This is a genomic window from Paraburkholderia sp. BR14320 (assembly GCF_040948665.1).
In the GTDB taxonomy this organism is placed as follows: Bacteria; Pseudomonadota; Gammaproteobacteria; order Burkholderiales; family Burkholderiaceae; genus Paraburkholderia; species Paraburkholderia youngii.
Genome location: NZ_JBFPKG010000041.1, coordinates 1 through 56,209 on the forward strand (window position 1 = coordinate 1; position 56,209 = coordinate 56,209).

Below are 56,209 nucleotides of genomic sequence, written 5' to 3' on the forward strand. Positions count from 1 at the left end.
GCGACCGCCGCGGGCGCGTGCTGCGCGAGCAGCGTGGCCTGCGCGATCAGCACGATCTGCTGCGCGATACGTCGTGCCGATGCCTCGCGCTGTTCGGCTGGCCCGTTCAGCGTCGCGGCGAGCCGCGCGAGCGCCGCGCCCAATGCTGGATGCGCGCGCGCGACGTCCTGCCAGGCGGCGAACAGCGCTTGCGCGGCTTGCGGCTCGCGTTCCATCGCGCGCAGCACGTCGAGGCACATCACGTTGCCCGAGCCTTCCCAGATCGAGTTGACCGGCGCCTCGCGATAGAAGCGCGCCATCGGCCCGGTTTCGACGTAGCCGTTGCCGCCCCACACTTCCATCGCCTCGCCGGTGAATTCGAGCGCGCGCTTGCAGACCCAGTACTTCGCGGCCGGCGTAACGATGCGCCGCCATGCGCGTTCGGCCAATGAAGCCGACGACGCGTCGGCGGATTGCTCGAACGCGCGCGCGAGACGCATGAACAGCACCGTCGCCGCTTCCGATTCGAGCGCGAGATCGGCGAGCACGTTGCGCATCAGCGGCTGCTCGGCGAGGTGCCGGCCGAACGCGCTGCGATGCCGCGCATGATGGATCGCCTGCACGAGCGCGGCGCGCATCAGCGCGGCGCTGCCGATCACGCAGTCGAGCCGCGTGTAGTTCGCCATTTCGATGATGGTCGGCACGCCGCGTCCTTCGTCGCCGATCATCACGCCGTACGCGTCGAGAAATTCGACTTCGCTGCTTGCGTTGGAGCGGTTGCCGAGCTTGTCCTTCAGACGCTGGATCTGCACCGCGTTCTTGCTGCCGTCCGGCGCGAAGCGCGGCACGAAAAAGCACGACAGTCCCTCGTGCGTGTCGGTGCGCGCGAGCACCAGATGCGCGTCGCATTGCGGCGCCGAGAAAAACCACTTATGACCGATGAGCCCGTAGGCGCCGCCGCGCCCGCCGGCACCGTCGAGCGCATGCGCTCGCGTCTGGTTGCTGCGCACGTCGGAGCCGCCCTGTTTCTCGGTCATGCCCATGCCGATCATCATCGAGCGCTTCTGCGTGAGCGGCACGTCGCGCGGATCGTGCTCGCGCGTGTACAACTGCTCGCGCAGTGTCTTGAACAGAGCGGGCTCGCGCTGCAACACCGGAATGCTCGCGAAGGTCATCGTTAGTGGACACAGCGAGCCGGATTCGATCTGCGCATGCATGAAGTAGCCAGCGCAGCGCGCGGCCATCGCGCCACTTCGCGGATCGGAAAACGGCAGCGCGTGCAGTCCTTCGCGACGCAGCAGCGCGAGCAGTTCGTGCCATGCGGGATGAAACTCGAGCGCGTCGATGCGCTCGCCGCGCGGACTATGCGTGACCAGCTCCGGCGTATGGCGGTTGGCGAGCTCGGCGAGCGCGAGCGTCTCGGGCGTCGTCAGCGCCGCGCCGTGTCGCAGCAGCGCCTCGCGATGCCAGCTCGCGCCGTCGCGATCGACGGCCGCGCTTAAGGCGGCGTCACTCCCGAACAGGTTGTAGTCCGCGAGCGCAGGCGCCTGATTCGTCACCTCGTGAGTCTGTCCGAAGCCGTGCCGTTCCATCTGCTGTCTCCGCGTTTTCGCTATTGTGCGCCGCTTTGCCGACGGCATCCGCGATGCGTCTCGACGCATCTGTTCGAGCGCGGCGCGTGATGTTGCATGCGGGGAGAAGGCGCGCGTCGCGCCATGTTTGAAAGCCGCGCACGGCCCACAGACGGCGGCGTGCGCGACTTGCATCATAGGGGCGCGATGCCGCCGGCGTTTAGAGGAATCGTTCTGTCAGTAAGCCGCCGCGGCCCCAAAACGCTCCCTACAATGCGCAGAAAACACACGTAGACAAGTGTGCACGGGACAGGGTCCGCGAGCAACGCGGCCCATCAGGAGGAGCGCATGCAATACGACTACATCATCGTCGGTGCGGGCTCGGGTGGCTGCACGCTCGCAAGCCGTCTCGCGGATAGCTGTCCCGACGCGACCATCGCGCTGGTCGAAGCCGGTCCGCATACCGGGCGCAATCTGCTGGTGAACATGCCGGTCGGCGTCGCGGCCGTGGTGCCGAACCGGCTGAAGACCAACTACGGCTACCTGAGCACGCCGCAGCCGGGGCTCGCCGGTCGCCAGGGCTATCAGCCGCGCGGACGCGGTTTCGGCGGATCGAGCGCGATCAACGCGATGATCTACACGCGCGGCCATCCGCTCGATTACGACGAGTGGGCGCGGCTCGGTTGCGACGGCTGGTCGTGGGCCGAGGTGCTGCCGTATTTCCGCCGCGCCGAAGACAACCAGCGCGGCGCCGATGCATGGCATGGCGAGGCCGGTCCGCTGACGGTGTCGGATCTGCGCTTCAAGAATCCGTTTTCAAAGCGCTTCGTGCAGGCCGCGCTCGAAGCGGGCTACAAGGCGAACGACGATTTCAACGGCGCGGACCAGGAAGGCATCGGCTTCTATCAGGTCACGCAACGCGACGGGCGACGCTGCAGCGTCGCGCGCGCGTATATCTACGACCGGCCGCGCGCGAACCTGCACACGATCGCCGATGCGACCGTGCTGCGCGTCGTGTTCGACGGCAAGCGCGCGAGCGGCGTCGAGATCGCGCGCGCCGGCCGGATCGAAACGCTCGGCGCGCGCGCCGAGGTCGTGCTCGCCGCGGGCGCGTTCAACTCGCCGCAACTACTGATGTGCTCGGGCATCGGGCCGGCCGCGCAGTTGCGCTCGCTCGGCATCGACGTGCTGCACGACGCACCCGAAGTCGGCCAGAACCTGACCGATCACATCGATTTCACGATCAACAAGCGGGTGAGGTCGATCGAGCCGGTCGGTTTCTCGGTGCGCGGCATCGCGCGGATGCTGCCGCAATTCGTCACGTTCATGCGGCACGGGCGCGGCATGCTGTCGAGCAACGTCGCCGAGGCGGGCGGGTTTCTGAAGACCCGGCCGACACTCGAGCGGCCCGATCTGCAATTGCATTTCTGCGCGGCGATCGTCGACGATCACAACCGCCATATGCACTGGGGCCACGGTTATTCGCTGCACGTGTGTGTGCTGCGTCCGCATAGCCGCGGCACCGTGACGCTCGCGAGCGCCGATGCGCGTGTCGCGCCGCTGATCGATCCGCGCTTTCTGAGCGATGCGCGCGATCTCGATCTGCTCGTCGAGGGCGCGAAGATCGCGCGGCGCATTCTCGACGCGCCGTCGCTCGCGCTGCACGGCGGCAAGGAGTTGTACACGCGGCCGGGGCAATCGGACGCTGAACTGCGCCAGACGATCGCCGAGCGTGCGGACACGATCTATCACCCGGTCGCCACCTGCCGGATGGGCGGCGACGCGCGCTCGGTCGTCGATCCGCAATTGCGCGTGCGCGGCGTGACGGGGGTGAGGATCGTCGATGCGTCGGTGATGCCGACCCTCATCGGCGGCAACACCAACTCGCCGACGGTCATGATCGGCGAACGGGCGGCGGAGTTGATCGCGGCAAGCCGGCGACAAGGAGCTGGGCTGTCGGCGCACGTGGCTTGATCGCCGCTGACGACGAGTTCGAGAAACGCGGCGGCGCAGTGCAACCGCCCGCCGCGCTTCATTCATGCGCGGGTAGCTAAGCTTCGTCCGGCGCCGCGATTCCGTTGAAGCCGATTCCCGGTCCGAGCATGAAATCGTCGCTGACGTGCGTCGGCAGTGTTTCGCGCGCGACGTCGAGCCCTGCGCGCGCCGCGTGCGACAGATAGCCGTTGCGGCGCCAGCCGATTGCCATTTCCCACGGTATCTCCGGTTCGACGACCGGGCGGCAGGTGAACTGCGCGGGATCGAGCCGCCGGCACTAGGGCGCGGGCAGCAGCGCGATGCCGACGCCGGCCAGCACCAGTGCCGCCATGAAGTCCCAATGCCCGCTGCGCCCGACGATCGCCGGCGCAAATCCCGCCGCGCGGCACGCGTTCAGCACGACGTCGTTCAACGCGAGGCTCTCGCCGTAAAACACGAACGGCTCGGTGGCGAGCTGCGCGAGCGGCACCTCGTTCAACGCGTCCCAACGCGAGCCGCTGCGCGCGACGAGCCACAGCAACTGGCGCGACATCGGCAGCACGTCGATGTTGTCGGGATCGACCGGCTGCAGCACCCCGCCGAGTTCCAGCTCGCCGTTGATCAGCGCGGCTTCGATCGCGCGCGAGCCCTGCTCGAACAGCTTCAGTTCGATCTTCGGATAGCGCTGGCGGAATGCGGCGATTGCGGGCGTGAAGAGCTCACCGCCCATCGGCGGGATGCCGATGGCGAGTTCGCCGCGCCCGAGCGTGTCGAGATCGTTCAGCTCGGCCTGCAGTTGCGCGTGCGCGGCGAGCACGTCCTGGCCGCGCTGATAGACGATCCGGCCGACGTCGGTCAGCACCATCTGACGGCCGTCGCGCAGCAGCAGCGGCGAGCCGATTTCATCTTCCAGCGACTTGACCATCTTGCTGATGGTCGGCTGCGTGACGAACATCTGCTCGGCGGCGACCGTGAAGCTCTGCTGACGGACCACTTCGACGAAATAGCGCAGCGCGCGGAGTTCCATGATCGTGGCCTCCAGAATTCCAGTTTGGAATGGTCTCGATGATTGTAAGTCATTTTGTTTATGGCGCGGCGCGCTGCATACTGAGTGCCTTCCGAGTCAGCCAGGGAATGCCATGTCCACGCCAGTTTTCGTCCGTTCCGCCCCTCCCGCCGATGGCGGCTCGAGCGGCCGCGCGGATGGCATCGGCCGGGTCGCACGCATCGCCGTGCAAAGCGCCGCGATCGCCGCGCTGTGGATCGGCGCCGATTTCATCGTGCGACGGCTTCATCTGCCGGTGCCGGGCGGCGTGCTCGGCCTCGTCGTGCTGCTCGCGCTGCTGTTTTGCGGCGGCGTCGCGCCGCGCTGGGTCAAGGCCGGCGCGGACTGGCTGCTGTCCGACATGCTGCTGTTCTTTATACCGGCCGCGGTCGCCGCCGTGCAATACGGCGGCCTGTTCCGCGCGGACGGCTGGCGTCTTGCGCTGGTCGTGATCGCCGGCACGCTGATGGTGATGGTCGCGGTGGCGTTCGCCGTCGATCAGGCCGCGCGCGTCGAACGGCGTTTCGCGCTGCGCCGCGTGCGGGTTGCGCGCGAGGCAGGCAGTCTGTCGCGCGAGCGCCGATGAGCCCGCACATTCTCGCTTCGCTGCTGGCCGACGATGCCTCGCGCCTGATCGCGGCAGGCTGCCTCGCGCTGACGATCGCGCTGTATTTCGCGTCGAAGGCGTTGTATGCGCGCGTGCGCTCGCCATGGCTCACGCCGATGCTGACCGTGCCGGCCGCGCTCGTCGCGATCGTCGCGCTCGCGCACATTCCGTATTCGCTGTACTTCGAGGACACGCGCTGGCTGATGTGGCTGCTCGGCCCCGCGACGGTCGCGTTCGCCGTGCCGATCTACGAGTACCGCGCATTGCTGAAGCGTCACTGGATCTCGCTGTCCGTCGGCGTGACGGTGGGCATTCTGGTCGGCGTCGGCGGCTCGCTGGTGCTCGCGAAGCTGCTGCATCTGTCGCCGGAATTGCAGCGCAGCCTGATGACGCGCTCGGTGTCGACGCCGTTCGCGCTCGCCGTATCAGACAGGATTCACGCGCCGAAGGATCTGAGCGCGCTGTTCGTGATCGCGACGGGCGTCTGCGGCATGCTGTTCGGCGAACTCGTGCTCGCGTTCATGCCGCTGCGCACGCGGCTCGCGCGCGGCGCGCTGTTCGGCGCGGCCGCGCATGGCGTCGGTACCGCGAAGGCACGCGAGATCGGCAGCGAGGAGGGCGTCGTGTCCAGCCTGACGATGATGATCGCCGGCGTCGCGATGGTGCTGCTCGCGCCGATGCTGGGCCTGCTGCCGATCTGAAGCGGCGCGCCCACCATCCCGCGCGCGCCGAAGTCATCTCGATTTGCTACAATCGCCGTTCGTCTTCGAGGAGCGTTGCGACGGGTACCGCGAATCCACATTCGCCGGCCGCCCGCCAGGCTCGAAGGCTTCAATCGGCAGCATGGAATGCGCATCACGCGAATCCGTGCGTTGCCTCAAACCGCGCTCACGTCACATTTCTAGTCAATTTCTTAGAAAGGAGGGCGTGATGAACGCCGCAGTCATCGATTCCCAAAAGCAGGATTACGTCGTTGCAGACATGTCGCTCGCCGCGTGGGGCCGCAAGGAACTCACGATCGCCGAGACCGAAATGCCGGGCCTCATGCAGACGCGTGAAGAGTACAAGGCGCAGCAGCCGCTGAAGGGCGCGCGCGTCGCCGGCTCGCTGCACATGACGATCCAGACCGGCGTGCTGATCGAGACGCTGACCGCGCTCGGCGCGGACGTGCGCTGGGCCTCGTGCAACATCTTCTCGACCCAGGACCATGCCGCCGCCGCGATCGCGCAGGCCGGCACGCCGGTGTTCGCGTTCAAGGGCGAGTCGCTCGACGAATACTGGGAGTTCTCGCACCGCATCTTCGAATGGCCGAACGGCGAGTTCGCCAACATGATCCTCGACGACGGCGGCGACGCAACGCTGCTGCTGATCCTCGGCTCGAAGGCCGAGAAGGACCGCTCGGTGATCGCCAAGCCGACCAACGAGGAAGAAGTCGCGCTGTACAAGTCGATCGCCGCGCACCTCGAGGTCGACCCGACGTGGTACTCGAAGCGCCTCGCGGCAATCAAGGGCGTCACCGAAGAAACCACCACCGGCGTGCATCGTCTGTACCAGATGGAAAAGGAAGGCCGTCTGCCGTTCCCGGCCATCAACGTCAACGACTCGGTCACGAAGTCGAAGTTCGACAACCTGTACGGCTGCCGCGAGTCGCTGGTCGACGGCATCAAGCGCGCGACCGACGTGATGATCGCCGGCAAGATCGCGGTCGTGGCCGGTTACGGCGACGTGGGCAAGGGCTGCGCGCAATCGCTGCGCGGTCTGGGCGCGACCGTGTGGGTCACCGAAATCGATCCGATCTGCGCACTGCAAGCGGCGATGGAAGGCTACCGCGTCGTGACGATGGAATACGCGGCGGATAAAGCCGACATCTTCGTGACCGCAACCGGCAACTATCACGTGATCAACCACGATCACATGAAGGCGATGCGTCATAACGCGATCGTCTGCAACATCGGCCACTTCGACTCGGAAATCGACGTCGCGTCGACCCGTCAGTACCAGTGGGAAAACATCAAGCCGCAAGTCGACCACATCATTTTCCCGGACGGCAAGCGCGTGATCCTGCTGGCCGAAGGCCGTCTCGTGAACCTCGGCTGCGCGACGGGCCACCCGTCGTTCGTGATGTCGAACTCGTTCACGAACCAGACGCTCGCGCAGATCGAACTGTTCACGCAGGGCGCGAAGTACGAGAACAAGGTGTACGTGCTGCCGAAGCACCTGGACGAGAAGGTCGCGCGTCTGCATCTGGCGCGCATCGGCGCGAACCTGACCGTGCTGTCCGACGCGCAGGCCGGCTACATCGGCGTCGACAAGAACGGTCCGTTCAAGCCGAACCACTATCGCTACTAAGTAGGCGGCCGCCCGCGGGTTCGAGGCGCGCTTCGCGCGCCGGGCCAAGCGGACGGCGGTGAAAAGTTTGACGGTCTGATCTCGGGGCGGCGCGCAATGCGCCGCTTTGTTCGACAGCGCCGCTTTTCATTTGCTGGACATCTTCCCCGCACAGGTGCTTACAAGGAGTTCTAACATGACCGTGCTGCTGACCTGGCTCATCAACGCGCTCGCGCTGCTGATCATCACCTACATCGTTCCGTCGATCCACATCCGTAGCTTCGGCACCGCGCTGATCGTCGCTATCGTGCTCGGTCTCATCAATGCGGTGATTCGGCCGGTACTGATCCTGCTGACGCTGCCCGTCACGATCCTCACGCTCGGACTCTTCATTCTGGTCGTCAATGCGCTGTGCTTCTGGCTGGCCTCGTCGCTGTTGAAGGGCTTCGAGGTGTCGGGCTTCTGGTCGGCGTTCTTCGGCTCGATCCTGTACAGCATCGTGTCGTGGCTGCTGTCCGCGCTCATTTTCGGCAACCGCAGTCTCGGTTGACCTCATTGACTATGAAACCGATCGAACTCTCATTCGAATTCTTCCCGCCGAAGACGCAGGAAGGCATCGACAAACTGCGCGCGACCCGCGCGCAACTCGTGTCGCTCAAGCCGAAGTTCGTGTCCGTCACGTTCGGCGCCGGCGGCTCGACCCAGCAAGGCACGCTCGATACCGTCATCGACATGGCGAAGGAAGGGCTCGAGGCGGCGCCGCACCTGTCGTGCATCGGCTCGTCGAAGGAAAGCCTGCGCGCGATTCTTAACGAGTACCGCGCGCACGGCATCCGCCATATCGTCGCGCTGCGCGGCGACCTGCCCTCGGGCATGGGCGCGGTCGGCGAGCTGCGCTATGCGTCGGAGCTCGTCAGTTTCATCCGCGCCGAGTTCGGCGACTGGTTCTGGATCGAGGTGGCGGGCTACCCGGAATACCATCCGCAGTCGCGCTCGCCGCGTCACGATCTGGAGAATTTCGCGCGCAAGGTGAAGGCTGGCGCGAACTCGGCGATCACGCAGTACTTCTTCAACGCGGACGCATACTTCCGTTTCGTCGACGATGCGCGCCAGCTCGGCGTCGACGTGCCGATCGTGCCCGGCATCATGCCGATCACGAACTTCTCGCAGCTGATGCGCTTCTCCGAAATGTGCGGCGCCGAAGTGCCGCGCTGGATCGCGCGCCGGCTCGAGAGCTTCGGCGACGACCGCGAGTCGATCCGCGCGTTCGGGCTCGACGTGGTGACGGATCTGTGTCAACGGCTCGTCGACGCGAACGTGCCCGGCCTGCACTTCTATACGCTGAACGCGGCCACGTCGACCAAGGCGATCTGCGAACGGCTCGCCGTGTAACGGCCATGCCCGCGCGGCTGCAACGGCCGCGCGGTCCCCGTCAGGCTGGCGTGGGTCTCGAATTTGTCCCAAATAGCGTGGTAAGTCCCTGTTGAAGCTCATTTTTGGGCTGTCTATCATCGAAAAGCAGCTACCCCGGCTGCTGTGCGGAGGACGATATGACAGTGACAAGAATGACTGCGGCACACCGACTGTTTGCGCTTCACCAGTTCTGCCTGCCGGCTCTCGCCGCGCTCGCGGTCGCCACGAGCGGCCTCGCGCCCGCCGCGTCGCAGGCGGCCACGCTGCCCGACAAGACGCTGATTTTCTGCTCCGAAGGCAGCCCGGCGGGCTTCGATACCGCGCAATACACGACCAGTGTCGAGTTCAGCGCCGGCTCGTACACGGTCTACAACCGGCTCGTCGAGTTTGCGCATGGCAGCACGGACATCGAGCCGGGACTCGCCGAAAAGTGGGACGTGTCGGCCGACGGCCTCACCTATACGTTCCATCTGCGCCGCGGCGTCAAATTCCAGACCACGTCGTATTTCAAGCCGACCCGCGAATTCAACGCGGACGACGTCGTGTTCACCTACGAGCGCATGCTCGATCCCGAGAATCCGTTCCGCAAGGCGTATCCGGTCAATTTCCCGTACTTCAACGATCTCGGTCTCGCGAAGAACATCGCCAAGATCGAGAAGGTCGATCCGTACACGGTGCGCTTCACGTTGAAGGAAGTCGACGCGCCGTTCCTGCAGCAGATCGCGATGCCGTTCGCCTCGATCCTGTCGGCTGAATACACGGATCAGCTGCTGAAGGCGGGCAAGGCGTCGGATATCAACCAGTACCCGGTCGGCACCGGTCCGTTCATCTTCCGCAGTTATACGAAGGATGACACGATCCGCTTCGACGGCAATCCCGACTACTGGAAGCCGGGCGTCGCGAAGGTCGGCAAGCTGATCTTCGCGATCACCGTCGATCCGGCCGTGCGCCTGCAAAAGCTGAAGCGGGGCGAATGCCAGGTGATGTCGTATCCGCGGCCGGCCGACATCGCGACCGTGAAGGCCGATGGGTCGCTCGCGATGCCGAGCGAAGTGGGCTTCAACCTCGGCTATATCGCATACAACACCACCAAAAAGCCGCTCGACAACGTGCTCGTGCGCCGCGCGCTCGACATGTCGGTCAACAAGAAGGCGATCATCGAAGCGGTCTACCAGGGGGCGGGCCAGCTCGCGACCAACCCGATGCCGCCGACGCAATGGGGCTACGACAAAAGCCTGAAGGACGCGCCGTACGACGTCGACAAGGCGAAAGCGCTGCTGAAGGAGGCGGGCTTCCCCGACGGCTTCGAGCTGACGCTGTGGGCGATGCCGGTGCAGCGCCCGTATAACCCGAACGCGCGCCTGATGGCCGAAATGCTGCAGTCGGACTGGGCGAAGATCGGCGTCAAGGTGAATATCGCCACGTACGAGTGGGGCGAGTACATCCGCCGCGCGCACGCTGGCGAGCATCAGGCGATGCTGATCGGCTGGACCGGTGACTATGGCGACCCCGACAACTGGCTCGGCGTGTTGCTCGGCTGCGACGCGGTCAACGGCAGCAACTTCTCGAAGTGGTGCTACAAACCTTACGACGATCTGATCAAGCAGGGCCGCAGCACCACCAAGATGCCCGATCGGCTGAAGGCCTACACCCAGGCTCAGGAAATCTTCAAGGACCAGGTGCCGTTCACGCCGATCGCGCATTCGACCGTGTATCAGCCGATCAGCAAGAACGTGACGGGCTTCAAGATCGATCCGTTCGGACCGACGCAATTCCTGGAGGTCGGGGTGAAGTAAGCGGACGCGGCGCGCTTTTTGCGCCGCTTTCGTCGCCGGGCGGCTCGAACGGGCCGTCCGGCCCGCGACAGTACCGCGGCAAAACGTTTGCATGAAGTGTTTCCTATCGTCAACAGAGGGATTTTGCTCCGCTTGGTGGCCGGCCCAAGCTCAAGTAATATCCCGCTACGCCGGCGCAAGCCGGCCCTGAACCTGGAGGAAACATGAAGCAAAACAATCTGTTGCGCGTCGCGCGTGTGTCTACGCTCGTCGCAGCCGCAGCGGCATCCCTGCTTGGCGTCACGAGCGCGCAGGCCGCTGGGATTCCGAACAAAACCCTCGTCTACTGCTCGGAAGGCAGTCCCGCGGGTTTCGATCCGGCCCAATACACGACGGGCGTCGACTTCACGGCCAACACGTTCACCGTCTATAACCGCCTCGTTGAATTCGAGCGCGGCGGCACCAAGGTCGAACCCGGCCTCGCCGAGAAGTGGGACGTGTCGCCCGATGGCAAGACCTACACGTTCCATCTGCGTCATGGCGTGAAGTTCCAGACCACCTCGTTCTTCAAGCCGACGCGCGAATTCAACGCGGACGACGTGGTGTTCTCGTTCCAGCGCATGCTCGACCCGAACCAGCCGTTCCGCAAGGCGTATCCGGTGCAGTTCCCGTACTTCACCGACATGGGCCTCGACAAGCTGATCACGAGCGTCGAGAAAGTCGACCCGTACACGGTCAAGTTCACGCTGAAGGAAGTCAACGCGCCGTTCATCCAGAATCTGGCGATGGAATACGCGTCGATCCTGTCGGCCGAATATGCGGATCAGCTGCTCAAGGCAGGCAAGGCCGCCGATATCAATCAGTTCCCGGTCGGCACCGGTCCGTTCATCTTCCGCAGCTACACGAAGGACGCGACGATCCGCTTCGACGGCAATCCCGAATACTGGAAGCCGAACGCGGTGAAGATCTCGAAGCTGATCTTCTCGATCACGCCGGACGCCGGCGTGCGCGTGCAGAAGATCAAGCGCGACGAATGCCAGGTGATGAGCTATCCGCGTCCGGCCGACATCGCGCCGCTGAAAGCCGAGCCGAACATCGACATGCCGTCGCAGCCCGGCTTCAACCTCGGCTACCTCGCGTACAACGTGACGCACAAGCCGGTCGACAAGCTCGAAGTGCGTCAGGCGCTCGACATGGCGATCAACAAGAAGGCGATCATCGACTCGGTCTACCAGGGCGCGGGCCAGCTCGCGACGAACCCGATGCCGCCGACCCAATGGTCGTTCGTCAAGAATCTGCCGGCAGCATCGTACGATTCGGCCAAGGCGAAGGATCTGCTGGCGAAGGCCGGCTACCCGAACGGCTTCGACATCACGCTGTGGGCGATGCCGGTGCAGCGCGCGTACAACCCGAACGCTCGTCTGATGGCGGAAATGATCCAGGCGGACTGGGCGAAGATCGGCGTGAAGGCGAAGATCGTCACGTACGAATGGGGTGAGTACATCAAGCGCGCGCACGCGGGCGAACACGACTCGATGCTGATCGGCTGGACCGGCGACAACGGTGATCCGGACAACTGGCTCGGCACGCTGCTCGGCTGCGAGGCGATCAACGGCAACAACTTCTCGAAGTGGTGCTACAAGCCGTTCGACGATCTGATCCAGAAGGGCCGCACGACTGCGGACGTGGCAACGCGCACGAAGATCTACGGCGACGCTCAGCACATCTTCGCGCAGCAACTGCCGTTCTCGCCGATCGCGCACTCGACCGTCTATCAGCCGGTCAGCAAGAAGGTGATCGACATGCGCATCGAACCGCTCGGCTATGCGCGCTTCGACGGCGTCAGCATCAAGTAATTCGTAAAGTTCGCACAGTACGCCGCAGTAGAGTACGCTTTCGCACGGTTAGAAAACTGGTCGAAATGGTCCGGCGACCGGGGTCACGAGCCCTCGTCGCCGGTTGCGTTTTTTCATCACCAGTACCATAGGAGCGAACCATGTTCCGCTTCGTTTTGCGCCGCATCGGCATGGTGATACCGACGTTCATCGGCATCACGATCCTTGCGTTCGCGCTGATTCACCTGATCCCGGGCGACCCCATCGAAGTGATGATGGGCGAGCGCGGCGTCGATCCGGCCATGCATGCGGCCGCGATGCACCGCCTCGGGCTCGACGAGCCCTTGCCGATCCAGTACTTCCACTACATCGTCCGTGCGTTGCACGGCAACCTCGGCACTTCGATCATCACCAACACCAGCGTGATGGGCGAATTCCTCGCACGCTTTCCCGCCACCGTCGAACTGTCGATCTGCGCAATGCTGTTCGCGCTGATCGTCGGCCTGCCGGCGGGCGTGTTCGCGGCACTGAGGCGCGGCACGGTGGTCGATCACGGCGTGATGGGCACCGCGCTGACCGGCTACTCGATGCCGATCTTCTGGTGGGGCTTGATCCTCATCATGGTGTTCTCGGTCAAGCTCGGCTTGACGCCAGTGTCGGGCCGCATCGCAGTCGAATACGACATTCCGCACGTGACCGGCTTCATGCTGATCGACTCGCTGATGTCCACCGACGAAGGCGCGTTCAAGTCCGCGTTGAGCCATCTGATCCTGCCCGCGATCGTGCTCGGCACGATTCCGCTCGCGGTGGTCGCGCGCATGACGCGCTCGTCGATGCTCGAAGTGCTGCGCGAGGACTACATCCGCACCGCGCGCGCGAAGGGGCTGTCGCCGGGACGCGTGATCGTCGTGCATGCGCTGCGCAATGCGCTGATTCCGGTCGTTACGGTGATCGGTTTGCAGGTCGGCACACTGCTTGCCGGCGCGGTGCTGACCGAAACGCTGTTTTCATGGCCGGGCATCGGCAAGTGGCTGATCGATGCGATCGGCCGGCGCGATTATCCGGTCGTGCAGGGCGGTATCCTGCTGATCGCGACGCTGGTGATCGTCGTGAACCTCGTCGTCGATCTGTTGTACGGCGTGCTCAACCCGCGCATTCGCCATACGAGGTAATCACGACCATGGCTGACATTCAAAACACCGTCCCCCAAGCGGTCACCCCACCGAGCGGCCGCGCCATCGCGGCGCGCGAATTCTGGGCGAACTTCTCGCGCAACCGCGGCGCGGTCGGCGCGGGCATCATCGTGCTGGTGCTGATCTTCATCGCGATCTTCGCGCCGCTGATCGCGCCGCACAGCCCGATCGAGCAGTATCGCGACTCCGTGAAGATTCCACCCGCGTGGCTCGACGGCGGCAACTGGAAGTTCATTCTCGGCACCGACGAAGCGGGCCGCGACATCCTCTCGCGTCTGATGTACGGCGCGCGGCTGTCGTTCTGGATCGGCTTCGTGTCGGTCGTGCTCGCGCTGATTCCGGGCATCGTGCTCGGCCTCATCGCCGCGTTCTTCGAGAAATGGGCCGACACGCCGATCATGCGCATCATGGACGTCCTGCTCGCGCTGCCGTCGCTGCTGCTCGCGGTCGCGGTGGTCGCGATCATCGGTCCGGGTCTCGTCAACACGATGCTCGCGATCGCGATCGTCGCGCTGCCGGGCTATGTGCGTCTGACGCGCGCGTCCGCGCAAGGCGAATTGCAGAAGGAGTATGTGACCGCTTCGCGGGTCGCGGGTGCGAGCACGTTGCGGCTGATGTTCTCGCAGGTGCTGCCGAACTGCACCGCGCCGCTGATCGTGCAGGCCACTCTCGGCTTTTCGTCGGCGATTCTCGATGCCGCCGCGCTCGGCTTTCTCGGCCTCGGCGTGCAGCCGCCGTCGGCGGAGTGGGGCGCGATGCTTGCGTCGGCGCGCGATTACATCGACAGTGCATGGTGGATCGTCACGATGCCTGGCCTGTCCATCCTGATCTCGGTGCTTGCGATCAACCTGCTCGGCGACGGGCTGCGTGACGCGCTCGACCCCAAACTGAAACGGATGGCCTGAACATGAGTAATCTACTGACCATCCGCAATCTCGCGGTCAACTTCGGCGGCTTGCCCGCGGTCGACCGCATCAATCTTGACGTCGCGCCGGGCGAAGTGCTCGGCGTGGTCGGCGAATCGGGCTCGGGCAAGAGCGTGACGATGATGGCGCTGATGGGCCTGATCGACGCGCCCGGCAAGGTCACGGCCGACGAAATCACGTTCGACGGCAAGAATCTGCTGAACGCCTCCGCGAAGGAACGCCGCAAGATCATCGGCAAGGACATCGCGATGGTGTTCCAGGACGCGCTGACGAGCCTGAATCCGAGCTACACGGTCGGCTATCAGATCAAGGAAGTGCTGAAGCTGCACGAAGGCTTGCGCGGCAGCGCGCTCGACAAGCGCGCGCTCGAACTGCTCGACCAGGTCGGCATTCCCGATGCGAAGAACCGCATCGGCGCGTTTCCGCATCAGATGTCGGGCGGCATGAACCAGCGCGTGATGATCGCGATGGCGATCGCCTGCAACCCGAAGCTGCTGATCGCCGACGAGCCGACCACCGCGCTCGACGTGACGATCCAGGCGCAGATCATGGAACTGCTGATGCGCCTGCAGAAGGAACGCGGCATGGCGCTCGTGCTGATTTCGCACGATCTGGCCGTGGTGTCCGAGGTCGCGCAGCGCGTCGCCGTGATGTATGCGGGCGAGGTGATCGAGACGAACAAGGTGCCCGACATCTTCGCCGCGCCTCATCATCCGTACACGGAAGCGCTGCTGGCCGCGATTCCCGAGCACAACGTGGGCGCGGTGCGGCTCGCGGCGCTGCCGGGCATGGTGCCGGGCCGCGACGACCGGCCCAAGGGCTGCCTGTTCGCGCCGCGCTGCAAATACGTGGTCGACGACTGCATGAAGGCGCGGCCCGCGCTCGCTGCGCTGCCCGCTCACGCCGATTTCACGCGCGTGCGCTGCATCAAGCCGCTGAACCTCGAGAAGGACGCCAACGTTCACACGCAAGGAGGCGCCCGATGAGCGCAGCACCCGAAATCCGTCGTCAGCCGGATCGTCCTGGCGATCACGTGCTCGTCGCCGACCAGCTCGCGCGCTACTACACAGTCAAACGCGGCATGTTCGCGCACGGCACGGTGAAGGCGCTGAACGGCGTGTCGTTCGCGCTCGAACGCGGCAAGACGCTGGCGGTAGTCGGCGAGTCCGGCTGCGGCAAGTCGACGCTCGCGCGTCAGCTGACGATGATCGAAACGCCGAGCGCGGGCCGCCTGCTGATCGATGGCGAAGACGTGGCCGGGGCGAATCACGAGAAGATTGCGGCGCTCAGGCGGCGCGTGCAGATGGTGTTCCAGAACCCGTTTGCGTCGCTCAATCCGCGCAAGACCGTCGAGCAGACGCTCGGCGAGCCGCTCGCGATCAACACGCAGATGAGCGCGACCGAGCGCGCCGAGCGCATCGCGCAGATGATGCGCACGGTCGGCTTGCGGCCCGAGCACGCGAAGCGCTATCCGCACATGTTCTCCGGCGGCCAGCGTCAGCGGGTCGCGATCGCGCGCGCGATGATCCTCGATCCGCAGATCGTTGTGGCCGACGAACCGGTGTCCGCGCTCGACGTGTCGATCCAGGCACAGATCCTGAACCTGTTCATGGACCTGCAGGATGAGTTCAAAACGAGCTACGTGTTCATCTCGCACAACCTGTCGGTGGTGGAGCATATCGCCGATGACGTGATGGTCATGTACTTCGGCGGCGTCGCCGAGCTCGGCGACAAGAAGCGCATCTTCTCGAAGCCGCGCCATCCGTACACGCGCGCGCTGATGTCGGCGACCCCGTCGATCTTCGAGGCGGACCGCACGATCAAGATCAAGCTGCAAGGCGAAATGCCGTCGCCGCTGAATCCGCCGTCGGGCTGCACGTTCCATCAGCGCTGTCCGTACGTGATCGACCGCTGCCGCAGCGAGGTGCCGAAGCTGCGTGAAGTGGATGGGCGCCTCGTCTCGTGTCACCGCGCCGAAGAGGTGGGGGACGTGGATGCCTGATGGGGTGGCGGCGCGTCGTCTTGCGCGCCGCTTGTGTGAGGGCGGCGGGATAGCCGCCTTCGCGCGGCGCCGCGGGGCGCGTGCGCCGGGAGGCGCCGCGCCCTGCGGCGCATTTGCTGGAAGCTTCGTCAGCGAGTTTTTTCGCACGTTTTTCTGCGCGTTTGTCGATGCGCTCGCGCGCGCATTGTTCTCCATATTTCTTCCCGCGTCGCTGTCCGCTTTTTTGCGCGTAGGCTGCGCGCTGTCGGTCGGCGCGGCCGTGCCCGGCATCGCTGACGCGGCCGGCGCAGCGGCCAATACGCCAGCCCCCGCGGCCCAGGCGGCCCGGCCGGCGGTCACGGTGCCAGCCACGCCACCGCCGTCGATTGCGCCGCCCCCGGTACCTGGCACCACCGCGAGCGGACCGGTGCGTCAGCAACCGGCGCGAATGCCGTTCTATGTCGCGACGCGCGGCAATATCACCATTTATGTGCTCGGCACGCTGCACGTCGGCGATCCGGCCGATTATCCGGCGGCGCAGCCGTTCCGCGCGCCGATCCTCGCGGCGCTCGCCGCGTCGCCGACACTCGCGCTCGAACTGTCGCCCGACGAACTGCTGGTGTCGCAGGACGACGTCTCCAGGTACGGCGTGTGCAGGCACGACTGCCTGCCGGGCCTGCTGCCCGAGCCGTTGTGGCACAAGCTCGCGCTGCGGCTGCGCGGCAACCCGGCCGCGCTCGATGCGATCAAGAAGATGCGGCCATGGCTTGCGTCGCTGGTGGTCGAGACCTACGACTCGCTGTCAGCGGGTCTGCAAACTGAGTACGGTACCGAAGCGCAATTGCAGAACGTGTATCTGAAGACGCGCGGCAAGATCGTCGGACTCGAAACGCTCGCACAGCAGATGCGTTCGTTCACCGGACTGTCGGCCGCGCAGCAGCGTGAGATGCTCGCACAGGACCTGGTGCAGACGCCGGCGCAGAACGTCCAGGACGTGCGCACGCTGCATCGGCTATGGCAGGTCGGCGATGCCGACGCGATCGCCGCGTGGCAGGCCGCCAAATCTGAGAAGCTCGCGCGCGATCCCCGCATCTCCGATTCGATCGACAACCGGATCGTCGACGAGCGCAATCGCCGCTTCGTCGCGAAGATGCTGCAGCTCGCCGCACCGAACAAGCCGCTGTTCGTCGCGATCGGCGCGCTCCATCTGGGTGGACCGAAGGGCGTGCTGCAGCTGTTGCGGCAGCACGGCTTCGTGGTGGAGGCGGGGTGAGCGGCGCAAGACCGCTCGCGTCTTTTCACGCGCCGCTTGTCTGAGCGACGCGCTTGTCAGCAGCGCTACAGAAACATCAAAAAGTTCAACAGAAAAATATTGATCACCAGCAGCGTCAACGCGGTCGGAATCTGCGCCTTGATCACCGCATTCTTGTCGGGTAATTCGAGCAGCGCGACCGGCACCATGTTGAAGTTTGCGGCCATCGGCGTCATCAGCGTGCCGCAGTAGCCGGAGAACATGCCGATCGCGGCCATCACGGCCGGGTTGCCGTGGAACACGCCGACGAGGATCGGCACGCCGACGCCGCCCGTCATCACCGGAAACGCGGCGAAGCCGTTGCCCATCACCATCGTGAACAGCGCCATGCCGATGCAGTACACGGCCACCGCGACGAAGCGGTAGTCGAGGCTGATATACGACGTCGTCACGTGCGCGACCGCCTTGCCGACGCCCGCGTCCGAGAACACGAGGCCGAGCATGCCGAGCATCTGCGGCAGCACCGCCGCCCACGACAGCGCATCGACGAGGCGGCGCGCTTCCTTCATCGACTGACCGACCGTGTCGCGTGTAATCACACAGGCGATCGCGAGCGCGATCACGCAGCCGAGACCGAAGCCGATCAGCGTGACGTTGGCCTTCTCGATCAACGGCACACCGCCGAACACAAGATGACTTGCCGCCAACGTGATGATCACGGTGACGATCGGAATCGTCAGCGCGGGCACGAACAGCCTGTTGCGCAGACGCGCGGCGCTCGCTTGACGCGCTTCGAGCGACAGCGTCTTCGGCTTGCCCGCGGTGACGCCGCCGAAGCCCGCGATCAGCGCCATCGCGATCACCGCGACGCCGACCACGGCCGGCGGCAGGCGGTCGCCGATCAGGAAGATCAGCGCGTAAAGAATCCAGAAGCCGCCCGCGGTGAAGCGGCGCGGATGCTGGCGGTCCATAACGATCATGCCGCCGACGATCAGCAGCACGATGCCGAGCAACCAGAACAGATAGGTGATCGTGAAGGTCATGCTTCGTCTCCGGTAGCACGCGTGCCCGACGACGGCGTCGATGTGGCAGTCGCTTTCGCGCTCGAGGTACCGTCCGGCACCTTGCCGCGCAATTCACGCTCGAGCCGCCGGTCGAGCAGCCAGAGCCGGAAGCCATGCACGATGAACGCGCTGATCGCGGTCGGAATGCCCCACACCGCCACGTGAATCGGCTCGACGACGATGCCCGCTTCCTTCAGGAAGGTCGTCATCAGCACGATCGCGCCGAACGCGACGAAGATGTCCTCACCGAAAAAGAGCCCGACGTTGTCGGTTGCGGCCGAGAACGCGCGCAGCCGGAAGCGCACCGCGTCGCTGATCTTGCCGAACCGGTTCTCGGTCGCGCCCTCGGCCATCGGCGCGATCAGCGGACGCACCATCTGCGGATGGCCGCCGAGCCCGGTCAGGCCGACCGCGGCGGTCAGCTCGCGCACGGCCAGATAGACGATCAACAGACGCCCGGCGGTCGCCGCCTTGATGCCGCTGATCCACGCCTGCGCACGCTCGCGCAGGCCGTGTCGTTCGAGCAGGCCGATCACCGCGAGCGGCAGCAGGATGATCAGTGGGATATTGCGTGTCTTGATGAAGCCGGTGCCGATCAGAGCGAGGATTTTCTCCGGCGGGAAATGCGCGGCGAAACCGGTGATGATCGCGGCCACGGCGACGATCAGCATCGGATTGAAGCGCAACAGAAAGCCAACGATGATGACGGCCACACCGATGAGCGGCCATAAACTGACGGTTGTCTGCATCAGGGTCTCCAAAGAGGTAATTCAACTTCGCCGCGGGTGGCGGCTGACGTGAACCGGTGCATGCGGCCCCATGCGCCGGCGTGCTGCCGCGGCTCTGCGGCCGCGTCGAACTCTCTTCACCTACCCCGCGGATGCGCGTGCGTCGGCATCGGCGGGTTTGCAGCGGGCATCACCGCGCGCGGTGTGCACGGTGGCGATGCGAACGCTCAGACGCGTGCGACGCCCGCCGGGTGCACTTCGATGCCGGCCTCGGCGAGCGCGTCCCGAATGCGTCGCGCGAACGCGAGCGCGTGCGGGCCGTCGCCGTGCAGGCAGATGGTTTGCGCCTTCAACGGCACCCACTGTCCGTCGACGGCCTTCACGCGTTGCTCGCGGATCATCGTAAGCGTGCGCGCGAGCACTTCGTCCTCGTCCTCGAGCAGCGCGCCCGGCTCCTTGCGCGGCACCAGCGAGCCGTCGGCGCGATAGCCGCGGTCGGCGAACACTTCCTCGATCGCGGTCAGGCCCGCGTTGCGCGCGGCGCTGACGAGCCCGCTGTTGGCGAGCGCGAACACCGCCACCGACGGATCGAAGTCGTGCACCGCGGAGACGATCGCGTCGGCGATCTTCGCGTCGCGCGCGGCCTGGTTGTACAGCGCGCCGTGCGGCTTCACGTGCGCGATGCGTCCGCCCTCGGCCTGCGCGATCGCCGACAGCGCGCCGAGCTGATACAGCACGCCCGCGTAGATCTCGCCCGCCGGCAAATCCATTTCCTTGCGGCCGAAATTCTCGGGATCGTTGAAGCTCGGATGCGCGCCGATCGACACGCCTTTCTGCACGGCCCAGCGCACGCAATCGCGCATCGCGTTGGGTCCGCCCGCATGCCAGCCGCATGCGATGTTGGCCGAGCTCACGAGGTCGAGCAGCGCCTCGTCGGAGCCGCAGCCTTCGCCGAGATCGGCGTTCAGATCGATTTCCATGGGGATTCCTTTATTCACCGTTACAGCGCCGCGAGCGCCGCCTGGCGCGTGCAACGCTCTTCATGCATCGCGATCGCGGCATCGATCTGCCGCAGATACGTGCGTTCTTCCAGTAAAGCCTGGCGCGCCTCATAGGGCGTCGTCGGGATGAAACGGACCGCCGCGTTCAGGCGAACCTGCGCGAGCTTCCACAGATCGGCCTGGATCACTGCGCCGATCTTCGGATAGCCGCCGGTGGTCTGCGCGTCGCTCATTAGCACGATCGGCTGACCGTTCGGCGGCACCTGGATCGTGCCGGGCAGCACCGCGTGCGACAGCAGATCGGTCTTGTGCGTGCGTTTGAGTTCCGTGCCGGCGAGCCGGTAGCCCATGCGGTTGCTGTTCGGCGTGACGAGCCACTCGTCGGACCAGAACGACTGCTGCGCATCCGTGGTGAAGCTGTCGTATTCGGGGCCGCGCAGCACGCGGATCGGAACCGCCCACGGCACGCCGGACGGATGTCGCCCGCGCCGCAGCGGCTCGGGGACCAGCACGAACTTGCACCATGTGGGCGCCTTCACGCCGAACGCGGGCGCCTCCGGCGCGAAGCCGAGTTGGCCGCGCTGCGGCGGCGCGCCGACCGGCAGACGGTCGCCATCGTTGAGCGCGCGGCCGCCGAGTCCGCCGAAACGGCCGGCGAGGTCGGTGCTGCGCGAGCCGAGCATCGGCAGCACGTCGATGCCGCCCGCCACGCACACATACCCGCGCATGCCGCGCTTCGCCGCGTTCAGCACGAGCTCCTGGCCGGCCTGCACGGGCAGGCTCCACCATGAATAGACCGGCTTGCCGTCGAGCGTCGAGCCGAAGTCGGGGCCGGCGATCGCCACGCGGGTTGCGCGCAGAAAGCGCAGCACGGTCGGTCCGAAGGTGATTTCGAGGCCGGCAGCATCGGGGCGATTGCCGACCAGCCGGTTGCCGACTTCGAGCGACAACCGGTCGAGCGCACCACCCATCGCGACACCGAGATGCCGGTAGCCGTGGCGGCCGAGGTCCTGAATCGTGGTCTGGAGACCCGCGCGGATCACGTCGATCATGCGTGCATCCCCGCGATCGTGAAGCGCACCCGGTCGCCGGGCTGCAGCAGGGTGGGCGGGCGGCGCGCCGGGTCGAACAGCGCCACTTCGGTGCGGCCGATCAGCTGCCAGCCGCCCGGCGACACCGCCGGATAGATGCCGGTCTGCTCGCCGCCGATGCCGACCGAGCCCGCCGGCACTTCGAGCCGCGGCGACGCGCGGCGCGGCGTGTGCAGCGTGGGATCGAGCCCACCCATATAGGCGAAGCCGGGCTGAAAGCCGAGAAAGAACACCACGTAGGCGCCGCCCGCATGACGCTCGACGACCTCGCGCGCGCTCAAGCCCGTATGTTCGGCGACCGCCTGGAGATCGGGGCCGAATGCGCCGCCGTACTGCACCGGAATTTCGACGTCGCGTGTGGGCGCGGCGGTTTCTTCCGCTGCGTTCCAGGCCGTCAGCAACTGCTCGCCGAGCGCGTCGGCGTCGGTTGCGAGCGGGTCGAACACGAGCGTCAGATTGTTCATGCCGGGCACGACCTCGAGCACCTGCGGCCAGTCGCGCGCGGCTTCAGCGGCGGCCCACACGCGCTGCTGGCACTCCAGCGTGGCCGGCGGGGGCGCTTCGCAGACGAGCGCGGTATCGCCGAGCGGAAAGATTCGTGGTTGGCTCATGAGTGGGCGGCCCGGATCGAGTCGGAAAATGAGCCGGACAGCGCGGCACGTTGGCGCATGTCCGGCATGGAGTCGGCAACGTTTCGAGCGTACATTATCAATAAAATATTGACGATTTATCAATAAGCGTTTTGCCAGGCTCGTCGGCGACGGGGCATCGTCGTACACTTGCGACACTTTTCCATCCCAATTCGTCACGGGAACCTCGTATGACGCGTCATCCCACCAAGATCGTTTCGTCGGAACACCTCGTCTCCGAGAGCAGCGCGGAGCTGTCCGAACTCGAATACGCGCTGATCATGGCGGGCAATGCGTTCAACCGCTGGATGGTGCGCTGCATGTCGGCGGCCGGCGACAAGGACATGACCGCGATCGAGGTGTCGCTGCTGCACCACGTGAGCCATCGCGAGCGCCGCAAGAAGCTCGCGGACATCTGCTTCGTGCTGAACATCGAAGACACGCACGTCGCGACTTACGCGTTGAAAAAGCTCGTAGCTAGAGGGTACGTAAAAAGCGAAAAGACCGGCAAGGAAGTGTTTTTTTCCGCAACCGACGCGGGCCGCGAGCTATGCCTGAAGTATCGCGAGGTGCGCGAGAACTGCCTGATCTCGACGCTCAAGGAAAGCGGCCTGACCAACCAGCAGATCGGCGAGGCCGCGCAGTTGATGCGCAATGCGTCGGGGCTGTACGACACGGCGGCGCGCGCGGCCGCTTCGCTGTAACGACGAAATAGCGCGAAAACGCCGAGCGTCACACGGCGCGCATCGCGAGTTCAGTCCGGCAGCGCCGGATGAAACCCCGCTTCGGTCACGATCAGATCGAGCGGAATGTCGTGCGCCTCGCGTTCCAGCGTGTCGGTGCGGCACGCTTCGTACGCGATGCCGACCGTGATCGGCTTGTGCGCGGTCGGCCAGGCGGCCAGCGTGCGGTCGTAATAGCCGCCGCCATAGCCGAGGCGATAGCCGTCCGAGTCGAAACCCACGCAGGGCACGAACAGCAGCTCGGGCAGCACGACGCGCCCCGAAGTGGGCTCGGCAATCCTGTGATGACCGATTTTCATCGGCGTCGCGGGCGTCCACGCATGGAATTCGAGTGCCATGCCACGTTCTTTAATGATTGGCAGACTGGCTTCGTGATGCGAATCCGCGGCGAGCCAGATCCCAATCGCGCCGCGCGCGTCGAACTCGCCGGCGAGCGGCCAGTAGAATCCGGCGCTGCGTACCGCATAGTGCTTCAGCGCGTCGAGCATTCGACGCCCGAGCGCGGCATTCTTCGACGGCTCGGAAGCCGCTTGCAGACGGCTTTCCAGCAACATCCGGCGCAGCGCCTTTTTGGTTGCGGGGACAGGGTTGCATGCTATGCTTGGGTCCAATTCGCGCTCCAGAAACAACGATGTCAAAACGCCTTTTTCGAGTATATCGCGCGGCCGGTATCGCGCTGGCCGCAGCGGCACTCGTGGCCTGCAGTACTGCCTCGGCCGTCAAGCCCCTCCCGATCTCCCAACTCACGAACGACGACCAGATTTTCGTCCAGCTTCGCGAAGCCGCGCGCACTAACGACGCAGCGCGCGCAGCCCAGCTCGCGAGCATGATCCCGGATTATCCGGCGCCCTCGTATCTGGAGTACTTCCAGATCAAGCCGCAGCTGTTCGATTCGACCGGCCATGCGCGCATCGACGCGCCGGATGCGCCGGTGCTCGCGTTCCTGCAGAAGTACGACGGCCAGGCGATCGCGGATCGCATGCGCAACGACTATCTGACCGTGCTCGGCACGCGCCACGACTGGCGCAACTTCGACCAGCAGTACGCGAAGTTCGTGCTCGACGACGACACTCAGGTCAAGTGCTACGCGCTCGAATCGCGCGCGTCGCGCGGCGAGAACGTCGCGGACGCGGCACGCGCGCTGCTCGTCGATCCGAAGTGGTACGGCGACGGTTGCGTCGATCTGATCACGGTGCTCGGCGTGAACCACCAGTTCAGCAGCGACGACGTCTGGGCGCAGATCCGTCTCGCGTACGAGCAGAACTACACGAACACCGGCAGTAAGCTCGTCGACGCGCTCGGCGACCCGCCGCCCGACCCGGTGCTGTTCAGCCAGGCCGCCAATACGCCGCCGCTGCTGCTCGCGCGCGGCGTCGGACCGGACGCACAATCGCATCAGCTGGCGCTGCTCGCGATCACGCGCATGGCGCGCAACGATCCGGCCATGGCCGCGGCCACGTTCGCATCGGTCGCGCCGTCGCTGAATTCGCCGGAGCGCGCAATCGGCTGGGGCACGATCGGCTATCAGGGCGCGCTCAAGCAGATGCCTGCCGCGGTCGACTGGTTCCGGCTGTCGGCGAACGCACCGCTGTCGAATCCCGCGTATGAATGGCGCACGCGCAGCGCACTGCTCGCCGGCGACTGGAACATGGTGCGCTGGTCGATCGAACAGATGCCCGAGTCGCTGCGCAAGCAGCCGTCGTGGGTGTATTGGCATGCGCGCGCGCTGAAGCAGGCCGGCGACACCGCGACGGCCAACCAGGAATTCCAGTCGATCGCGTCGAACTTCAATTTCTACGGCCAGCTTGCGCTCGAAGAACTCGGCCAGAAGATCACCGTGCCGCCGAAAACCACGGTCACCGACGCCGAAGTGCAGCAGGCCGGCACCACGCCGGGCTTCGATCTGGCGCAGCGCTTCTATGCGCTGAATCTGCGGCTCGAAGGCAATCGCGAGTGGAACTGGCCGCTGCGCGGCATGACCGACCGGCAACTGCTGGCGGCCGCCGAGTACGCGCGCCGTATCGAGCTGTACGACCGCACCGTCAACACTGCGGACCGCACGAAGAGCGAGCACGATTTTTCACTGCGCTATCTATCGCCGTTCCGCAACATCGTCGAGCAGGACGCGCAGTCGAGCGGGCTCGACGTCGAGTGGGCGTACGGGCTGATTCGTCAGGAGTCGCGCTTCATCATCAATGCGCGCTCGGATGTCGGCGCGGGCGGACTGATGCAGCTGATGCCGGCCACCGCGCAGCTGGTCGCGAAGAAAATCGGTCTGGGCCCGCTCTCGCGCGAGCAGATGAACGACATCAACACCAACATCCTGCTCGGCACGAACTACCTGGCGATGATCTACAATCAGTTCGACGGGTCCGCCGTGCTGGCCACCGCTGGCTACAACGCAGGTCCGGGCCGTCCGCGCAACTGGCGGCAGTCGCTGCAGCGCCCGGTCGAAGGGGCGGTGTTCGCCGAGACGATTCCGTTCCAGGAGACTCGCGACTACGTCAAGAATGTGCTGTCCAACACGGTCTACTACGCGGCATTGTTCGAAGGCCGTCCGCAATCGCTGAAGGCGCGCCTGGGTTACATCGCACCGTAAGCGCCTTGCCGCCGCAATCTCGTTTCGAGGTTGCGGCGCGCTTCGCCAGCCGTTGCCGCGGCTTCCATCAGGGAGTCGAAAAATGCGACATCAAGCTATCGCGGTCATCGGCGGCTCCGGATTCATCGGCAGCTACCTCGTCAACTCGCTCGTCGAAATGGGCAAGGATGTGCGCGTCGCCACACGGCGACGCTACAACGCGCGCCATCTGACCACACTGCCGATCGACGTGCTCGAAACCGACGTGTTCGATCCGGTGCAGCTCGCGCGCTTCGTCGAAGGAGCGGATTGCGTGATCAACCTCGTCGGTATCCTGAACGGCAAACGCGGCAAGCCTTATGGACCGGAGTTCGCGCATGCGCACGTCGAGTTGCCGACGCGCATCGTCGCCGCCTGCGAAGGCAAGGGCGTGCATCGGCTGATTCATCTGAGCGCGCTCGGCGCCAATCCGAGCGGCCCGAGCATGTATGCGCGCTCGAAGGGCGACGGCGAGAAAGCCGTGCATGCGGCGAACGTCGCATGGACGATCTTCCGTCCGTCCGTCGTGTTCGGACCCGAGGACGCGTTCCTGAACAAGTTCGCGTTTTTGCAGCGCGTGTTTCCGGCCATCCCGCTCGCGATGCCGGACGCGCAATTCCAGCCGGTCTATGTCGGCGACGTCGCGAAGGCGATCGTCAACGTGCTCGATATGGATGGCGCGGGCCGCCGCACCTACGAGCTCGGCGGCCCCACCGTCTATACGCTCGAAGACCTGGTGTCGTATTGCGGCGACGTGATCGGCAAGCATGCGCGCATCATCCGTCTGCCCGAGCCGCTCGCGCGGCTGCAGGCGCTGAGCTTCGAACTGGCGCCGGGCGAACCGGTGATTTCGCGCGACAATCTCGATTCGATGAAGGTCGCCAATATTCTGAGCGGGCCACTCGCGCCGGAGCTCGGACTCGAACCGGTCAGCATCGAAGCGATCGTGCCGACGTATCTGACCGGCGCGTCCTCGGGGTCGCGACTCGACACGTTCCGAGCCAGCGCGGGGCGCTGAACCCTCGCACAATCCCATCCAACACTCCCTGATAACAAGCATGAAACTGCTGATTGGTGACAAGAACTATTCGTCGTGGTCGATGCGTCCGTGGCTGCTGCTCACGCACTTCGGCATTCCGTTCGACGAGGAACTGATCCTGCTAAACGAAGCGGACACGAATGCGAAGATCCTCGCTCAGGCACCGCGTGGACCGGGCAAAGTGCCGTGCCTGATCGACGACGCGGGTCAGGCCGTGTGGGATTCGCTCGCGATCGCCGAAACGCTCGCCGAGCGCTTCCCGCAACACGCGCTGTGGCCGCGCGACGCGGCGGCGCGCGCGCATGCGCGCAGCGTCAGCGCCGAGATGCATTCGGGCTTCGGCGATTTGCGCTCGAAGATGTGGATGAACATCCGTGCGTCGTTCCCGGGCAAGAACGCGACGCCCGGCGCGCTCGCCGACATCGCGCGGATCGAGACGATCTGGCGCGACTGCCTCGACACCTACGGCGGTCGGTTCCTGTTCGGCGAATTCAGCATTGCCGACGCGATGTATGCGCCGGTCGCGATGCGCTTCAACACGTGGAAGCCGGCGTTGTCGCAGACCTCGGCCGCCTATGTCGAGCGGCTTACCGGACTGCCCGCGGTCAATGCATGGATCGATGCCTCGCGCCGTGAAACGCACGCGATCGCCTATCAAGACGAATGCCCATGAATATCTATGCAGTAGGTGGCGCGGTCCGCGACGAACTGCTCGGCGTACCGGTGCAGGACCGCGACTATGTGGTTGTGGGCGCGACGCCCGAGCAGATGGTCGCGCAGGGCTATCGGCCGGTGGGCAAGGACTTTCCGGTTTTCCTGCATCCGCAGACGCACGAGGAGTACGCGCTCGCGCGCACCGAACGCAAGACGGCGGCCGGTTATCACGGCTTCCAGTTTTTCTATGCGCCCGACGTGACGCTCGAAGAAGATCTCGCGCGCCGCGATCTGACGATCAACGCGATGGCGCGCGAGGTGCGCCCGGACGGTGAGCTGACCGGCCCCGTCATCGATCCGTTCAACGGCCAGGCTGACTTGCAGGCGCGGCTCTTTCGCCATGTCAGCGATGCGTTCCTCGAAGATCCGGTGCGGATTCTGCGCATCGCGCGTTTCGCGGCGCGCTTCGTCGAATTCACGGTCGCGCCGGAAACGCTGGCGCTGATGCGCGAAATGGTCGCCGACGGGGAAGCCGATGCGCTGGTGGCCGAGCGCGTGTGGCAGGAAGTGTCGCGCGGATTGATGGAGAAGAAGCCGTCGCGGATGTTCGACGTGCTGCGCGAGTGCGGCGCGCTCGCGCGAGTTCTACCTGAGATCGACGCGCTGTTCGGCGTGCCGCAGCGCGCCGACTATCACCCCGAGGTCGATACCGGTGTTCACGTGATGATGGTGCTGGACCATGCCGCGCAGCAGGGCTACACGCTGCCGGTGCGCTTCGCAGCGCTGACACACGACCTCGGCAAGGCGACCACGCCCGAGGAGCAACTGCCGCGGCACATCGGCCACGAGGGCCGCAGCGTCGATCTGCTCAAGCCGTTGTGCGAGCGGCTGCGCGTGCCGAACGAGTGCCGCGATCTCGCGGTGCTGGTCGCGCGCGAGCACGGCAATATTCATCGCGTGATGGAGATGGGGGCGGCAGCGCTGGTGCGCCTGCTCGAGCGCAGCGACGCGATCAGGAAGCCGGCGCGCTTCGCCGAGGCGCTACAGGCCTGCGAGTCCGATGCGCGCGGGCGGCTCGGCCTCGAGATGAGCGAGTACCCGCAGGCCGAGCGGCTGAGGGTGGCGCTGGTGGCCGCGCGAGGCGTGGATGCGGGAGCGGTCGCCAAGCGGCTCGCCGATGCGCCGGCGGGCATCAAGGACGCCGTGCATGAGGAGCGGGTGCGCGCGGTGCAAGCGGCGCTTGCCTGAAGCGGAGGTAACGTGAAGCGGCGCGCGGTGTCTACAACACCCGCGCCAATAGCGATAACAGCATCGACAGCACCAGCGTCGACATGAACGGAAACGGATACTCGCGGCCGAACAGCCGCAAGGTCACGTCGCCGGGCATCCGGCCGATGCCGAGCTTCCTCAGCCAGGGCCAGCACGACGACAGCACCGCGACGGCAACGAAGGTAGTCAACAGCCAGCGAATCATCGCGAATCCTCGAAGCGGAGCGGCTTCACAATCACAGCGTATGCGAGCGGTCGCCGCTCGAAAAGGCCCGCAGCGTATCGTCGAGTCCGCGCGAAAACGCGATCACCTTGAAGAGTTCGCCCATCTCCGCCTCGGACAGCAGCTTCTGTACCGCGTTGGCCGCGGGCAGAAAACGCCTGGCGTCGGCGGGATCGATTTCGCCGAGCACCTCAGTGACACCCGCGTTCAGCAGGAAGCGCGCTTGCGACGTGAAGCCGAGCAGGTCCGCGCCGGTCTCGACGCCCGCCTCGGCGATGCCGGTGAATTCGACGTGCGCGGTGATGTCCTGCAGACCGGGGTACAGGAACGGGTCGCCGTGCGCGCGATGCCGGTAGTGGCACATCAGCGTGCCCTGCGCGCGCTGGTCGTGGTAGTACTCATGGCGCGGAAAGCCGTAATCGATCAGCAAGATCGCGCCGCGCGCGAGCATCGTGCAGATCGTGCGCGTGAAGGCGCGGGCGGCTTCGTGCGTTTCGGTCACGTAGCCGTCGGCGGCGTTCTCGCGATCAGTATCGATTTCGGTCAGCAGCGCGCGGTCCGCGGCGGCCGCGACGGGGCGGTCGTCGAACGCGAATGCGCCGTCGCGCCACACCACGCCGCGCTCGTGCCAGACACCGCCGTTTTGCGCGAAGAGGCGCACCGGCATCGCATCGAGCACCTCGTTGCCGATCACCACGCCTTCGAAGCGCTCCGGCAATGCGTCGAGCCAGCGCACTTTGGCGAGCAGTTCGGGCGCGGCCGCCGCGATCGTTTCGCGCTGCCGCTCGCGCAGCTCACCCGACAGATCGACGATCGAATAGCTGTCGAATTCGGCGCCGAGCGTGTCGAGCGCATTGAGCAGCCCCGCGGCGAGCTTGCCGGTGCCGGCGCCGAACTCCATCACGTCGCGCGTGCCGCTCGCCTCCAACGCTTCGGCGACCGGGCGCGCGAGCGTCGCGGCGAACAGCGGCGACAGTTCCGGCGCGGTGACGAAGTCGCTGCCGTCGTCGGCGCGCAGGCCGAATTTGCGTGCACCGCCGCTGTAGTAGCCGAGCCCCGGCGCGTACAAAGCGCGCTCCATGTAGCGGTCGAACGGCAGCCAGCCGCCGGCCGCTTCGAGCTGCGCGCGGATCTCGGCGACGAGCGCGTCGGACTGCGCGAGCGCGCTCGGGCCGGGAGCAGGTAAACTATCGGGTTGGTGAGCTTTCGGATTCATCCCCGCATTGTAAATGACCGTTTCTCCGGACATCGCTGCCCGCGCTGCCGAAGCGCCGATTGAACCGCCCCGCGTCGTGCTGATTACCGGCGCCGCGCGCCGCATCGGGCGCGCGCTCGCACTCGGCTTCGCCGCGCGCGGCTGGGACGTGGCCGTGCACTATGGGGCCTCGCGTGAGGACGCCGACGAAGTGGTCGCGCAGATCGTCGCGCTGGGCCGCCGCGCGGTCGCGCTGCACGCCGAGCTCGGCGACGAAGCGCAGGTCGCGCGGCTGCTGCCGGACTGTGCCGCGGCGCTAGGGCGGCCGTCGTGCATCGTCAACAACGCGTCGCGCTTCGAGGAAGACACGGCGCGCGACGTCGGCTACGAGCTGCTGCTGAAGCTGACCGCGATGAACCTCGGCGCGCCGCTGGTGCTTGCGCGCATGCTTTACGACGCGACGCCCGATGCTGCGCTGCGCGACGAAAGCCAGCGCAGCGTGGTCATCAATGTGCTGGATCAGAAGCTGTACAACATGAACCCGGACTATCTGTCGTACACGCTGTCGAAGGCGGCGCTGCAGACCGCGACGGTCGCGCTCGCCCAGGCGCTCGCGCCGAAGGTCCGGGTGGTCGGGCTCGCGCCCGGCCTGACGATGCAATCGGGCGACCAGACCCAGCACGGGTTCGAGGCCGCTCACCGTATGACGCCTCTGGGCCGTGCGTCGCGGCCCGAGGATATCGTCGCCGCCGCGCTGTATCTCGCGGATGCAGCCGGCGTCACCGGAACGACGCTGGTGGTCGACGGCGGGCAGCATCTCGTGCCGCTGCCGCGCGACGTAATGTTTTTGACGGGCGCCTGACATGCGCGCGCGGCCAGCCTTCGAAGCGGCCGTCGCGTGTGGCGCAGCGCCCCTTTGCGTGCCCCGCACGCTTTTTTGACTGGAACGAACATGTTTGCCGCTCTTTCGCACCCCCGGCTCGCCGATTGCCGCCGGCTGTTTCTGCGCAATTACGAAGTGCACATCAATATCGGCGTGCACGACTTCGAAAAGCGCGGCGAGCAGCGCGTCGTGATCAACGTCGAACTGTTCGTGCCGCTCGCGATGTCCACGCCGGTACACGACAAGCTCACCGAAGTCGTCGACTACGACTTCATGCGCTCGACGATCGCCAAGCGCGTGTCGCAAGGCCATATCCATCTGCAGGAAACGCTGTGCGACGACCTCGTGCGCGTGATGCTCGAACATCCGCAGGTGCGCGGCGCGCGCGTGTCGACCGAGAAGCCGGATGTTTATCCGGACTGCGACGCGGTCGGCGTCGAAGTCTTCCGCATCAAGGAGGACTGAGAGATGAATGCACCGGAAATGCTGAACGCAGGCAACCAGGCCGCCGAGGCCGCCACGGCCTCGAACGCTGCGCGTGCGCCGAAATCGCCGCTCACGCGCCGCGAGCAGAAGGAGGCGTACGAGAACAACAAGCTGTTCAAGCGCCTCGCGCGCCAGGTCGGCCAGGCGATCGGCGACTACAACATGATCGAGGACGGCGACAAGGTGATGGTGTGCCTGTCGGGCGGCAAAGATAGCTACGCGATGCTCGATATCCTGATGCGGCTGCGCGAGCGCGCGCCGATCAATTTCGACATCGTCGCGGTCAACCTCGACCAGAAGCAGCCGGGCTTCCCTGAGCACGTGCTGCCCGAGTATCTGACCCAGCTCGACATCCCGTTCCACATCGAGAACCAGGACACCTACAGCATCGTCAAGCGGCTCGTGCCCGAGGGCAAGACCACCTGCTCGCTGTGCTCGCGACTGCGGCGCGGCATCCTGTATCGCGTCGCCGGCGAGCTCGGCGCGACCAAGATCGCGCTCGGCCATCATCGCGACGACATCCTGCAGACGCTGCTATTGAACCTGTTCTACGGCGGCAAGCTGAAGGGCATGCCGCCCAAGCTGCAATCGGACGACGGCAAGAACATCGTGATCCGGCCGCTTGCCTACGTGAAGGAAACCGATCTGGAGAAGTACGCGGAGCTGCGCGAATTTCCGATCATTCCGTGCAATCTGTGCGGTAGCCAACCAAACCTGAAGCGCGCGGAAATGAAGGCGCTGGTGCGCGACTGGGAGAAGCGTTTCCCCGGCCGCATCGAGAACATGTTCAACGCGCTGTCGAACGTGGTGCCGTCGCATCTGATGGACCACCAGCTGTTTCCGTTCGCGGGGCTGCGTGCGACCGGCGAGGCCGACCCGCAAGGCGACATCGCGTTCGACGAAGAACCCTGCTCGAGCGGCGACGAAGGTGCGCCGCTCACCGGCGCCAAGACTATTCCGCTGGTCCAGTTCGACGACCTGTAGAGAGCGAAAATTGCTTGTTTTGGCGGTATTCCGGCGGTTTTCCGCTGGCCTGCACGTCCTGCCGAGGCCGCTCCTGCGGCCTTTTTTGCAGTTGCAGCATGATAGAATCGTCCGCTCCAAACTCGTCTATTTGCCGACGCCATGAACATCGTCATTTTGGCGGCAGGTACCGGCAAGCGCATGCGGTCCGCGCTTCCCAAGGTGCTCCATCCTCTGGCCGGCCGGCCGCTCCTCGCTCATGTCATCGACACCGCCCGCGCGCTGAAGCCCGCGCGCCTGATCGTCGTGATCGGCCACGGCGCCGAAGCCGTGCGCGAAGCCGTCGCGGCGCCCGATATCCAGTTCGCGGTGCAGGAGCAACAGCTCGGCACTGGCCATGCGGTGCAGCAAGCGCTGCCGCTGCTCGATCCTTCGTTGCCCACGCTGGTGCTCTATGGCGACGTGCCGCTCACGCGCGCGCAAACGCTGCGCGCACTGACGGAGCGCGCCGGCCAGGACGGCTACGGCGTGCTCACCGTCACGCTGGACGATCCGACCGGCTATGGCCGCATCGTGCGCGATCAGCATGGCAACGTGCAGCGCATCGTCGAACAGAAGGACGCAAGTCCCGAACAGCTGAAGATCGCTGAAATCAACACCGGCATCATCGTCGCGCCAACCGCGCGCCTCGCCGGCTGGCTCGCGGCGCTCAAGAACGACAACGCGCAAGGCGAGTTCTATCTGACCGACGCGGTCGAGATGGCGATCGAAGCCGGCCTCGAAGTCGTCACCACGCAGCCCGACGACGAGTGGGAAACGCTCGGCGTCAACAGCAAGCAGCAGCTCGCCGAACTCGAGCGGATTTATCAGCGCAATGTCGCCGACGCGCTGCTCGTCGCGGGCGTGACGCTCGCCGATCCGGCGCGCGTCGACGTACGCGGCACGCTCGAATGCGGCCGCGACGTATCGATCGACGTCAACTGCGTGTTCGAAGGCAGCGTGTCGCTCGCTGACAACGTCAGCATCGGGCCGAACTGCGTGATCCGCAACGCGCGTATCGGCGCGGGAACGCGCGTCGATGCGTTCTCGCACATCGAAGGCGCCGAAGTCGGCGCGAAGGCCGTTGTCGGCCCGTATGCGCGCTTGCGCACAGGCGCGGCGCTGCAAGACGAGTCTCATGTAGGGAACTTCGTCGAGATCAAGAACGCGGTGCTCGGTCATGGCTCGAAAGCCAACCACCTCACCTACATCGGCGACGCGGATGTCGGCGCGCGCGTGAATATCGGCGCGGGCACGATCACCTGCAACTACGACGGCGCGAACAAATTCCGCACCGTGATCGAGGACGACGTGTTCGTCGGCTCGGACACGCAACTGGTCGCACCGGTGCGCGTGCAGCGCGGCGCGACGATCGCGGCCGGCACCACGGTGTGGAAAGACGTCGCCGCGAATGCGCTGGTGTTGAACGATAAAACCCAGACGAGCAAGACGGGCTACGTGCGCCCTGTCAAAAAGAAAAGCTGATCGATACGGCGCGCCCACGACGCGCGCTCACTGAATTCGGCACTGAAAAGGAATACACCATGTGCGGCATTGTCGGCGCGGTTGCGCAACGTAACATCGTTCCCGTCCTGATCGAAGGACTGCGACGTCTCGAATATCGCGGCTACGATTCGTGCGGCGTCGCCGTGCTCGGCGCTCGCGGGCCGAGCCGCGCGCGCAGCGTCGCGCGCGTCGCCGACCTCGACGCTCAGGTGCGCGAAGGTCACCTCGAAGGCGTGACGGGCATCGCGCATACCCGCTGGGCCACGCATGGCGCACCGGTTACCGACAACGCGCACCCGATCTTCTCGCGCGATGCGCTGGCGTTGGTACACAACGGCATCATCGAAAACTACGAGACCCTGCGCGAAATGCTGCGTGGCAAGGGTTACGAGTTCGTTTCGCAGACCGACACCGAGGTTATTGCTCACCTGATCCATAGCCTGTATCGCGGCGACCTGTTCGCCGCGGTGCGCGAGGCGATCGCGCAACTGCATGGCGCGTATGCGATCGCGGTGCTGCACCGGGATCAGCCGCATACGGTCGTCGGCGCCCGCCAGGGCTCGCCGCTCGTGGTCGGACTCGGCGACGGCGAAAATTTCCTCGCCTCTGACGCGCTCGCGCTCGCGGGCAGCACCGAGCGCTTCATCTTCCTCGAGGAAGGCGACGTCTGCGAACTGTCGCTCGATGGCGTGCGCATCGCCGATCGCCAGGGCGAGATCGCGCAACGCGAGGTGCGTCAGGTCGCGGCCTATGGCGGCGCGGTCGAACTCGGCCCGTATCGCCACTTCATGCAGAAGGAGATCTTCGAGCAGCCGCGCGCGATCACCGACACGATTCCGCAAGCCGACGCGTTCGATGCGTCGATCTTCGGCGAAGGCGCCCGCCAGGTGTTCGCGGACATCGACAGCCTGCTGATTCTCGCGTGCGGCACCAGCTACTACTCGGGACTCACCGCCAAGTACTGGCTCGAATCGGTCGCGAAGATTCCGACTCAGGTCGAGATCGCGAGCGAGTATCGCTATCGCGAGTCGGTGCCGAATCCGAAGTCGCTGGTGGTGGTGATCTCGCAGTCGGGCGAAACCGCCGACACGCTCGCGGCGCTCAAGCACGCGCAGGAACTCGGCCACAACCACACGCTTGCGATCTGCAACGTCGGCACGAGCGCGATGGTGCGTCAGACCGAGTTGTCGTTCCTCACGCATGCGGGCCGCGAGATCGGCGTAGCGTCGACCAAGGCATTCACGACGCAGCTGGTCGCGCTGTTCACGCTGGCGGCAACGCTCGCGAAGCTGCGCGGACGTTTGAACGACGAGCAGGAAGCGAGCTATCTGAAGCAGTTGCGCCACCTGCCGGCCGCACTCAACAGCGTGCTCGCGCTGGAGCCGCAGATCATCGCGTGGGCGGAGGAGTTTTCGCGCAAGGAACACGCACTGTTCCTCGGACGCGGCATGCACTATCCGATCGCGCTCGAAGGCGCGCTGAAGCTCAAGGAGATTTCGTATATCCACGCCGAGGCGTATCCGGCTGGCGAGCTCAAGCACGGGCCGTTGGCGCTCGTGACCGAAGCGATGCCGGTGGTGACGGTTGCGCCGAACGATGCGCTACTCGAAAAGCTGAAGTCGAACATCCAGGAAGTGCGCGCGCGCGGCGGCGAGCTGTATGTGTTCGCCGATGCGGACACGAAGATCGTCAACGGCGAAGGGCTGCATGTGATCCGGATGCCAGAGCACTATGGCTTGCTGTCGCCGATCCTGCACGTGGTGCCGCTGCAGTTGCTCGCGTATCACACCGCATGTGCGCGTGGCACGGATGTGGATAAGCCGCGCAACCTGGCGAAATCGGTGACGGTGGAGTGACGACGAAGCAGGAGAAGACGTAGCAAACGACGGCTGCGACGAACCAGGCCGTCGGTTCGCGCCAAATCAGCCGCACCGCCAAACGGTGCGGCTGACGAAACATCCACCGCTCCAATCGGCATCTGTCGTCCCACGATGCCTCGACGTGACGACGCCAGCTCGACTACCCTCTGTCGACATCCCGTGGCCACGTCACCATGAAGACCTCATCTCCCAACACGCTCACCGAGAAGCTCAAGTCCCGGGTCGTACTGATCGCGCTGTTCGTCGGTTCGATGTGGGCCGCGTTCTTTCTGTCGGTTGCGTTGCCGTTCCTGCATCTGGACGAACTCGGTGTCGTGCCGCGTACGCTCGGCGGCTTGCAAGGGATCCTGTTCGCGCCGTGGCTGCATGCGAGCGTCGGGCATATCGCGGCCAACACGAGCGGGCTCGTCGTGCTGGGCTGGCTGTGTATGTGGCCGCACATCGGCGGCTTCTGGCGCGCAACCATCGGCGCGATGCTCGGCGCCGGTCTTTGCGCGTGGCTGTTCGGCGCGCCGTATTCGGTGCATATCGGCGCGAGTGGGCTGGTGTTCGGCTATGCGGGTTACCTGGTCGCACGCGGGTACTACACGCGCAATCTGGTGTCGATCCTCGTGGCTCTGGTCGTGGTCGGCAGCTACGGCCTGAGTCTGCTGTTCGGTGTGCTGCCGATCTATCCCGATGTGTCGTGGCAGAGCCATATCGGCGGCGTGATCGGTGGTGTGCTCGCGGCGCGTTCGGGGGCCGGGGCTGCGCGCCGGGTGCGAGCGCGCTGACGGAGATCTCCGGTTCGTTGGAATGGGCCCGGTTCGAGGGCGTATCGGCCTACAACTCCGGCCGCGCCAGATCGCTCGCGACGATGTGCTCGCCATACACCTGCGCTGCCGCGAGCGCTTCGACGCGGCTCGGATGCGGACCCAGTTCGGGCGCGCCGTCGAACGGAAACAGCACGCGGCCGTCGGTCGTGCGCACGACCTTCAACACGCCGAAGAAGCGCCGGTAGCCAGCCATCTTCGCGCTCGCCGAAATCTCGAAGTCGTCCTCCGATGTGCCCGGGACGCTGGGAATAAACGCGGTCTTGCTCATAGCTGAAAACATCGGTTGTTCATCGAAGCGGTGCGCAACGATGCGCACGGCCGACGTGCATTGTCTCAAATCCGCGCGAACGATGAAGCGAGCGGGCCCCCTCGCCGCGCGATCAGCAGGTTCGATTACTACCGGGACGGAAAAGTGCAACTAACTGCACAAGAGTTGCGAGGCAAAAAGCTGCTGGGCGTCGGTGTCGCTGTGTTTCTACGTGCAACGCGATACGAACCCGGACACGTGATATCCGAAGGATGCGCACGGCAAAGTCGACAAGTCCAACGATCCGCCGGTCGCACTGCGCGTGAACGTCGACACGACCGACGAACCGCCCACGCGCAAAGCAGGCGAGCGTCCGGTCTGTTCCGAGCGTGATAGCGACGACGTCGCCGCCTTTCTCCAGACGCTGACGGACGGTTTCGACCTGAAGGCCAAAGCGGCCGGAGAAGCGGATCGAAAAACGCGAAGGGTTATGGTCACCCTTGATTTAAAAGACAAAAATGGTGCCGCACGGTACAGCGGGGCTATAATGCGCGGATCTTTGCTCCTCCGACGTCCACCATGAGCCGATTACTTTGCCTGATCGTGCTTTCGCTCGGCCTCGCGCAAACCGCGGCGGCCGACGAAAACACCGACCGAATATCGGCGTACCTGACGCAGAAATTCGGTGTGGGCAAAGAAAAAGCTCAAAAGATCTCCGACGCGGTGCAATCCGCCGCCAACAAATATTCCCTCCCTCCGGCGCTGCTGCTCGCCATCATCTCGATCGAATCCCGCTTCAAAGAAAAGGCCCGCGGCGCCAATGGCGCGACGGGGCTGATGCAAGTCGTGCCGCAGGCTCACCGCGGGCTGCTGCGCAACGTGAAGGACCTGACCGAACCGGGCGCAAATATCGAAGCCGGTTCGGCGATCCTGTACGGCTACATGCGCTCGGCGAACGGCGATCTGAATACCGCGCTGAAGAGCTATGGCGGTTCGAAGGCCTATGCGCAGAAGGTGAATCTGCGCGTCGAGGATTTCGCGGCGGTTGCGACGCCCGCGGACGGCGCATCAGGAGCCGCTGGTCGGGCCGCGTCGTGCGAGGCGGATCGTTGCGCCGGTGCGAACCCGTGGGCCGACGCGTTCAGCGTACCTGCGGCGCTCACTGCACCTGTGGCGCCTGCCGCGAGCGGGGCCACCGCGGGCTCTGGGTCGACTTCGGCCGCGACAGCGGGCTCGACGCGCACGACATCGAACTAGGCGCGCTCGCGCGGTTTCTACTCCCCGTTTTCGCCCGAATGCGCTGCGAAGGCCGGGCTTCGTGCATCCAATTGATGTGCTGTGTTACATGACGTAATGTGGTTCGGGCTCCGGCTTGCACGCTTTTTACGCACGTGGCGCTACCCGCTCTACAATGCATTCCCATTCGCGCTCACGAGGCGCTTCTTGCACCTGATCATGCAGACCCCCTTCTCCCGCACCACCGCCGCGGCCCTGTTCGGGCTGCTCGCGCTGACGGCATGCAGCAGCAGCACGCCGCAACCCAAATTTACGCAGGAACTGTTCGAAACCGGCGCAAGCCCGTACGCGCGCAATTTCAATTCGAGCACCGGCGATAGCTGCGAAGCCGCGCGCCGCGCACTGCTGAGCCAAGGCTATCTGACGACGATGTCGCGCCCCGATACCGTGGATGGCACGAAGAATTTTCAGCCGACCGGCGATTCGCACGTGGTTGTCGAATTTCACGTCGTCTGCACACCGGGCGAAGAGGCGGCCAATACCAGCATCGTTTATGTGAACGCGGTGCAGAACGGCTTCGCGTTGAAGAAGAGCGATACGTCGGCGAGCGTCGGGCTCAGCGTGCTCGGTTCGCTGTCGCTGCCGATTCGCTCGAATAGCGACGCGATGGTGAAGATCTCGAGCGAAACGATCCCGTCGGGCAAGTTCTACGACCGTTTTTTCAGCCTCGTCGATCATTACTTGCAAACCGTCGTGCGTACGCAGCCGGTGACGAGCAGCTCGATCGAAACGCGCACGCTGCCGATGCAGGTAACCACGCCGCTCCAGCTGACGATTCCTGACCCGGTCCCCGAGCCGCTACCGGCGGCGGCTCCCGCTGCCGTTCAGGCGACGCCGGCCGTGCCGGTTCACGTGTTGTCGCCAACTACCGCTCAAGCGGTCCAACCAGCGCCCGCCCCCGTGCAGTTAACCGCGCCCGCACCGGTTCCGTTAACGACGCCGTCGCCCTCTTCTCCGATCCATCCATCCGGCCCGATCGGCCAGGCCGCGGCGATCGAACCCGCGAGCGGCACGGCGCCTCTGGTGCCGTGAAGGCAGCGCAGCGACTTTCGCATCAAGGCTGATCAAGTCCCGATCAGCCTTTTATTCATGCGCGCGGTCAGATTCACCTTATGGTGTTTACTTGATACGTATACATACGTAGTAGTAGTTAACAAGGGTTAACCGATTCTGTGGATAAGTGGCAAATGTCGCGCCGCTTCAACATCATGCGAAGCCGATAACCCTGCGGAACACCTCGGTAGAAAAACTACATAACTGGGATAAGTTCGAACACCCGATAACCGACCCCCACCTTTATCAAGATTTCGCGCACAGGCTGTTCGTCGCGCTATCCCGAAGTTATTCAGAGGTCGCTGTGGATAACCATCGCCTCCGAAGCACGCCTTCCGTTGCTGGGCACCTTCGCTTCGCGTGATGCGAAGCGCTCGCCAACGCACAGAATTTCGCCCATCGAACGCGCACATTGATGACGCGGTACGAAGATTGCGCGCCTTCTTATTGCAAGCGCAACTGTTGCTATTTCGTCAAAACCATTTGCCCAGCGAACAATCCGGCATAGAGTTAAAGTGTTTTGTGAGGTTTCTGGTGCAGTGCGGGGGATGTATGAAACGCAGATCAGCACGACAGCTAGTCCGTCTTCTGTCGGACCTTCGACATGCGGCCCATTGCAGATCGTTGCGGGCGGCCTCGACCAATCGGGTGATGGCGCTGGCAGCCGCCGAGGCTGCCGAGAACGGCGACACCACTCGCGACGACGACAGTCCCGAGTCCACGCGCGATGCGCAGCGCGACAAGCTGTTCCGGAGCAGATCATGAGAACCGCGAGCGAACAGTCGTTGCGGTTTCTGGTCGACAAGTGGCTTTCGCCATCGCCGGCCGAGCCGGTTCACGTGACCGAGTTCAGCCGCACGCGCACCGGCGGGCGGCGTTATGTGCGGGTGGAAACTTCATCGGAAGAGGGCGCGCGAGGTTTGTTCTTCTTTCGGCACGACGATGGCTGCTGGTGCGTGTTTCCGCCGACCGCCGATACGCCGAGCCAATTCGCTCATCCACGCGCAGCATAGTTAGGCGAATGGGAAGGACGCCTGCCGGTGCGGATCGCGCACCGAGCGTCGGCGTCGAATGGTTTTAACCGCTGTCAATCACAACCCCTGCGGAGCACGCTGCCGGGCGCGTTTCCAGCCCGGCAGCATCTGACACACGATCAATCCCGCGAGCATCAACGCACAGCCGAACAATGCGCGAGCCGTCAGCGTTTCGCCGAGCACGAGCCAGCCCGCGAACGCCGCGAATACGCCTTCCATGCTGAAAATCACCGCCGCATGCGAAGGCGCCGCATAGCGCTGCGCAACCACCTGGATCGTATACGCGACGCCGACCGATAACGCACCGCCGTAAACGATGGTCGGCGCGGCTCGCACAATTACCGCGGCGCTAACGGGCTCGACGACGAGGCCGATCGACAGACATACGAGCCCACAGGTCACGAACTGCACGAGTGCGAGCATCAGCGTGTCGTGGCGCGCCGCGAAGCGGCCGGCCAGCATCATCTGCGCGGAAATCACCAGCGCCCCGGCGAGCTGATACCAGTCGCCATACAGCATCGAGAAGTGCTCGTCGACGCTCAGAAAGTACATGCCAACGGCCGCGAGCAACGCGCCAAGCCATGTACCGAGGCCGGTCCGGTGGCGAAACAGCACGCCGAGCAGCGGCACGATCACCACATACAGCGAACTGATGAAGCCCGCGTTCGCGATCTTCGTGTACTGCAGGCCGATCTGCTGCAGCGAGATCGACACGGCCAGCACGACACCGAGCAGTCCGCCCGCGCCAAGCAGTTCGCGTGCACCGCCGGGCGCGCGCTTCGTCAGTTCGGCGAGCGCCGGGCGGCGCACGCAGACGATCATCGTCAGCACGACGAGCGCCCCGAGCAGAAAGCGCAGGCCGGTGAACAGGAATGGGCCGATCGTATCGAGGCTCAGTCGCTGTGCGACGAACGCGGAGCCCCAGATCATCGCGGCGATCAGCATCAGCACGTTCGCGCGCAGGTGTTGTCGGCTGTCGGGATTCAAGGTTGGTTCTGATTTGTCGTGTGGATCCGGCTGGAAAGCCGCAAGGGCGCTTCACGCGGTGCGCAGCCCATAAGGAATCGCTCACATGATACGCGGGCCTCGCGCGCAGGGCAGGCAAAGCCTGCGCGCCGCGCGATAATCGCGCAACGGCCGCGGCCGCCGCCGTGCGGACCGCCCTGATCAGGCGACTTGTAAGCCGGACCGTGATCCCGGCTCTTTCCACGAGCAAACGAAATGGACGACAGGGACTGGATCGCGGGCGCCGCGAAGGCGCTCGCGATCATCGAAGCATTCGACGAAGAGCACGCGCGCATGACGCCGACGATGGTTGCCGCGCGCGCCGGCCTTTCGCGGACGGCCGCACGCCGCTATCTGCTGACGCTGCGCGAGCTCGGCTACGTCGACACCGACGGCAAGCTGTTCTGGCTCGCGCCGCGCGTGCTGCGGCTCGGCCAGTCCTACCTCGATTCGGCGCGGCTGCCGCGCACGGTGCAGCCGTTCCTGCAGCGGATCACCGCAACCGTGCAGGAAACCGCGCTGGTCGCGATCCTCGACGAACACGATGTCGTCTACGTCGCGCGCAACGGCGTGAATCGGGCGATGGCGGTCGGCTTCGTGACCGGCTCGCGCGCGCCGGCGCCGTTATCGTCGGCGGGGCTCGTGCTGCTCGCGTTTCAGCCGCCCGACAGCATCGACCCGTGGCTCGCGTCGTATCCGATCAAGGTTTTTACGCCGTACACCTATTCGACGGTCGACCGGCTCAGGGAAGTGCTCGGCGAAATCCGCCGCAACGGCTACGTGGTCACCGACCAGCAACTCGAGCTCGGCGTGCGCGGCGTCGCGGTGCCGTTGCGCGACCGGCACGGTACGGTGGTCGCGGCGATCAGCGTCAGCATGCCGATCGGCGAGGAGTCCGCGAACGCCGCGCTGCACCGTGTTTTGCCGGCGCTGCAGGAGACCGCGAGCCTGCTGCGGAACCTGGTTTGAGCGCGGCGAAGCGGTCGGTGAGGCGCGCGGCGGGCGGCTTCACGGGGAGTTGGTAGTGTCCCTGGCGCAATTGCAGGTCGATGAAAGCACGCTGAAAGCAGGCTGTCTCCCGGAAAATACATATCGAGTTTTACGCATGACAAACCGCCTACGCTTGGGTAATACTCTCCCGCGGGGAGCGCAAGGCGCCTCGAAGTCCGGCCCGCTCTACCGTGCAGCTGTTGTATTCATTCACATTGACTAAGTCGTCTGGTTTGGGGATCAACACATGAAAAAAGTTATCGTCTCGCTCGCAGCCGCTTCGATCGCACTCGTTTCCGTTCAGGCTTTCGCACAGGCATCGGATGCCGCCGCTACGGAAGCAGCAAGCGCACCGAAGAAGCATCACATCAAGCAACTGAAGACCCACGGCAAGAAGGCACACGTTTCCGCTGCAGCTTCGGCCGCCGGCACGAACGACAAGGGCACGCAGAACTAAGCCGACGCCCGTTCGTCGGGCGTGCCATGCCGCTGCACCGGGCCGCTTGCCGGTCGGTGTGGCCGGCGAAGGCAGATGCGTTGCTAGCAAAAAGGCCAGAGCTCGCGCTCTGGCCTTTTTGCTTTTGCGGCGAATATCGCGCGCGGGACGATCAGCCCGCGAGCCCGCGGCGGATCACTTCATCGAGCAGCCCGTTCAGGCCGTCCGGATGCGTGGTGGCGCGCGTTTTCAACTCTTCCACCAGCCCGCTATTGAGCTTGCACGCAAACGGGACGAGGCCTTGCGCCTGATCGAGCTTGCGCTGCTCGCGCCGGTCGGCTTTCGGCTCGGTCGCGACATTCTTGCCGCCGCGGTTCGCGGCCGCCTGCTTCATCGCGTTGCCCAGTTTCAGCGCCTTGTTCTTTTCAAGGTCGGTTTTTTTCATCGCCATCGGAAAGGCCTCTGCCAAATAGATCAACCCGCATTGTACGCAAGCGCGCGGGCTCAGCCGACCCGCTCCGGCGCGCTGGCGGAGACGCTGTCCATCAATGCGCGCATCCTCTGCCAATGCGTGCCTTCCCAGAACACGCGTCCGCATACATCGCAGGTCACGAAGCGGCTGTGCCGCTGCAGCACGCCGTGCGGCACACGCGGGCCGGCCTCCTCGCGCCCGATGCGCCGCAGCGGCGCGTTGCATACCAGGCATAGCCGGAACGGTTGCGCGCTGCGCGCGAGATCGAGCCGCTCGAACACTTCGCGCAACTGCTCGCGCGGCCGCAGCGCGCGCACATAGCAGCCGTGGGTGATGTTGCGGCGCTTGAGCAGCTCGCGGTCGCGCGTCAGCACGATGCGCTGTTGCGCGGCGGCGAGCGCCTCGATATCGGCGTCGGGAAAGTGGTTGTCGTACAGCGTATCGAAGCCCGCCAGCCGCAACAGTGGCGCGAGGCCGCCGAGATGCGCGTCGGCGATGAAGCGCATCACGCGCAACGGACGCTCGCGCACACGCAGCAGCGGCTGGATGTCGAGCGCCTCGAACTTCGGATAGACCGCGACGCGGTCGCCGTCGGCGAGCGGATAATCGAAACCGACCGACTCGCCGTTCACGAGGATCAGTTCGACCTCGGTATGCGGCACACCGAGCACTTCGATCATGTGCTTGGTCGTCGCGTCGCGCGCGCACACGCAGGTGAACGCGCGCCGGCGCAGCGGCCGTGCGATGAAGTCGTTCAGCTCCTCGTAGAAGCGGAATGTCGCGGTGACCATGCCTGCAGTATCGCACCGCCCGGGCTGCGTGTTGTCCTGCGCGTGTCGCATGAGTGTGCTTTACTTCGGGTTCTTTAGCAGACGGAGCGATAGATGGACATCGGTTTTATCGGTCTCGGCGAGATGGGCGCCGCGATGGTTGCAAACATTCTGAAAGCCGGGCACCAGGTGCGCGTGTGGAACCGCTCGCCGGAAAAGGCTCAGCCGCTGGCCGCGCTGGGCGCGCAAGTGGTCGCCACGCCGGCTGAAGCGTTTGCGGGTGACGCCGTGTTCTCGATGCTCGCCGACGATGCCGCGCTGCGCGAAGTCATCACCGCGTCGCTGCTCGAACATGCACCGCGCGGGCTGATCCACGCGAACATGGCGACGATTTCCGTCGCGCTCGCCGAGGAACTGGCGACCGCGCACGCGTCGCGCGGCGTGCACTATGTGGCCGCGCCGGTGCTCGGTCGGCCCGACGTCGCGGCCGCGGGCAAGCTGACGATCGTCGCGGGCGGGCCGGCCGAATCGATCGACCGGATCCAGCCGATTTTCGACGTGCTCGGCCAGAAGACCTGGCGCATCGGCTCGCTGCCGCAGCAGGCGAATGTGATGAAACTGGCCGCGAACTTCATGCTCGGTGCGGCGATCGAGTCGCTCGGCGAAGCGGCCGCGCTCGTGACGGGCCACGGCGTCGGGATGCACGACTTCCTCGACGTGATCACGAGCGGCCTGTTCCCGGGACCGGTGTATTCGGGCTACGGCAAGCTGATCGCCGAGCAACGCTTCGAACCGGCGCTGTTCAAGGCGCGTCTGGGACTCAAGGACGTGCGCCTCGCGCTCGCCGCCGCCGATGCGGTGACGACGCCGATGCCGGTCGCGAGCGTGGTACGCGACAGCCTGATCGAAGCGATCGCGCACGGCGACGGCGAGAAGGATTTCGCGGTACTGGGCCAGGTGGCCGCGCGGCGCGCCGGCCGTTGACGAAAGGCTTCGATCGCCGCACGCGAGCGATCGCCTTAATGTGAGCGCATGGAGTCACGTTGGGCGGCAAGGCATAATGGCCGCCCGATCCCCTCACATCCGATTTCGATGACTCTGCATACTTGGTGGCTGTTCGTCGCCACCGTTTTCGTCGTTTCCGCGATTCCCGGTCCCAACATGCTGCTCGTGATGACGCACGGCGCCCAGCACGGTCTGCGCCGCGCGAGCGCGACAATGGCCGGCTGTCTGTCGGCGCTGGTGCTGATGCTGGCGGTATCGGCGGCGGGACTCGGCGTGTTTCTGGCGGCATGGCCGACCATGTTCAACGCACTGCGCATGATCGGCGCGGCCTACCTCGTGTATCTGGGCATCAAGGCATGGCGTGCGCCAGCCGACGAAGCCGCCGCGCAAACCGTCGACGACCTGGCGCTCAGGCCAGCGCGCTCGCGCTTCGCGCTGTTTCGCAACGGCTTTCTGGTCGCGAGCAGCAATCCGAAGGCGATTCTGTTCGCGGCTGCGCTGCTGCCGCAATTCATCGATGCCACCGAGCCGAAGTTGCCGCAGTTCGGCGTGCTGCTCGCGACGTTCGCGTTGATCGAGGTCAGCTGGTATCTGGTGTACGCCGGTTTCGGCACGCGCATCGGCGCGAAGCTGAAAAGCCGCAGCGTCGCAAGGATGTTCAACCGGCTGACGGGCGGTGTGTTCGTCGGTTTCGGCGCGATGATGGCGCTGGTGCGGCACTAAGCACCGCGCCTCCTGGCAGACAAGGAGAAACGCAAGCGTATTAATGTGGCTGTTGTATGTTTGCAACATCGAGGGTCAACCCTAATTTGCATGTTGCAACGCACCAAGCGGTTTGCTATAGTACGTGTTGTCTCCTCCATGTCTCCTCTGATATGGATTCAGCCCGCCAACCTAGGCGGGCTTTTTTTTGCCCGGAATTCGCCGCATGTGCGCAAAGCGCGGCCGCGAACGGGGAAAACCAAGCTCAGAACTTATACGACACGGCCACGTAGGAAGTGATCGGGTTCGCGGTATTGAAACGAAAAAAGCCGGTCTGTAAAGACCGGCTTTTTTCGTTTTCGTAGCTCGCGGTGAGGCCCGCGAGCCGACTCGCTTAGCGTGTCAAACCGCTGTCTTCGGCCGCGCCGATCGCGAGATTCATGCACTGGATCGCCGCACCCGACGCGCCCTTGCCGAGATTGTCCAGACGCGCGACGGTCACGAAGCGCTCCTCATTGCCGAACACGAACAGGTCGACACGATTGGTGTCGTTGTTCGCCTGCACATCGAAGAAGCCGTTGTCGAGGTTCGCATCGGCGTCGAACGGTGCGACGTGCACGAATGCTTCGCCTGCGTAGTACTCGGCGAACAGAGCCTGCAGGTCCTGCGGCGTCGTCTTCTTCGCGAGCTGGCCCGGCGAGAAGTACGTGGTGACCGCGAGGCCCTTGTAGAAGTCGCCGACAATCGGCGTGAAGATCGGCGCCGACTTCAGGCCCGTATGCGCGGCCATTTCCGGCAGATGCTTGTGCGTGAGGCCGAGCGCGTACGGGCGCGGGCTCTTTAGCCTGTCGTTGCCGCCGGCTTCGTAGTCGGCAATCATCTTCTTGCCGCCGCCGCTATAGCCGGTGATCGAGTACGCGTGCGCGGCGAACTCGGGCGCGACTACGCCGCCTGCGACGAGCGGACGCATTGCGAGCACAAATGCCGAGGCGTGGCAGCCCGGCACGGCGATGCGTTTGGCGGTGCGCAGCCGCTCGCGCTGCGAACGGGCCAGCTCAGGCAGGCCGTACGCCCAGTCGGGCGACGTGCGGAACGCGGTGCTCGCGTCGATCAGCACCGTGCGGTCGTTCTCGACGAGCGAAGCGGATTCGCGCGAGGCGACGTCGGGCAGACACAGGAACGTGACGTCCGATGCGTTGATGAGACGACGGCGTTCGTCCAGATCCTTGCGCTTCGCTTCTTCGATACGCAGGATTTCGACGTCGGCGCGCTTCGACAGGTATTCAAAAATCTTCAGGCCGGTGGTGCCTTCCTGTCCGTCGACAAAAACTTTCGTGCTCATCTCAATCTCACTCGCTGGAAACGGGGCGCGACGCCGCGCCGGAACGTTATTTTAAGACGTCATCGCCGGGCCAGTGCGGTGCAGCGCGAAAAAACGACGATGCGCGCGCAACGTGACATCGGCGTGACCCGCTGTGCGGCAGATGCTGACTGATGACCGAAGATGCACCACCGATGCGGCGCGACGCCGTTTGGGCGCCCTTCAGCGCATGCAGCCATCAGCCGCGCGCCGCGTTCCAGCGCGCAGTGACGTCGGCGATGCGCGCGCCGAACAGGCGTGCGGTTTCGAGATCGCCCGGCGGCGGCGCTTCGTCGGGCGACGCATCGGCCGCAGATTGCGTGAGCAGGCCGGTAAAGCCGCCGACGAAGTTCAGATCGTTGCGCGTCGCGGCCTTCGTGTTCGACGGCATCATGCCGGTGCCCGCCCAGATCATGCTGTGCTGCATCGCCAGCGTGACGAAGTACTGGATCGTCGAGAACTTGTCGCCGTTCATCGTCGCCGAGTTCGTGAAGCCGGCCGCGATCTTGTCTTTCCACGCCTGCGCGAACCACGGCTTCGAGCTCGCATCGGCGAACTTCTTGAAGTCGGCAGACGGGCCGCCCATGTAGGTCGGCGCGCCGAAGATCAGCGCGTCGGCGGCGGCGAGCTCGTCCCACGAGGCGTCGTCGAGGTCGCCGACCGGCATCAACTTCGCATGCGCACCGGCTTCGAGTGCGCCCGCGAGGACGGCTTCGGCAACCTTCTTCGTATGGCCGTAGCCGCTGTGATAAACGATGACGATCTTCGACATAGACTGCTCCAGCAAGGCGACCCGCAGGTGATCGGGGACGAAACGCGAGGCGGCGAGGTGGCGCGCCATGACGGCCGCGCTGACCGCCACTAGCGCGCGTAATTGACCACCAGCTTCGCGCTGCCAATCGCGGCCGTGCCGATCTCGTGATCGAACATCAACGCGGGACGCCCTTGCGCGAGACGCAGATCGGCAGAGTTCAGCGCGTACACGGTGATGATATAGCGATGCGGTTTGCCGGGCGGCGGGCACGGGCCGCCATAGCCGTCGGTATCGAAGTCGTTGCGCGCTTCGACCGCGCCGAGCTTGCGCAGGAAACCGGACGAACTGGCATTCTCGGGCAGGCTGTCGACCGTGGCAGGGATGCCCGCGACCGCCCAGTGCCACCAGCCGCGTCCCGGCGCGTCCTCGTCGAACATCGTGATCGCGAAGCCGCGCGTGCCGGCTGGTGCGGCGCGCCATGAGAGCTGCGGTGAACGGTTGCCGCCCTTGCAGTCGTTCTGGTCGAACACCTGCGCATTCTGCACGGCGCCGCCCGCGCGCACGCTCGCGCTCGTCAGCGTGAACGGCTCGTCGGCCCGGGCACCGGCACCATGCGCCGCCAATAGTGCAAGCATCGCGCCGACGGCGAGCGATCGATGCCGCCACGATGAAGCCAACGAAACAACCAGGCAACGCACGCGCATATGCCGGTTCTCCTGTCAGGGCGCGAGGCGCGGGTCCTCGCGATGGTCGTTGTCCTGAATTGTGCCCCAAGGTCGAATAAAGTCTAACACCAGCGCTGATTAGCTCTGCGACGCAATCTGTTCGCGTCCCGCGGAATTAGCAGATAGGAAATCAGCTATAGTAAGAGGATTATCGTGCGACCCTGGCTGTATTTGTCTCGTTTAAATAGCGAGCGTCGAAAGAAGTGTTAGGAGTTGTGGAGACCGGTTTATCCGTCCAGAGGAGGACGATGCAAGTTTCACTCAGGGTCGTGGTGGCAGACGATCATCCGGTTATTCTGTTTGGTGCCGAAAATGCGCTTCACAAATTTCCCGGTATGCAAGTCGTTGGGCGCGCAAGCCAGTCGACTGAACTCATCAAATTGTTGCAATCCACCGAATGCGACGTGCTCGTCACCGACCTGGCCATGCCGGGCGGCCAGTACGGCGATGGCTTGCAACTGATCGACTATTTGCGCCGCAATTTCCGGAACCTGCCGATCGTCGTGCTCACCATGCTCGAGAACGCCGCCTTGCTGAAACGGCTCAAGGAGCTGGGCGTGACGTCGGTCGTGAACAAGTCGGACGATCTGAGCCATATTGCGCTTGCGGTACAGCACGTCGGCCGTCGCATGACTTATATGAGTCCGTCGGTGAAGGCGGTGCTCGAAGGGTTGCGGGTCAATTCGGCCGGCAAGCGCGACGACTCGAAGCTGTCGCGGCGCGAACTCGAAGTCGTGCGGCTGTTCGTATCGGGTATGACGATCAAGGAAATTTCGGAGCGTTTGAATCGCAGCATCAAGACCATCAGCACGCAGAAAAATGCGGCCATGCGCAAGCTCGGAATCGATCGCGACTCCCAACTGTTTCAGTATGCACAGAGCAATGGTTTGCTGAATCTGTCGTCGAACTCGATCAGGAGCATCGCGAACGAGTCCTGATATCGCGCCTCGTTTTGTCCGCCGCGTAATCCGCGAACGGCAAGCGGCAATAAACAATCGGCGATAAAAAAAGCCGCCTGTTTTGCAACAGGCGGCTTTTTATTCAATTCGCATAAAGCGGCTACGTTTTTATTGTCACTGCTTTACCACGATGGCTTTATTGCGGCGCAGACGTCGCACCGCCATGCGCCGCGGACCATTCGGCCGGCGCGTGCAGGAATTTCTCCACTTCGTCGATCGTCTTCGTGTCGAAGTAGTTGTTTTGCTTCGCGACGCGCAGCACGTCCCACCACGTGGCGAGCGCGTGCAGATCGACGTCGATGTCTTTCAGCACCGACACGCTTTCCTTGAAGATGTTGTAGTGGAACAGCACGAAGCAGTGGTTCACCGTCGCGCCGGCGGTGCGCAGCGCGTTGATGAAGTTGATCTTGCTGCGGCTGTCGGTCGTCAAGTCTTCGACGAGCAGCACGCGCTGGCCTTCGGTCAGCAGACCTTCGATCTGCGCGTTGCGGCCGAAACCCTTCGGCTTCTTGCGCACGTACTGCATCGGCACCATCAGGCGGTCGGAGAGCCATGCCGCGAACGGGATACCAGCGGTTTCGCCGCCGGCGACCGCGTCGATCTGCTCATAGCCGACGTCGCGCAGGATCGTCGCTTCAGCCATTTCCATCAGGCCGCGGCGCACGCGCGGATACGAGATCAGCTTGCGGCAGTCGATATACACCGGGCTCGCCCAGCCGGACGTGAAAATATACGGTTTCTCCGCGTTGAAATGCACTGCTTGCACTTCGAGCAGCATTTTGGCGGTGGTGTCGGAGATCGTCTGGCGATCGAAGCCTGTCATGGGCGGATCCTTCGGAGTGAGCGGGGGAGAAGCGGGCGCCGGGCCCGGTGGCGCAGCAAGCGGGGTATGCCGCGCCATGCTGGGCGGGATACGCGGCCGGGGGAAGAGCACAGACCGGCTTTTGCTGCGCGCGTGGGCCGTTATTTTACCTGAAATGGGTCGCACCGAGGAGGCCGTCGTACGCGGAGGGGCGGCCAGCGGACGGTTCGGCGCGCGCATCGTCTTGTGACCGGCTGAGGCCGCCTTTACACTCACGCGACTTTCCCCAGGCGGCAACCCACACGGCCGCCCCCAGACCAACGGAATGCTTTCAATGAACGCCGCCCCACCCGCCTCTGCCTCCGCCACCGAAACCCGTTCGGCCGTCAAGCCGGGCCATGCGGGCCGCGCGCTGCTCGCGTCGTTGCTGGGCTACGCGATGGACGGCTTCGATCTGCTGATCCTCGGCTTCATGCTGCCTGTGATCGCCGCCGATCTGCATCTAAGCTCGTCGCAGGCTGGCGCGCTGGTTACATGGACGTTGATCGGCGCAGTCGCGGGCGGCGTGCTGTTCGGCGTGCTCAGCGATTATTTCGGCCGCGTGCGCATGCTGACTTGGACGATCCTGATCTTCGCGGTGTTCACCGGCCTGTGCGCGCTCGCGCAGGGCTACACGGACCTGCTGATCTACCGGACCATCGCCGGCATCGGGCTGGGCGGCGAATTCGGCATCGGTATGACGCTGGTCGCCGAAGCATGGCCGGCGTCGCAGCGGGCGCGGGTGTCGTCGTATGTCGGGCTTGGCTGGCAGCTCGGCGTGCTGGCGGCCGCGCTGCTGACGCCGCTCCTGCTGCCGGTGATCGGTTGGCGCGGCATGTTCGCGCTCGGGCTGGCGCCGGCGGTCGTATCGTTCTTCGTGCGGCGCCGCGTCGAGGAGCCGGCGCTTTTCAACCAGCGCGTCGCGCGCGGCATGCGCAAGCTGCCGCTGAAACTGCTGTTCGTCGATGCGCGCACGACGCGCGCGAGCCTCGGCGTCACGATCCTGTGCTCGGTGCAGAACTTCGGCTATTACGGCTTGATGATCTGGCTGCCGAGCTATCTGTCGAAGACCTTCGGCTATTCGCTGACCAAATCGGGGCTGTGGACCGCCGCGACGATTCTCGGCATGGCGGCCGGCATCTGGCTATTCGGCATCGCCGCCGACCGCTTCGGCCGTAAACCGACGTTCCTGTTCTACCAGGCGGGCGCCGTCGTGATGGTGTTCGTCTATGCGCAACTGACGACGCCGATGGCGTTGCTGATCGGCGGCGCGGCGATGGGGGTGTTCGTGAACGGCATGATCGGCGGCTATGGCGCGCTGATTTCGGAGCTCTATCCAACCGATGCGCGCGCCACCGCGCAAAACGTGCTGTTCAACGCCGGCCGCGCAGTGGGCGGCTTTGGGCCGGTGGTGGTGGGCGCGCTGGCGGCGCGCTACTCGTTCGGCGCGGCGCTCGCGCTGCTCGCGTCGATTTATCTGCTCGACATCTTCGCGACACTATTTCTGATCCCTGAACGACGCGGCGCCGAGCTCGATTGAGCGTGTCGCCGCCACATGGCGCAAAAACACTGCCGGATGCAGCGACTCTGCATTTATAGCGGCTGTTTCGCCAATTGCGAGTTCTGTTAACCACTCAGTGCATCGACACATCCGGGGTGTACACTGATCGACCCGCGAAGCACTCCACATCGTCCCGTCTTCGTCGAGGTAAGCCATCGCGCCTTGCCGGGCGCGTGCGAAAACCGCCTCGGTCGGCTATCCATTCGACAGATGAAAACGCCGCAACGGTGTGGGGCGCCGGGCCCAATCACTTACGTCTCGCAGGCCTAGAAATGGACGAACAACTGAAGCAAAGCGCTCTCGCATATCACCAGAATCCGAAACCTGGCAAGATTTCGGTGACGCCCACCAAGCCGCTGTCGAACCAGCTAGATTTGTCGCTCGCGTATTCGCCGGGCGTGGCCGCAGCCTGTATGGCGATTCACGATGAACCGCTCGACGCGCAGAAGTACACGTCGCGCGGCAACCTGGTCGGGGTGATCACGAACGGTACTGCGGTGCTCGGCCTCGGCAACATCGGCCCGCTCGCCGCGAAGCCGGTGATGGAAGGCAAGGGGTGTCTGTTCAAGAAGTTCGCCGGCATCGACGTGTTCGACATCGAACTCTCCGAATCCGATCCGGACAAGCTCGTCGAGGCGATCGCGATGCTCGAGCCCACACTGGGCGGCATCAATCTCGAGGACATCAAGGCGCCCGAGTGCTTCTACATCGAGAAGAAGCTGCGCGAACGTATGAAGATTCCGGTCTTCCACGACGATCAGCACGGCACCGCGATTATCGCGTCGGCGGCGATCCTGAACGGCCTCAAAGTGGTCGGCAAGAAGCTCGACGAAGTGAAGCTGGTTTGTTCGGGCGCGGGCGCGGCGGCGATTGCGTGTCTGGATCTGCTCGTCAATCTCGGTCTGTCGAAGAAGAACATTATCGTCGCCGACTCGAAGGGCGTGATCTACGAAGGGCGCGGCAACCTCGATCCGTCGAAGGAACGCTATGCGGCGCACACCGAAGCGCGCTCGCTCGCCGATGCGATTCGTGGCGCCGACGTGTTCCTCGGCTGCTCCAGCGCCGGCGTGCTAAAGCCGGAGATGGTCGCCGAAATGGGCTCGCAGCCGCTGATTCTCGCGCTCGCGAACCCGGAGCCGGAAATTCGTCCGGAAGAAGCGCGCAAGGTGCGTCCGGACTGCATCATCGCGACCGGCCGTTCGGACTATCCGAACCAGGTCAACAACGTGCTGTGCTTCCCGTTCATCTTCCGTGGCGCGCTCGACGTGGGCGCGACGACGATCACCGAGGAAATGAAGCTCGCATGCGTGCGCGCGATCGCCGAGCTGGCAGAGGAAACCGACCAGGGCGACGAAGTCGCGAAGGCCTACGAAGGCCACTCGCTCGAATTCGGTCCCGAATACCTGATTCCGAAGCCGTTCGATCCGCGCCTGATCATCAAGATCGCGCCGGCCGTCGCCCAGGCTGCGATGGATTCGGGTGTCGCGACCCGTCCGATCCAGGACATGGACGCGTACCGCGAGCAGCTCGGCGCGACCGTCTATCGCTCGGGCATGGTGATGCGGCCGGTGTTCGCGGCGGCGAAGTCGGCGCCGGCGCGCATCGTGTTCGCGGAAGGCGAAGACGAGCGCGTGCTGCGCGCCGCGCAGTTCGTGCTGCTCGAAAAGATCGCGAAGCCGATCCTGGTCGGCCGTCCGTCGGTGATCGAGATGCGTCTGAAGAAGATGGGCTCGAAGCTCAAGTGCGGCGAAGACGTCGAGATCGTCGATCCGGAAGACGATCCGCGCTATCACAAGAGCTGGCAGGCGTATCACGAAATCGGCGCGCGCGAGGGCGTGACGCCCGACGTCGCCAAGGCGGCGATGCGCAAGTTCAACACGCTGATCGGCGCGATCCTCGTGCATCTCGGGGATGCGGACGGCATGATCTGCGGGATGATCGGCCAGTACCACACGCACCTGAACTTCATCGAGCAGGTGCTCGGCAAGGCCGACAACGTCGATAACTTCGCCGCGATGAACCTGCTGATGCTGCCAGGCCGCAACCTGTTCATCTGCGACACGTACGTGAACGAAGTGCCGACCGCCGAGCAGCTCGCCGACATGACGATGCTCGCCGCGCGCGAAATCGAGAAGTTCGGTATCACGCCAAAGGTCGCGCTGCTGTCGAACTCGAACTTCGGCAGCGCGCCGTCGTCGTCGTCGCAGCGCATGGCCGCGGCGCGCAAGCTGATTACGCAACGCGCGCCGTCGCTCGAAATCGACGGTGAAATGCACGGCGACGCCGCGCTGTCGGAGGCGGTCCGCAAGGCCGCGTTCCCGGGCACGACGCTCGCCGGCGAAGCGAACCTGCTGATCATGCCGAACGTCGAAGCGGCGAACATCGCGTACAACCTGCTGAAGGTGGTGGGCGGCGAGGGCGTGACGGTCGGCCCGTTCCTGCTCGGCGCGGAAAAGCCGGTGCATATCCTGACGCCGGCCGCGACCGTGCGCCGGATCATCAACATGACGGCGGTCGCTTCGGCGAACGCGCGCAAGTCGGTGAACGCGAAGTAACGCGCACGCGACGGCCTCGGCAAAAGCGCTACGGAACTCCGGTTCCGTAGCGCGTTTTTTTGCGCCCCCCAAAAAAAGCGGCGGTCCGTGAAGACCGCCGCTTTTCAGTTCAACTGCCAGAGTCGATCAGGCCGCGTGCTGCGTCGTCTTGCCTGCATCGGACGAACGCCAACGCGTGAGCAGCTCGTTCCACTTGATGCGCACGCCTTTCAGGTTGTTCTCCTTGACGTGCCCATAACCGCGGATGCCGTCGGGCAGATTCGCGAGCTCGACCGCGAGATCGCGTTTCTGCGCAGTCAGTCCACCGATCAATTCACGCACCAATGCTTCGTATTCGCCGATCAGCGCGCGCTCGGTGCGACGCTCCTCGGTGTTGCCGAACACGTCGAGCGCGGTGCCGCGCAGGAACTTGAGCTTCGCGAGCACGTGCATCGCGCGGAACATCCACGGACCGTACTTCTTCTTCACCAGATGGCCGTGCGCGTCCTTTTTCGATAGCGTCGGCGGCGCGAGATGCAGATGCAGCTTCCAGTCGCCTTCGAACGTCGCGTTCAGCTTTTCGATGAACGCCGGGTCGCTGTACAGACGTGCGACTTCGTATTCGTCCTTGTACGCCATCAGCTTGTGCAGGTTCTTCGCGACCGCTTCGGTCAGCGGCATTTGGCCGTCGGCGGAATCGAGCGCTTCTTCCGCGGCCCGCACCTGCGACACCAGCGCGCGATAGCGCTGCGCGTACGCACTGTTCTGCCAGGCGGTCAGATAGTCGGCGCGTTTGTCGATCAGCGTGTCGAGCGCCTTCGGCGTATGCAGTGCGATGATCTTGCCGTTTGCGTTGTCGGCCGACTCGCCGCGCCCCTGAGTTTGCGCGAGCTTGCGCACCGCGGCCAGATCGTGCGCGGCACGCCGGCCCCATTCGAACGCGGCACGGTTTTTTTCCACCTGCACGTTGTTCAGCTCGATCGCGCGAATGAGCGACTCGTGCGTGAGCGGCACCCAGCCGCGCTGCCACGCGTAGCCGAGCACGAACGGGTTCGTGTAGATCGCGTCGCCGAGCAGCGCGACCGCGAAGTGATTTGCGTCGACGGCCGAGACGTTGTCGTCGCCGGCCGCGGCGCGCACGTCGGCTTCGGTGCTGCTGCCGGGGAAGCGCCAGTTCGGGTTCTTGATCAGCTCGGCCGTTGGCGTGTGCGCGCTGTTCAGCACGACGCGCGTGCGGTTCGCCTGCATGCGCGACACGCATTCGTCGCTGGCGGTTACGATCGCGTCGCAGCCGATCACGAGGCTCGCTTCGCCCATCGCGATACGAGTCGCGTGGATGTCGGCGGGGTGGTTCGCGATCTGCACGTGGCTCATCACGGCGCCGCCTTTCTGCGCGAGGCCGGTGACGTCGAGCACGGTGACGCCCTTGCTCTCGAGATGCGCGGCCATACCGAGCAGCGCGCCGATCGTGACGACGCCGGTGCCGCCGACGCCCGTCACCAGCACGCCGTACGGACGCTCGATGGACGGCAACTCGGGGTCCGGCACTGGTGGCATTTCCGCGCCGGCGCCCGACGCCGCCTTCGGCTTGCGCAATTGGCCGCCTTCAACGGAGACGAAGCTCGGGCAGAACCCGTTCACGCACGAGAAGTCCTTGTTGCAGGTCGACTGGTTGATCTGGCGCTTCGTGCCGTACTCGGTGTCGAGCGGTTCGACCGACAGGCAGTTCGACTTCACCGAGCAGTCGCCGCAGCCTTCGCA

53 protein-coding genes, 1 pseudogene and 1 riboswitch (1 of these 55 cut by a window edge) are annotated in these 56,209 nt (G+C 64.9%); of the genes and pseudogenes, 35 read left to right on the forward strand and 19 right to left on the reverse strand.

Annotation, left to right across the window (positions count from 1 at the left end):
- On the reverse strand, positions 1-1,571 hold a 1,571-nt coding region (locus AB3X89_RS28965; protein WP_368586346.1), incomplete at its 3' end, for an isovaleryl-CoA dehydrogenase.
- Positions 1,572-1,898: 327 nt separating this feature from the next.
- Between AB3X89_RS28965 and AB3X89_RS28970 the strand changes: the two genes are divergently transcribed.
- A complete protein-coding gene (locus tag AB3X89_RS28970; RefSeq protein WP_368586347.1) occupies positions 1,899-3,524 on the forward strand; it encodes a GMC family oxidoreductase in 1,626 nt (541 codons plus the stop codon).
- Positions 3,525-3,600: 76 nt separating this feature from the next.
- Here AB3X89_RS28970 and AB3X89_RS28975 read toward each other — a convergent pair.
- A pseudogene (locus tag AB3X89_RS28975) lies at positions 3,601-4,551 on the reverse strand (LysR substrate-binding domain-containing protein).
- Between the two features lie 112 nt (positions 4,552-4,663).
- On the opposite strand from AB3X89_RS28975, the gene AB3X89_RS28980 reads away from it, so the two are divergent.
- From AB3X89_RS28980 to AB3X89_RS29035, 12 genes are all read left to right on the forward strand, one after another.
- Positions 4,664-5,155: a CidA/LrgA family protein gene (locus AB3X89_RS28980; protein WP_368586348.1), complete on the forward strand. Its 492-nt coding sequence runs from the start codon at positions 4,664-4,666 to the stop codon at positions 5,153-5,155.
- Positions 5,152-5,877, forward strand: coding sequence for an LrgB family protein (locus AB3X89_RS28985; RefSeq protein ID WP_368586349.1), 726 nt, complete (start codon positions 5,152-5,154; stop codon positions 5,875-5,877). Before AB3X89_RS28980 ends, AB3X89_RS28985 begins: the two co-directional genes overlap by 4 nt.
- Before the next feature lie 61 nt (positions 5,878-5,938).
- Positions 5,939-6,073: riboswitch (S-adenosyl-L-homocysteine riboswitch) on the forward strand.
- Between the two features lie 33 nt (positions 6,074-6,106).
- Positions 6,107-7,525, forward strand: coding sequence for an adenosylhomocysteinase (ahcY, locus tag AB3X89_RS28990; RefSeq protein WP_368586350.1), 1,419 nt, complete (start codon positions 6,107-6,109; stop codon positions 7,523-7,525).
- 175 nt (positions 7,526-7,700) lie between these two features.
- Positions 7,701-8,054 carry a phage holin family protein gene (locus AB3X89_RS28995; RefSeq protein WP_018432546.1) on the forward strand — a complete coding sequence of 118 codons (354 nt, stop codon included), beginning with the start codon at positions 7,701-7,703 and terminating at the stop codon, positions 8,052-8,054.
- 11 nt (positions 8,055-8,065) lie between these two features.
- Positions 8,066-8,896, forward strand: coding sequence for a methylenetetrahydrofolate reductase [NAD(P)H] (gene metF / locus AB3X89_RS29000; protein WP_368586351.1), 831 nt, complete (start codon positions 8,066-8,068; stop codon positions 8,894-8,896).
- A gap of 173 nt (positions 8,897-9,069) precedes the next feature.
- Positions 9,070-10,713, forward strand: coding sequence for an ABC transporter substrate-binding protein (locus AB3X89_RS29005; RefSeq protein WP_368586395.1), 1,644 nt, complete (start codon positions 9,070-9,072; stop codon positions 10,711-10,713).
- A gap of 203 nt (positions 10,714-10,916) precedes the next feature.
- A complete protein-coding gene (locus AB3X89_RS29010) occupies positions 10,917-12,548 on the forward strand; it encodes an ABC transporter substrate-binding protein (protein WP_368586352.1) in 1,632 nt (543 codons plus the stop codon).
- 140 nt (positions 12,549-12,688) lie between these two features.
- On the forward strand, positions 12,689-13,699 hold the full coding sequence (locus AB3X89_RS29015) for an ABC transporter permease subunit (RefSeq protein ID WP_013090824.1): 1,011 nt from the start codon (positions 12,689-12,691) through the stop codon (positions 13,697-13,699).
- Positions 13,700-13,707: 8 nt separating this feature from the next.
- A complete protein-coding gene (locus AB3X89_RS29020) occupies positions 13,708-14,625 on the forward strand; it encodes an ABC transporter permease subunit (protein ID WP_176124541.1) in 918 nt (305 codons plus the stop codon).
- 2 nt (positions 14,626-14,627) lie between these two features.
- Positions 14,628-15,632 (forward strand): ABC transporter ATP-binding protein, encoded by a 1,005-nt coding sequence (locus AB3X89_RS29025; protein WP_368586353.1) that lies wholly within the window; start codon positions 14,628-14,630, stop codon positions 15,630-15,632.
- The gene (locus AB3X89_RS29030) at positions 15,629-16,648 is read left to right on the forward strand and encodes a peptide ABC transporter ATP-binding protein (protein WP_368586354.1); all 1,020 of its coding nucleotides are present in this window, start codon (positions 15,629-15,631) and stop codon (positions 16,646-16,648) included. The genes AB3X89_RS29025 and AB3X89_RS29030 overlap by 4 nt, the downstream gene beginning before the upstream one ends.
- The gene (locus AB3X89_RS29035) at positions 16,641-17,900 is read left to right on the forward strand and encodes a TraB/GumN family protein (RefSeq protein WP_368586355.1); all 1,260 of its coding nucleotides are present in this window, start codon (positions 16,641-16,643) and stop codon (positions 17,898-17,900) included. The genes AB3X89_RS29030 and AB3X89_RS29035 overlap by 8 nt, the downstream gene beginning before the upstream one ends.
- Positions 17,901-17,965: 65 nt before the next feature.
- On the opposite strand, the gene AB3X89_RS29040 is transcribed toward AB3X89_RS29035, so the two are convergent.
- The 5 genes from AB3X89_RS29040 to pxpB all read right to left on the reverse strand — a co-directional run bounded on the left by AB3X89_RS29040 (position 17,966) and on the right by pxpB (position 22,374).
- Positions 17,966-18,922, reverse strand: coding sequence for a DUF979 domain-containing protein (locus tag AB3X89_RS29040; protein ID WP_368586356.1), 957 nt, complete (start codon positions 18,920-18,922; stop codon positions 17,966-17,968).
- Positions 18,919-19,692 carry a DUF969 domain-containing protein gene (locus AB3X89_RS29045; RefSeq protein ID WP_368586357.1) on the reverse strand — a complete coding sequence of 258 codons (774 nt, stop codon included), beginning with the start codon at positions 19,690-19,692 and terminating at the stop codon, positions 18,919-18,921. Before AB3X89_RS29045 ends, AB3X89_RS29040 begins: the two co-directional genes overlap by 4 nt.
- Before the next feature lie 206 nt (positions 19,693-19,898).
- Positions 19,899-20,651: a 5-oxoprolinase subunit PxpA gene (gene pxpA / locus AB3X89_RS29050; RefSeq protein ID WP_368586358.1), complete on the reverse strand. Its 753-nt coding sequence runs from the start codon at positions 20,649-20,651 to the stop codon at positions 19,899-19,901.
- A gap of 20 nt (positions 20,652-20,671) precedes the next feature.
- Complete coding sequence (locus AB3X89_RS29055) at positions 20,672-21,724, reverse strand: biotin-dependent carboxyltransferase family protein (protein ID WP_368586359.1); 1,053 nt, start codon at positions 21,722-21,724, stop codon at positions 20,672-20,674.
- Positions 21,721-22,374, reverse strand: coding sequence for a 5-oxoprolinase subunit PxpB (gene pxpB / locus AB3X89_RS29060; RefSeq protein WP_368586360.1), 654 nt, complete (start codon positions 22,372-22,374; stop codon positions 21,721-21,723). The genes AB3X89_RS29055 and pxpB overlap by 4 nt, the downstream gene beginning before the upstream one ends.
- 209 nt (positions 22,375-22,583) lie before the next feature.
- On the opposite strand from pxpB, the gene AB3X89_RS29065 reads away from it, so the two are divergent.
- Positions 22,584-23,096: a winged helix DNA-binding protein gene (locus tag AB3X89_RS29065; protein ID WP_018418717.1), complete on the forward strand. Its 513-nt coding sequence runs from the start codon at positions 22,584-22,586 to the stop codon at positions 23,094-23,096.
- Positions 23,097-23,146: 50 nt separating this feature from the next.
- Here the strand turns inward: AB3X89_RS29065 and AB3X89_RS29070 are convergent, their stop codons facing one another.
- A complete protein-coding gene (locus tag AB3X89_RS29070) occupies positions 23,147-23,689 on the reverse strand; it encodes a 5-formyltetrahydrofolate cyclo-ligase (protein WP_368586361.1) in 543 nt (180 codons plus the stop codon).
- Between the two features lie 77 nt (positions 23,690-23,766).
- Between AB3X89_RS29070 and AB3X89_RS29075 the strand changes: the two genes are divergently transcribed.
- From AB3X89_RS29075 to AB3X89_RS29090, 4 genes are all read left to right on the forward strand, one after another.
- Positions 23,767-25,734, forward strand: coding sequence for a transglycosylase SLT domain-containing protein (locus AB3X89_RS29075; protein WP_368586362.1), 1,968 nt, complete (start codon positions 23,767-23,769; stop codon positions 25,732-25,734).
- A gap of 82 nt (positions 25,735-25,816) precedes the next feature.
- The gene (locus tag AB3X89_RS29080; RefSeq protein ID WP_368586363.1) at positions 25,817-26,770 is read left to right on the forward strand and encodes a complex I NDUFA9 subunit family protein; all 954 of its coding nucleotides are present in this window, start codon (positions 25,817-25,819) and stop codon (positions 26,768-26,770) included.
- Between the two features lie 40 nt (positions 26,771-26,810).
- Positions 26,811-27,464 carry a glutathione S-transferase family protein gene (locus tag AB3X89_RS29085; RefSeq protein ID WP_368586364.1) on the forward strand — a complete coding sequence of 218 codons (654 nt, stop codon included), beginning with the start codon at positions 26,811-26,813 and terminating at the stop codon, positions 27,462-27,464.
- Entirely contained in the window at positions 27,461-28,693 is a 1,233-nt protein-coding gene (locus tag AB3X89_RS29090; RefSeq protein ID WP_368586365.1) for a multifunctional CCA addition/repair protein, read from the forward strand. Before AB3X89_RS29085 ends, AB3X89_RS29090 begins: the two co-directional genes overlap by 4 nt.
- A 31-nt stretch (positions 28,694-28,724) precedes the next feature.
- Here the strand turns inward: AB3X89_RS29090 and AB3X89_RS29095 are convergent, their stop codons facing one another.
- Together AB3X89_RS29095 and AB3X89_RS29100 are read right to left on the reverse strand one after the other, a co-directional pair.
- Entirely contained in the window at positions 28,725-28,919 is a 195-nt protein-coding gene (locus AB3X89_RS29095) for a DUF2905 domain-containing protein (protein ID WP_018418711.1), read from the reverse strand.
- A 31-nt stretch (positions 28,920-28,950) separates the two neighbouring features.
- On the reverse strand, positions 28,951-30,153 hold the full coding sequence (locus AB3X89_RS29100) for a class I SAM-dependent methyltransferase (protein WP_368586366.1): 1,203 nt from the start codon (positions 30,151-30,153) through the stop codon (positions 28,951-28,953).
- Between the two features lie 13 nt (positions 30,154-30,166).
- Between AB3X89_RS29100 and AB3X89_RS29105 the strand changes: the two genes are divergently transcribed.
- The 6 genes from AB3X89_RS29105 to AB3X89_RS29130 all read left to right on the forward strand — a co-directional run bounded on the left by AB3X89_RS29105 (position 30,167) and on the right by AB3X89_RS29130 (position 36,662).
- Positions 30,167-30,994, forward strand: a complete 828-nt coding sequence (locus AB3X89_RS29105; protein WP_368586367.1) for an SDR family oxidoreductase — start codon at positions 30,167-30,169, stop codon at positions 30,992-30,994.
- Positions 30,995-31,084: 90 nt separating this feature from the next.
- The gene (locus AB3X89_RS29110; protein WP_013090805.1) at positions 31,085-31,480 is read left to right on the forward strand and encodes a dihydroneopterin aldolase; all 396 of its coding nucleotides are present in this window, start codon (positions 31,085-31,087) and stop codon (positions 31,478-31,480) included.
- 3 nt (positions 31,481-31,483) lie between these two features.
- Entirely contained in the window at positions 31,484-32,485 is a 1,002-nt protein-coding gene (gene ttcA / locus AB3X89_RS29115) for a tRNA 2-thiocytidine(32) synthetase TtcA (protein ID WP_368586368.1), read from the forward strand.
- 141 nt (positions 32,486-32,626) lie between these two features.
- On the forward strand, positions 32,627-33,988 hold the full coding sequence (gene glmU / locus AB3X89_RS29120) for a bifunctional UDP-N-acetylglucosamine diphosphorylase/glucosamine-1-phosphate N-acetyltransferase GlmU (protein WP_368586369.1): 1,362 nt from the start codon (positions 32,627-32,629) through the stop codon (positions 33,986-33,988).
- Positions 33,989-34,047: 59 nt separating this feature from the next.
- Positions 34,048-35,865, forward strand: coding sequence for a glutamine--fructose-6-phosphate transaminase (isomerizing) (gene glmS, locus AB3X89_RS29125; protein WP_368586370.1), 1,818 nt, complete (start codon positions 34,048-34,050; stop codon positions 35,863-35,865).
- Positions 35,866-36,062: 197 nt separating this feature from the next.
- Complete coding sequence (locus tag AB3X89_RS29130) at positions 36,063-36,662, forward strand: rhomboid family intramembrane serine protease (protein ID WP_368586371.1); 600 nt, start codon at positions 36,063-36,065, stop codon at positions 36,660-36,662.
- 49 nt (positions 36,663-36,711) lie between these two features.
- On the opposite strand, the gene AB3X89_RS29135 is transcribed toward AB3X89_RS29130, so the two are convergent.
- A complete protein-coding gene (locus tag AB3X89_RS29135) occupies positions 36,712-36,972 on the reverse strand; it encodes a DUF6723 family protein (protein WP_368586396.1) in 261 nt (86 codons plus the stop codon).
- A gap of 301 nt (positions 36,973-37,273) precedes the next feature.
- On the opposite strand from AB3X89_RS29135, the gene AB3X89_RS29140 reads away from it, so the two are divergent.
- From AB3X89_RS29140 to AB3X89_RS29155, 4 genes are all read left to right on the forward strand, one after another.
- A complete protein-coding gene (locus AB3X89_RS29140; protein WP_368586372.1) occupies positions 37,274-37,534 on the forward strand; it encodes a hypothetical protein in 261 nt (86 codons plus the stop codon).
- Positions 37,531-38,208 carry a lytic transglycosylase domain-containing protein gene (locus AB3X89_RS29145; RefSeq protein WP_368586373.1) on the forward strand — a complete coding sequence of 226 codons (678 nt, stop codon included), beginning with the start codon at positions 37,531-37,533 and terminating at the stop codon, positions 38,206-38,208. Before AB3X89_RS29140 ends, AB3X89_RS29145 begins: the two co-directional genes overlap by 4 nt.
- Positions 38,209-38,406: 198 nt before the next feature.
- Positions 38,407-39,279 (forward strand): DUF2242 domain-containing protein, encoded by an 873-nt coding sequence (locus AB3X89_RS29150; protein ID WP_368586374.1) that lies wholly within the window; start codon positions 38,407-38,409, stop codon positions 39,277-39,279.
- A 782-nt stretch (positions 39,280-40,061) separates the two neighbouring features.
- Entirely contained in the window at positions 40,062-40,313 is a 252-nt protein-coding gene (locus AB3X89_RS29155) for a hypothetical protein (RefSeq protein ID WP_368586375.1), read from the forward strand.
- A gap of 78 nt (positions 40,314-40,391) precedes the next feature.
- Here AB3X89_RS29155 and AB3X89_RS29160 read toward each other — a convergent pair whose 3' ends face one another.
- Positions 40,392-41,321 carry a DMT family transporter gene (locus AB3X89_RS29160; RefSeq protein ID WP_368586376.1) on the reverse strand — a complete coding sequence of 310 codons (930 nt, stop codon included), beginning with the start codon at positions 41,319-41,321 and terminating at the stop codon, positions 40,392-40,394.
- A 234-nt stretch (positions 41,322-41,555) separates the two neighbouring features.
- On the opposite strand from AB3X89_RS29160, the gene AB3X89_RS29165 reads away from it, so the two are divergent.
- Complete coding sequence (locus tag AB3X89_RS29165; RefSeq protein WP_368586377.1) at positions 41,556-42,308, forward strand: IclR family transcriptional regulator C-terminal domain-containing protein; 753 nt, start codon at positions 41,556-41,558, stop codon at positions 42,306-42,308.
- 268 nt (positions 42,309-42,576) lie between these two features.
- A complete protein-coding gene (locus AB3X89_RS29170; RefSeq protein WP_018432578.1) occupies positions 42,577-42,786 on the forward strand; it encodes a hypothetical protein in 210 nt (69 codons plus the stop codon).
- 151 nt (positions 42,787-42,937) lie between these two features.
- Here the strand turns inward: AB3X89_RS29170 and AB3X89_RS29175 are convergent, their stop codons facing one another.
- Entirely contained in the window at positions 42,938-43,216 is a 279-nt protein-coding gene (locus AB3X89_RS29175) for a hypothetical protein (protein WP_368586378.1), read from the reverse strand.
- A gap of 53 nt (positions 43,217-43,269) precedes the next feature.
- On the reverse strand, positions 43,270-44,028 hold the full coding sequence (locus AB3X89_RS29180; RefSeq protein WP_368586379.1) for a Mut7-C RNAse domain-containing protein: 759 nt from the start codon (positions 44,026-44,028) through the stop codon (positions 43,270-43,272).
- A 93-nt stretch (positions 44,029-44,121) separates the two neighbouring features.
- On the opposite strand from AB3X89_RS29180, the gene AB3X89_RS29185 reads away from it, so the two are divergent.
- Positions 44,122-44,991, forward strand: coding sequence for an NAD(P)-dependent oxidoreductase (locus AB3X89_RS29185; RefSeq protein ID WP_368586380.1), 870 nt, complete (start codon positions 44,122-44,124; stop codon positions 44,989-44,991).
- 108 nt (positions 44,992-45,099) lie between these two features.
- Positions 45,100-45,735, forward strand: coding sequence for a LysE family translocator (locus AB3X89_RS29190; RefSeq protein WP_368586381.1), 636 nt, complete (start codon positions 45,100-45,102; stop codon positions 45,733-45,735).
- Between the two features lie 373 nt (positions 45,736-46,108).
- Here AB3X89_RS29190 and argC read toward each other — a convergent pair whose 3' ends face one another.
- The 3 genes from argC to AB3X89_RS29205 form a co-directional block, all read right to left on the reverse strand.
- The gene (argC, locus tag AB3X89_RS29195) at positions 46,109-47,056 is read right to left on the reverse strand and encodes an N-acetyl-gamma-glutamyl-phosphate reductase (RefSeq protein ID WP_368586382.1); all 948 of its coding nucleotides are present in this window, start codon (positions 47,054-47,056) and stop codon (positions 46,109-46,111) included.
- A gap of 217 nt (positions 47,057-47,273) precedes the next feature.
- A complete protein-coding gene (locus AB3X89_RS29200) occupies positions 47,274-47,846 on the reverse strand; it encodes a flavodoxin family protein (RefSeq protein ID WP_368586383.1) in 573 nt (190 codons plus the stop codon).
- An 89-nt stretch (positions 47,847-47,935) separates the two neighbouring features.
- On the reverse strand, positions 47,936-48,532 hold the full coding sequence (locus AB3X89_RS29205) for a YbhB/YbcL family Raf kinase inhibitor-like protein (protein WP_368586384.1): 597 nt from the start codon (positions 48,530-48,532) through the stop codon (positions 47,936-47,938).
- A gap of 269 nt (positions 48,533-48,801) precedes the next feature.
- On the opposite strand from AB3X89_RS29205, the gene AB3X89_RS29210 reads away from it, so the two are divergent.
- The gene (locus AB3X89_RS29210) at positions 48,802-49,491 is read left to right on the forward strand and encodes a response regulator (RefSeq protein ID WP_368586385.1); all 690 of its coding nucleotides are present in this window, start codon (positions 48,802-48,804) and stop codon (positions 49,489-49,491) included.
- Between the two features lie 157 nt (positions 49,492-49,648).
- Here AB3X89_RS29210 and AB3X89_RS29215 read toward each other — a convergent pair whose 3' ends face one another.
- Entirely contained in the window at positions 49,649-50,335 is a 687-nt protein-coding gene (locus AB3X89_RS29215; protein ID WP_013090785.1) for an orotate phosphoribosyltransferase, read from the reverse strand.
- A 313-nt stretch (positions 50,336-50,648) separates the two neighbouring features.
- On the opposite strand from AB3X89_RS29215, the gene AB3X89_RS29220 reads away from it, so the two are divergent.
- A complete protein-coding gene (locus AB3X89_RS29220; RefSeq protein ID WP_368586386.1) occupies positions 50,649-51,893 on the forward strand; it encodes an MFS transporter in 1,245 nt (414 codons plus the stop codon).
- 293 nt (positions 51,894-52,186) lie between these two features.
- Positions 52,187-54,469, forward strand: coding sequence for an NADP-dependent malic enzyme (locus AB3X89_RS29225; protein WP_368586387.1), 2,283 nt, complete (start codon positions 52,187-52,189; stop codon positions 54,467-54,469).
- Positions 54,470-54,595: 126 nt separating this feature from the next.
- On the opposite strand, the gene AB3X89_RS29230 is transcribed toward AB3X89_RS29225, so the two are convergent.
- On the reverse strand, positions 54,596-56,209 hold the end of the coding sequence (locus tag AB3X89_RS29230) for an indolepyruvate ferredoxin oxidoreductase family protein (protein WP_368586388.1). The gene runs 1,986 nt beyond the window's last position; 1,614 of the gene's 3,600 nt are visible here — the last part of the coding sequence; its start codon lies off the right edge, out of view; it ends in the stop codon at positions 54,596-54,598.

Excerpts from the sequence above, each read along its gene's own strand:
- AB3X89_RS28970 (WP_368586347.1), top strand. The coding sequence starts at position 1,899 with ATGCAATACGACTACATCATCGTCGGTGCGGGCTCGGGTGGCTGCACG.
- AB3X89_RS28980 (WP_368586348.1), top strand. The coding sequence starts at position 4,664 with ATGTCCACGCCAGTTTTCGTCCGTTCCGCCCCTCCCGCCGATGGCGGC.
- AB3X89_RS28985 (WP_368586349.1), top strand. The coding sequence starts at position 5,152 with ATGAGCCCGCACATTCTCGCTTCGCTGCTGGCCGACGATGCCTCGCGC.
- ahcY (WP_368586350.1), top strand. The coding sequence starts at position 6,107 with ATGAACGCCGCAGTCATCGATTCCCAAAAGCAGGATTACGTCGTTGCA.
- AB3X89_RS28995 (WP_018432546.1), top strand. The coding sequence starts at position 7,701 with ATGACCGTGCTGCTGACCTGGCTCATCAACGCGCTCGCGCTGCTGATC.
- metF (WP_368586351.1), top strand. The coding sequence starts at position 8,066 with ATGAAACCGATCGAACTCTCATTCGAATTCTTCCCGCCGAAGACGCAG.
- AB3X89_RS29005 (WP_368586395.1), top strand. The coding sequence starts at position 9,070 with ATGACTGCGGCACACCGACTGTTTGCGCTTCACCAGTTCTGCCTGCCG.
- AB3X89_RS29010 (WP_368586352.1), top strand. The coding sequence starts at position 10,917 with ATGAAGCAAAACAATCTGTTGCGCGTCGCGCGTGTGTCTACGCTCGTC.
- AB3X89_RS29015 (WP_013090824.1), top strand. The coding sequence starts at position 12,689 with ATGTTCCGCTTCGTTTTGCGCCGCATCGGCATGGTGATACCGACGTTC.
- AB3X89_RS29020 (WP_176124541.1), top strand. The coding sequence starts at position 13,708 with ATGGCTGACATTCAAAACACCGTCCCCCAAGCGGTCACCCCACCGAGC.
- AB3X89_RS29025 (WP_368586353.1), top strand. The coding sequence starts at position 14,628 with ATGAGTAATCTACTGACCATCCGCAATCTCGCGGTCAACTTCGGCGGC.
- AB3X89_RS29030 (WP_368586354.1), top strand. The coding sequence starts at position 15,629 with ATGAGCGCAGCACCCGAAATCCGTCGTCAGCCGGATCGTCCTGGCGAT.
- AB3X89_RS29035 (WP_368586355.1), top strand. The coding sequence starts at position 16,641 with ATGCCTGATGGGGTGGCGGCGCGTCGTCTTGCGCGCCGCTTGTGTGAG.
- AB3X89_RS29040 (WP_368586356.1), bottom strand. The coding sequence starts at position 18,922 with ATGACCTTCACGATCACCTATCTGTTCTGGTTGCTCGGCATCGTGCTG.
- AB3X89_RS29045 (WP_368586357.1), bottom strand. The coding sequence starts at position 19,692 with ATGCAGACAACCGTCAGTTTATGGCCGCTCATCGGTGTGGCCGTCATC.
- pxpA (WP_368586358.1), bottom strand. The coding sequence starts at position 20,651 with ATGGAAATCGATCTGAACGCCGATCTCGGCGAAGGCTGCGGCTCCGAC.
- AB3X89_RS29055 (WP_368586359.1), bottom strand. The coding sequence starts at position 21,724 with ATGATCGACGTGATCCGCGCGGGTCTCCAGACCACGATTCAGGACCTC.
- pxpB (WP_368586360.1), bottom strand. The coding sequence starts at position 22,374 with ATGAGCCAACCACGAATCTTTCCGCTCGGCGATACCGCGCTCGTCTGC.
- AB3X89_RS29065 (WP_018418717.1), top strand. The coding sequence starts at position 22,584 with ATGACGCGTCATCCCACCAAGATCGTTTCGTCGGAACACCTCGTCTCC.
- AB3X89_RS29070 (WP_368586361.1), bottom strand. The coding sequence starts at position 23,689 with ATGTTGCTGGAAAGCCGTCTGCAAGCGGCTTCCGAGCCGTCGAAGAAT.
- AB3X89_RS29075 (WP_368586362.1), top strand. The coding sequence starts at position 23,767 with ATGTCAAAACGCCTTTTTCGAGTATATCGCGCGGCCGGTATCGCGCTG.
- AB3X89_RS29080 (WP_368586363.1), top strand. The coding sequence starts at position 25,817 with ATGCGACATCAAGCTATCGCGGTCATCGGCGGCTCCGGATTCATCGGC.
- AB3X89_RS29085 (WP_368586364.1), top strand. The coding sequence starts at position 26,811 with ATGAAACTGCTGATTGGTGACAAGAACTATTCGTCGTGGTCGATGCGT.
- AB3X89_RS29090 (WP_368586365.1), top strand. The coding sequence starts at position 27,461 with ATGAATATCTATGCAGTAGGTGGCGCGGTCCGCGACGAACTGCTCGGC.
- AB3X89_RS29095 (WP_018418711.1), bottom strand. The coding sequence starts at position 28,919 with ATGATTCGCTGGCTGTTGACTACCTTCGTTGCCGTCGCGGTGCTGTCG.
- AB3X89_RS29100 (WP_368586366.1), bottom strand. The coding sequence starts at position 30,153 with ATGAATCCGAAAGCTCACCAACCCGATAGTTTACCTGCTCCCGGCCCG.
- AB3X89_RS29105 (WP_368586367.1), top strand. The coding sequence starts at position 30,167 with ATGACCGTTTCTCCGGACATCGCTGCCCGCGCTGCCGAAGCGCCGATT.
- AB3X89_RS29110 (WP_013090805.1), top strand. The coding sequence starts at position 31,085 with ATGTTTGCCGCTCTTTCGCACCCCCGGCTCGCCGATTGCCGCCGGCTG.
- ttcA (WP_368586368.1), top strand. The coding sequence starts at position 31,484 with ATGAATGCACCGGAAATGCTGAACGCAGGCAACCAGGCCGCCGAGGCC.
- glmU (WP_368586369.1), top strand. The coding sequence starts at position 32,627 with ATGAACATCGTCATTTTGGCGGCAGGTACCGGCAAGCGCATGCGGTCC.
- glmS (WP_368586370.1), top strand. The coding sequence starts at position 34,048 with ATGTGCGGCATTGTCGGCGCGGTTGCGCAACGTAACATCGTTCCCGTC.
- AB3X89_RS29130 (WP_368586371.1), top strand. The coding sequence starts at position 36,063 with ATGAAGACCTCATCTCCCAACACGCTCACCGAGAAGCTCAAGTCCCGG.
- AB3X89_RS29135 (WP_368586396.1), bottom strand. The coding sequence starts at position 36,972 with ATGAGCAAGACCGCGTTTATTCCCAGCGTCCCGGGCACATCGGAGGAC.
- AB3X89_RS29145 (WP_368586373.1), top strand. The coding sequence starts at position 37,531 with ATGAGCCGATTACTTTGCCTGATCGTGCTTTCGCTCGGCCTCGCGCAA.
- AB3X89_RS29150 (WP_368586374.1), top strand. The coding sequence starts at position 38,407 with ATGCAGACCCCCTTCTCCCGCACCACCGCCGCGGCCCTGTTCGGGCTG.
- AB3X89_RS29155 (WP_368586375.1), top strand. The coding sequence starts at position 40,062 with ATGAGAACCGCGAGCGAACAGTCGTTGCGGTTTCTGGTCGACAAGTGG.
- AB3X89_RS29165 (WP_368586377.1), top strand. The coding sequence starts at position 41,556 with ATGGACGACAGGGACTGGATCGCGGGCGCCGCGAAGGCGCTCGCGATC.
- AB3X89_RS29170 (WP_018432578.1), top strand. The coding sequence starts at position 42,577 with ATGAAAAAAGTTATCGTCTCGCTCGCAGCCGCTTCGATCGCACTCGTT.
- AB3X89_RS29175 (WP_368586378.1), bottom strand. The coding sequence starts at position 43,216 with ATGGCGATGAAAAAAACCGACCTTGAAAAGAACAAGGCGCTGAAACTG.
- AB3X89_RS29180 (WP_368586379.1), bottom strand. The coding sequence starts at position 44,028 with ATGGTCACCGCGACATTCCGCTTCTACGAGGAGCTGAACGACTTCATC.
- AB3X89_RS29185 (WP_368586380.1), top strand. The coding sequence starts at position 44,122 with ATGGACATCGGTTTTATCGGTCTCGGCGAGATGGGCGCCGCGATGGTT.
- AB3X89_RS29190 (WP_368586381.1), top strand. The coding sequence starts at position 45,100 with ATGACTCTGCATACTTGGTGGCTGTTCGTCGCCACCGTTTTCGTCGTT.
- argC (WP_368586382.1), bottom strand. The coding sequence starts at position 47,056 with ATGAGCACGAAAGTTTTTGTCGACGGACAGGAAGGCACCACCGGCCTG.
- AB3X89_RS29200 (WP_368586383.1), bottom strand. The coding sequence starts at position 47,846 with ATGTCGAAGATCGTCATCGTTTATCACAGCGGCTACGGCCATACGAAG.
- AB3X89_RS29205 (WP_368586384.1), bottom strand. The coding sequence starts at position 48,532 with ATGCGCGTGCGTTGCCTGGTTGTTTCGTTGGCTTCATCGTGGCGGCAT.
- AB3X89_RS29210 (WP_368586385.1), top strand. The coding sequence starts at position 48,802 with ATGCAAGTTTCACTCAGGGTCGTGGTGGCAGACGATCATCCGGTTATT.
- AB3X89_RS29215 (WP_013090785.1), bottom strand. The coding sequence starts at position 50,335 with ATGACAGGCTTCGATCGCCAGACGATCTCCGACACCACCGCCAAAATG.
- AB3X89_RS29220 (WP_368586386.1), top strand. The coding sequence starts at position 50,649 with ATGAACGCCGCCCCACCCGCCTCTGCCTCCGCCACCGAAACCCGTTCG.
- AB3X89_RS29225 (WP_368586387.1), top strand. The coding sequence starts at position 52,187 with ATGGACGAACAACTGAAGCAAAGCGCTCTCGCATATCACCAGAATCCG.